Raw genomic sequence first — 49451 nt, forward strand, 5'->3', positions numbered from 1 at the left:
AAAAACAGGCCAAGCAACGTGAATTTGACAACAGTATTCGCGCCTCTGAAGAGCGCTTAAAACTGGCACTTTGGGCTTCTGGCGATGGTATGTGGGATTGGAACATTAAAGACGATAAAGTCTATCGAACTAACATGATCGAGCCGATGAGTTTTTCGTTAAAAGATCAGTTATTGAATAAAAACATTGATCCAGAAGACCGACCACGAGTGCAAAAACTGCTTAACGATCACCTTAACGGTGAAAGTGAGTTCTTTGAAGCAGAGTATCGCGTTGAAACTAAACCTGGAGAATGGGCTTGGGTGTTAGATCGTGGTCAAATTGTTGAACGTGATGGCAATAATATTCCAGTGCGAATGGCTGGAACTCATAAAGACATTACTAGCCGAAAAATCACAGAAAACGAACTCAAGCTATCATCGCAAGTCTTGTTTAGTATGAACGAAGCCGTTGTCGTTGGTGAACTAGACTATCAAATACGCTCAATCAATCCAGCTTTTAGTCGCATTACTGGCTTTAAACATCGTGATGTTGTCGGTAAGCATTTCTTGTTTTTAACCATGGGAAAGCAGTCACGCGAGTTTTATAACTCAGTTGAAACCCAGCTATTAAGACACAAACATTGGGCCGGTGAAATTCACATTAGAACCCGCAACCGTCGCGGTATTCTTGCATGGCTAGAAATTAACCAAGTTATCGATAATAAAGGTGAAACGAGTCACTTTGTGGCGGTGTTCACCGATATTACTGCCCGTAAAAAAGCCGAAGAAGATTTACGAGTATTGGCTAACTTTGATCCACTGACCGGACTGCCTAACCGCACTTTATTCCAGGACAGGCTCAACCAAGCCGTGACGAAAGCACACCGTGCCAATAGCATCGTAGCATTGTTATTTTTAGATCTTGACCGATTTAAACATATCAATGACTCAATGGGCCACCACATCGGTGATTTACTGCTTAAAGCCGTCGCGCATCGCCTGCAAAATGCTGTACGAGATGGCGATACCGTTGCACGCTTAGGCGGAGATGAATTTACCATTATTTTAGAAGGTGTTGCCAAAACGAAAGCCGCCACCATTATTGCCGAAAAAGTGTTACACGCTTTTCAAACACCTTTTTTACTTGACGATAAAATACTGACTATATCACCGTCGATTGGTATCAGTTTGTACCCAGAAGATGCAGATGATACCACCTCATTGATTAAGTATGCTGATACCGCCATGTATCACGCAAAATCACTGGGGCGCAATAACTTCCAATTCTATACCGAGCAATTAAACCAATATGCTACACGTCATGTTCAGTTAGAGGCCGGACTTAAAAAAGCGATTCAAGACAATGAGCTATATTTGGTTTATCAACCTAAATACGATGTAAAAACTGAAAAAATTATCGGACTGGAAGCGTTAATGCGCTGGGAAAGCCCAGAACTTGGCTTTATTTCACCGGTTGAGTTTATTCCGCTAGCGGAAGAAACAGGCATCATCAATCAGATTGGTCAATGGGCTATTCAACAAGCCTGTAATCAACTGGCGCAATGGCATCAACAAGGTTTTGAGCATATATCTGTCGCCGTTAACCTTTCAGCCAGACAATTGAAAGCCGATATCATTTCGACCATAGAAGTCGCATTAGCGGTATCTGGATTACCGGCAAGCGCCTTAGAACTCGAATTAACCGAATCGATGATTATGGGTAACCCACAGGATTCCGTTGCCGTGCTATCGCAACTCAAAGCATTAGGCTTAACCATTGCGATTGATGACTTTGGTACCGGATACTCAAGCTTAAGCTATTTGAAACGCTTCCCAATTGATACCTTGAAGATTGATCGTGAATTTGTGCGTGATATAACTGAAGATCCTGACGATGCTGCCATCACTAGCGCCATTATAACCTTGGCCCACAGTTTAGAGCTTAACGTTGTTGCTGAAGGTGTTGAAACCCAAGCGCAATTGAATTTCTTACGTGAGGGGGGTTGTGATCAAGTACAGGGCTTCTTGCTCAGTAAGCCACTGAGTGCGGTTAATTGCCTTGCATTATTAACGCAAGACAAAGTTAAGATTAGTCATTCATAAGGCAAAATAAAAGCTCCATTTAGGAGCTTTTATGTGTATTTTACTGATTGAATAAACTATAAGCTATAAACTACGGTGCAACACGTTCAACGCGTTTTACCCAGCCTTGCGGTGCAGTAACGTTGCCTTTTTGTAGCTCAGTAAACAGCTTATAAATACGCTGAATATTAGGACCTACCTTACCGTCACCAACGGTCAAAACCCGACCATCTTCGAAGATATATGAACTGACAGGCGATACCACCGCAGCAGTACCAAATCCACCCGCTTCAATAATTTCACCCGCTTCAATATCAGCAATGAATTTATCTAACATCACCGTTTCTTGTCTTACTTCACAACCCAGCATATCCCCAAGTTCCATAATGGACTGAGAGGTAATGGATTTTAAAATGGTGTCTGTGAATGTCGGAATAATCACAGTGCCATCTTTTAAAATGTGAAAGTGATTCATCGCGCCAGCTTCTTCAATTTGAGTATTAGTTGAATCTAAATACAATACCTGCGATGCGCCATATTCTACAGCCGCTTTACCTGCACGCAGTGAAGCAGCATAGTTACCAGCAGCTTTTGAAGCACCAGTACCACCAGATACTGCACGGTGGTACTTAGTACTGATTAACAAGCGAATACCATTATTAACCCCAGAGGCATAATACGCTCCAGATGGGCTTAGCATTACGCAGAATGTATATTGCTGACTAGGGCTAACAGACAAACGATCTTCTGTTGCAAAAATAAAAGGTCGAATGTATAAACACGCACCTTGTTGCTGTGGGAACCACAAACGGTCAACATCAATAAGGGCATTAATTGCCTTTACTTGCATACTTTCATCGATATTCGGAATACACACGATATCGGCAGAACGGTTCATGCGCTCAGCGTTTTTATTTAAGCGGAAGGTGTAAATCTCGCCATCTTCGTGCATAAAGGCTTTAGCGCCTTCAAAAATTGATTGGCCATAATGCAATGACATTGCACCGGGTGCCATTTCAAACGGGCCGTAAGGAACTATGCGCGGATCGCACCATTGACCATCACGATAATCCATCAAAAACATGTGATCAGTACGAAGCTTACCGAAACCCACATCGCCTTCAGGCTTAAATGGCTCTGTGCGGCGCTCTGACGCTGATTTTAAATTATATTTTATGTCCATTGCATACCACCTTAAAAACTGAGCTTGCAGACTATGGAGGCTAGAGAATAATGTCAAGTCGCAGCCCTAGATCCTAAATCAAAATACGTCAATTGAACGTAACAAGCATCAATATATTTATTCATACTGCAACAGACAAACTGTCAGTGCATATCTCATTCTGTCACTAGCCTAATCACAACGCATCAATCAAGATTAATCAAAGTTATGTCACCAAGAATGATTATCCATTTATGGCTAACTTGCCACTGCTGCAATCACCGAAATTTCAACCAAGTATTCAGGTTCGGCAATCGCTGCTTGTACACAAGCTCTTGCTGGGGCATGCCCTTTGGGTAACCAGTTGTCCCACACTTGATTCATTGCATCGTAATCAACCATATCTTTAAGGTAAATAGTGGCTGATAAAATATGATCGCGTCGACTACCAGATTGTACGAGCAAGCTTTCGACCTCTTCAAGCATGGTAATAGTTTGGGTATTAATATCGGTGAACTTATCTTTAGCCACCTGGCCGCACAGATAAACGGTATTGTTGTGGATCACAATACTGCTCATGCGAGTGTTAACATCGAGTCGGGTAATTGTCATAAAAAGGTCTTTTACTGTCTTGGTTAGCAGATGAAAATAGCGCGATCTGAGATAAAGCACAATATAGTACGATTTATTGAATATATTTTAGCCACTTAGTTTTAAAGGCTATTCCTATAGGCCTTGTCACTGCTAGAATCGGGTTTCCATCCAGAAACGTATAGGACTCCCCATGAGCCTTGAATTATTGTCCCAACTGGAAACCAAAATCCAGGCAACTCTCGAAAATATTGAGCTACTAAAAATGGAGCTTGATGAAGAGAAGCAAAAGAACGAAGCGTTGCTTTCACAGCAACAAGAATTGACACAAAAAAACCAACAATTGCAGCAAGACCTAAACTCTTGGAGTGATAAGGTCAACGGCCTTGTTGGTTTATTGAATAACGAAATCTAAATGGATTGATACTGCTTTGATTGTATTTCAATCAAGGCATTTAATTCACTGATAGCCTGCTTAACTTTCGGCAGGCTTTTTTTCGTCTGTAAAAAGCGCCCTTTATCAAACTCGAGTAACCCTAAGTCTTTTACCCAAATCACGCCACTCAAAAAGATCCTAGCATGCTTAACTATCAATTTAGGTGCATAAACAGGGAACATTCTCATACGACTTCCTCCAAGAAAATACATGCACAAGGTGCAATGAAATAACGACGATAAGCCATGTATAAGTCGGAAATGTAAATGTTCAAAGCAGATATAAACCACTATTCACTTTCTTGTTAAGCACAACTTCAATGTCATCAAGTTTGACCACATGATGCCGAAAGAGTTTCATTAACATGCTATTTTTTATTGTTCTGATAAATCCCATAAATCTCAAGTGACACTTTAATGCCACTTGCCAATATTTTGACACCATGTTAAGATCTTTGATGTTACTCAGGGTAAAAAAGAGTCATTTGACTCATCTCCGTATCGTCTTTTATAGACATACGGTTTTTTTTTGCCTGCGATAAACTTCCACTCCGCGCAATCAACATCCCGCCTAAATCACAGCATCAGCCTCTTGTTTAAAAATATGAGTATTGTTTGATAACCTTTGCTGAAATTTAGACAACAAAAAAGGAGCCGAAGCTCCTTATTTAACAAACATAAGTTGTGTAGATTACTTTTTGTTCATTGATGTTAAGTAAAATGCGATATCAATTAATTCATCATAAGATTTAATCGAGCTGGTTTCGACGCGATATTTGCCGTTAACTACTAATGTTGGTACACCAGAAATTTTAGCATTTTCAGTATCACGCTTCATTTTCGACATCTGTGCGTTAACCATAAATGAACTTGCCGCTGCATCGTAAGCTTTACCATCTACGCCGTTAGCGATAAATACTGCTCTGATATCGTCTGCGCGAGTAAATTGCTGACGCTTGTCGTGGATAGCGCTAAATAAAGCTGCGTCCATTTTTTTCTCGACATTTAACTGCTGAGCAACCGCAAAAGCACGTGACATTTCTACGCCCATTTCACGACCGATAAACTCAACGTGGGACTGATTAAATGTGACACCTTCAGGTAAGTTCGCTTCAATTTTAGGCACTACTGTTTTAGAAAAATTAAAACAATGTGGACAATAGAATGAGAAAAACTCAGTAATTTCTGGCTTGGCGGTTTCAGGGCCATCATTAATAACCGTGTAATGTACACCTTCTTTATAATCGGCAGCCATCGCAGCCATAGGCGCTAGCAGGAGTGCAGCAGCCATCAGTAATGCTTTTTTCATTTTACTTCCTTCTAAATAGGCAAAAATATAAATACGCTGGCTCTATCATAGTCTAGCGTTAGCCTGTAACTCAATCGCTAGTCAATTGTATTTGTAACTAAATACTATTAGGTAGTGATTATGAAATATTGTTAATTAAAACTAGGTAAACTCAATGGTGGCTCATTAAGCGCAGATAACTGCTCCTTAAACGCCAGAGTTTGTTGTTCCCAATACTTAATATCGCCAAACCATGGGAAATTCATCGGGAATGCAGGGTCATCCCAGCGCTTGGCTAACCACGCATTATAATGCACCATCCGGAAAGCCCTTAACGGCTCAATGAGTGCCAACTGTCTCGCATCAAAATCACAAAACTCTTGATATCCCTCTAATAAAATATCAATTTGTAATAATTGCTGCTGACGATCTCCGGTCAACATCATCCATAAATCTTGTACTGCTGGCCCTTGCCTGGCATCGTCTAAATCAACAAATCCAGGTCCATCTGGTGTCCATAAAATATTACTAGGGTGTAAATCTCCGTGCAAGCGTATAGAGGTAAAATTGTGCTGCTGCCATATCTGCTTGGCTTTCTCTAAAACTTGCTCTACTACGGTGAAAAAAGCTGTCTGCATTGAACTGGCAACAATACCACTTTCGCGTAAATAGCGATAAGACTCATCGCCCAAAATGGCAGGGGTCAGCGATTCACGGTATTTAAAAGGCTGCATTGCGCCATATTGATGAATTCGGCCAATAAAGCGGCCAACCGATTCAAGTTGTTCAAGATTGTCTACTTCAAATGCCCGTCCGCCAATAGACGGAAAAAGACCAAAACGATAACCTTGATACTCAAATAAGGTTTTACCTTCAATAACCACAGGAACGGCAATAGGAATATCTTCTGCCGCCAATGCCAAGGCATAATCGTGCTCTTCTTGAATTTGTTCATTGCTCCAACGATGCGGCCGATAAAACTTCACCACATAACGAATGCCTTGATCGCAGCGGAATTGGTACACCCTATTTTCGTAACTGTTTAATGCTAATAGCCCCGTCTCAGGGAAGACGCCGATGCTTTCGATGGCATCTAAAATGAGATCGGGTCTCAATGCCTGAAAATGAAACTCTGCGCCTGTATCGTTGTCCATGTATACCTTCTTAAGCAGTTTGAATATGTGGGGCAAGTAGCGTTAATAAAAACGCTAATACGTCTAACTCATTTGCGCTATCGGTGGAAATCCAACAAATATCACCATAAAACTCATAATGTAACCATAAAGGGCTGCCTTCAAAGTTCAGTAACCATTGATGACGATCTGCGCCCCATTGGCGCTCTCGAATATCACAATCAAGTGCAGCCGCTAGCGGTTCTGCAAATCGTTCAAATTGCTCAAAATCCACTTCAGCTTGAATAACAATACTCAATGCTGCGGGATCTAATTTGGCTGATAATAATTTCATAATCGACTCAGATAAAATACATCAATTAACTGCTACAAGACATTATTAAGCCTTGTCCCCATTTAGGTGGGCGTTTGGCAAAATCTTCCATCTCAGGTTGTTCGTCAAAAGGACGTTGTAAAAGTTGTTGAAGTTGCAATAACTTGCTGTTGTCGCCATTTTCTTCAATCTCGATAATAGCTTCCTGGGCAAGGTAATTGCGCAAAATATATTTAGGGTTGGCACTATTACGCTCACATTGCCATGCATTCACATCCGCCACTTCACCTACTCGGTTTTGATAAGCTTGATGCCAAGTATCAAAGCCAGCAAGGTCGACCATATCGTCTCGTAAACTAGAATGCACACTACTCGGGTCTAGCTGGCCAAAACGGCGTAAACTATTGGTATAATCAAGTTGGTTAGTTTCGAGTAATCCGGTTAATTGCCCCACAAGCTGCAAATCTTTGTTATCGAATTCGGCCTGTTCCTCTGCATTAACAACATTTGGGTTAATATTGGATTGAGAAAGGCCTAACTTAGCGCGCATGAGTAATAAATACTGCTGAACTAATTCAAATTGATACGTATTTAGCGCTGCGATTAAATCATCCGACTCGATAATAGGCGTTAATGTTTGCGCCAAACGCTTGAGGTTCCATAATCCAATTCCTGGTTGCTGTCCAAAGGCATAACGACCTTCGTGATCGGAGTGATTACAGATAAAGTCTTCTTTAAAGGTGTCTAAGAAAGCAAATGGGCCAAAATCGAAGGTATCACCAAGTATCGACATATTGTCGGTATTCATCACCCCGTGAGCAAAACCAACAGACTGCCAATGAGCAATCATTTTAGCGGTAGACTGCACCACCTCATAAAACCATTTTTTGTAACCTGCTGCATCGGTTGATAAATGTGGAAAATGCTGTTGAATGGTAAAATTAACTAATTGAGTCAGTTTGGCTGCATCGCCTTGCTCGCTATGAAAGAAATATTCAAAATGGCCGAACCGAATGTGACTTTTTGCCAAACGTACCGTTATTGCGGCCGTTTCTTGGCTTTCGCGCCATACGGGTAAATCGGAACCAATAACCGCTAACGCACGGCTGGTAGGTACATTTAGCGCAGCAAGCGCTTCGGATACTAAAAACTCTCGTACTGCTGAGCGCATTACCGCCCGACCATCACCTTGGCGAGAATACGGTGTTGGACCGCCGCCTTTTAACGCGACATCCCAAGCCCCATTTGGACCAATAGCTTCACCTAATATAATTGAACGACCATCGCCCAATCTTGGTGTATAGCCACCAAATTGATGGCCACTATAAACTTGAGCGTAATAACTGGCACCAGGAGCTGCATAGTTGGCCGATAATTGCATCAACAGTTCAGTATTGGGTTTTTCTAAACCAATTAATTGAGCCGCGTCATCACTCCAACCCAGCCAATGAGGATTACTGATGGGTAAAGGATAAACTTGCGAATAAAAGCCTTCTAGTTGCTCAAAAAAATCTTGCTTAAACTGCATGATGCTTTGTACCCACGACCTGATTTTCACACTGCAATTGTTGCTTTTCATCTATCTGACACAACTCGCCACATGCAAACGCTTGCTCTGCAGGCACTGACGAGGCTTGCAAGCGTAACATTCCAGCACCTTTAGCTTGGCATTGCTCCAATGAATCGTAAAAACCGGCAATGTGGTCTTGCAGTACTATTTGGGTCGGTATAGGCGTTCTGTCTGCAACATAAAATAAGGTCCATTCAGGTGTACGAATACAACCGGCAAGTAAAACTACTGTGGCAGTAAACAGCAATGTTTTTGTTAATGTACGAGTCATTAATGTCATTTTAAACCTTGAAAGCATTGGATTTGAAGCAACAAAAAAGCGAACCAAGGTCCGCTTTCCTTTTGAATATCATACCTGATATCCATCCAACAGTATTGATTAGCCTGTTAGCTCGCTTTGGTTTTGGCCTTTTCGATCCGCTTTATGCGTCCTTCAAAGCCAGTGACAGTGCCGTCGGTTAGCTGGTATTCAAGCGCTTGCTCGCACACCTTAATCGCCTCATCAAACTGACCAACATCATTTAACAATGTCGATAACTGCATAAACGCTGGCGATTTGATTTCATCAGTGCTTTTTTGAGAGACATATTGTTGATGTAATGAGCGATATAACCCTACATAGGTTAATTGTAACGCCGCACCATATTGACAATAATCGCTCTGTTTACGCATTTTATAGCAATGATTAATCACACTGGCTAAGCCATTATGCTGGCTTTGAAGATCGTTAGCGTTATTGGCAGCATCAACCTGTTGCAGAAAACTTTCGCTGGCCCAATCGCCTTCAACACGGTTTAGACTCAAGGACAAGCCTTGATCACTTGGCGCATCAACCTCTGCAGTAGCAGATACTTTAGGCTCGGCGTCTGCATTGCTCACGTTAGCTTTGTTCTCGCTAGCTTTGTTCTCGTTTGCCGTAGCAACATCCTTAGGGGCAACTTCAGGCGCAGAAACCACCTCAGTGACTATACTTTCGGATTTAGGAGTTTTGGGCTTAGACTGTTCCGGAGCAATTTCGACAGCATCAACTGGCTCACTAAGAAGCTCCACTGGCGCTGTTGGCTTTTCGCTGAACTCGTCAACAGGATCAACATCAACTGAAATAAGTTCATCGGTCTTCACTGTAACCTCAGTTAATACCTCATCTGCTGCCGACTTATCCATAACGACATGCTCAGACTCTGCCATAGTCGTATCGTCTGCTGCCGTTAAAGGTTGAGCAACCTCACTTGATGAATGCGATGTGGCATTACGATCGGTTTTATCACGTTCTTGTTTTGCCACTGCTTGAGTACGTCTGTACAAATACAGAGCAATTGCAATCAATATGACAGTTAAAATTACCTTCATTAGGCTTCCACCTTGCTGATTATGTGCCAGAGCACATTGTTTTAACTCACTCACAACAGCATTCATTGTGAGGCAATGTAATGGTTTAATGATACTGCGCTGTTTTTTTAAGCACTAGCCATTATTATTTCAATGTACACTATAAAATCAAGTATTTATCTATTTTAATCTGTAACAAGTCGTAGACCACTCGCCATTTCGCATCAGTTTTAATCATTTTTGCGATCTCAACCTCAAAAAAAGGACATTTTGAGCCAAAGATCAAAGTTAAATAAGCGGAGTTTGTCAGCTACTATTGCCAAGTTTACACTACTAATATCCGACTGTTTTACTAAGGTATTTAATAAGAGATAACACTATGGATGATACAGAACTATTAAGCGGTAAATTACTCTACGAATTTCGAACCATGCAAGCTATGGTCGAAATCTACTGTAAAGCGCACCATCCTCTTAAACCCTCCCAGGGTGTATGCCTGCAATGTAGTGAGTTTTTAAGCTATGCCAATACTCGACTCGATCGGTGCCCCTACGGCCAAGACAAGCCCACTTGCAATAAATGCCCGGTGCATTGTTACAAACCTCATATGAAACAAAGAGCACGTGAAATCATGATGTATGCAGGGCCAAGAATGCTGTTACCTCATCCAATTTTTGCCATTAAGCATTTATTGGCAGAACGCAAACCGGCACCAGGCCTGCCGCCAGAAAGAGTTTCAAACAGACATTTACGTAAAGTAAAGCAAAGTTAATAACCGAGAACTACTCGGTTTACACAAAGTAGGTTAGTATTCACTATCGTCAAAGAGAGTGAAAATGAACCAATTTAACGATTTATTCATTCAAACATACTGGTGGCTCTCCTTGCTAGGAGGCATTCATTGTCTTGGAGTAGGCTTGTATGTTCATTATATTTACCAAAGTGCCACCCGCAGCCATAGCCTGTTGGCTGGGATCTTTTTACTTATCGGCTGTTATTTTTTAACCGGTTTACTTACCCCTGAAACCACCCCTATCCCGATACATTTAACCCTTACACTGTTTATCCCTATCTATTTTTTACTAATGCCAATGCTGTATTTATATTGTAAAAGCAGCCTAACAGCACAAGATTACCAACCACTGTTAATCAAACATTTTGGCTTTGCCATTATCATCGCCTTAGTGACCAGTTCAACCATATTATTTCATATTGGTATCGATCCAAAAAATTCCAATAACACCATTGGAACTCTGGGTGAAATAAACAGTATTAATCTATTAGCTGTGGTTTTACCCATCCTATTAATGCTACAAACCTTTGGCTATTTTGGGGCTATTTATCGTTTATTATCCCACTATCGCCCACAATATTTGGCCAATAGGCAGCCTAACTTACAAGTAATACGATTCCGCTGGCTAAGTGTATTAACTATCGGCATTCTCATTAATTGGATACTGCGTATCGTGTTGGTCTATTTACCGTTTTACTTAGGCGACTCCGTTTTATTATTAACCCAAGCGGTAACACGTTTAAGCCTATTATTAACCGTATATGTGTTGGCGTTATATGGCATCCAGCAAGTCACCCGATCGGCCTATTTGCGCGGGTCGCTCAATGCCTCCAACCAAGCTACGCCATCAAGCAAAGAGCCGCACACTGATCCACTGCTGGACGAGGAAGAAATAACTTACTTACATCATTTAATGGTCGATGAGGATGGGCGCGACCCAAACGATAATTCAACTGTAGAGAGGGATAAAAAAAAGGATGAGTAAGACAGAAAACTGACTGATTTCCCCGTACACATCACACTGAAAAAATGTTCAACCGTTTACCGATGCTCGCCGAGTATAAATGTTTATTAACTCGCACCCATTAGGGGTTATGCTACTCTATGGCGAGTTTTACCATGACAATTTAGTCACTGAGGTTATTTATGAAACGTTCTATTAGCTTAGTTTTTTCCAGTTTACTCGTGTTATTAAGCTTCGCGTTTTCAGCTCCTAGTTTTGCAAACGAAGATGCTTATAACGATGCCATCACTAATTTTAAAAAGGCCAATGAAAGCCGACATTTATTTAATACGGCTTATGGTTATGCAGTCTTCCCAACCGTAGCCAAAGGCGGTATCGGAATTGGTGCCGCATATGGAAATGGTCGTGTATACCAAAGCGATGCTTATATGGGGGATTCCACATTAACCCAACTATCTATTGGCTTTCAGTTAGGCGGACAAGCCTATAGTGAAATTATCTTCTTTAAAGATGCCAAAGCTTATAATGAGTTCACCAGCGGTAGCTTTGAATTTAGCGCGCAAGCGTCAGCAGTGGCCATTAACGTTGGTGCCAATGCGCAAGTTGGTACTACAGGTAATTCAGCAGGTGCAGGACAAGCAGGTAGTAATCATGCCGCAGCCGCAGCCTATATCAATGGTATGGCGATATTTACCGCCGCTAAAGGTGGGTTAATGTTTGAAGCCGCTCTCGCAGGTCAGTCGTTTACCTTTGATGGTAAGTAACCACTGCGAGTCTTAACACTCGTTAAGTACATAACATTCAGGCTGCCATTGGCAGCCTGAATTATTTGGAATAAGTGGTTTATTATCGCAGAGTCCAAACAATGGCATTAGCATATACACAGCGGTCAAATTAACCTTGCTGATGCATTTGTGGACAACCTACTACCTTACCTAGTATTGACGAAACGCTACGACGTTAATGGCCGCAGGCCATACACTCAGACTACAAATGACCGCAGACTACATCTAAAAATCACAATGGATAATATTATCAAAAAAGCTATTTATATCCCCAAGGTGCTGGCGGTAATGCTACAGGCTTAGAGAGGTCAAACTCGACTTTAAAATCTCGATCCTCACGACTTAAACGATAAGTAAAAGTATGCGCTTCAATCATCATCTGCCACTCATTAGTGACCGATTGCGTTAAGCCATGTTGCTTGAAGTTGGCAATAGACTCATCGTCCACAGGAAACGTTTGCAAGTTGGCAGTGCCAGTATCGCGGGTCTCTCCACCATACATAGTCACTTTATCATCGGTGCCATCTTTATGGCGATGATCATGCTTTAAGCGTAATCCGGTATCAGTTTGAGTTATCACCCAAGTGCGAGAGTGATCATCGCCAACATGAAATGGAATACGCAACTGATGATCGGTGCAATCTCTTACATGCATAATTAATGTTTTGCCACTAAAGCCATCTCCTTCACTGCCACCAGCAGTGATTTTACCGGCAAAAGCTTTGCCACAAAGAGCGCTAATCGCTTCAAAAAATTGCTTTTGCTGTACCGAGTTTGCGGCATAAGCAGGATTAACCAACATAGCGCTACCACACAGTAATGCACCACTGAGATATGCGCTAAGCCTAATTAACGTTGGCATAATGATCATTCCTTGTTTATCAAACCATTGAGTAATTTAATCAATAAAGTGCAGTCGTATAACAAAACGGCTACTGAGCAGACTAAATTAAAAGACGAAAGTACCGAACAAGATTACCTTGTTATTGGATCTATTGCTGCTAGAAAAACAAAACCCGCAAACGTTAATGCGGGTTTTTATGACAACAACTTAACGTGTTAGCTTACTTAGCGTATTTAGACTTCGTCGCCCAAGTGGTCGCTTTTGCTGGACGCTTAGCGCCTTGGCTTGTGGGCGCTTGCCCTTTTGCCGCTTGGCCCGAAGCCTTAGCTGGAGACTTTGGTTTCTGCCCTACTGGCTTAGTACTGCCTTTATCCGCTTTAGCACTGCCTTTATCCGATTTAGTGTTACCTTTACGGTCTTCAAACTGATCGGCAGAAAAACGAGTCATGGCTTTTTGGCCGCTTTGTTCTTTCGCTTTAGCCGATGGCTTTTGGCCCCACTTCACTTTAGTTTGCTCGTTACGCGTTTCGGGTGGTACCAAATGATTTGGACCATTACCAATTAACGACTCTTTACCCATAGCAACTAAGGCTTCACGGATCATCGGCCAGCCCATTGGGTCGTGGTAACGCAACAAGAATTTATGCAATTTACGCTGACGACCTTTTTTAGGCACTGTCACTTGTTCACTATCATGCTTAATGTTTTTCAGTGAGTTAAGTTCGGTATGATAAATCGTGGTCGCATTTGCCATCGGAGATGGATAAAAGTTTTGCACCTGGTCGAGCTTAAATTTCTGCCCTTTTAACCATAATGCCAAATTAACCATGTCTTCATCGGTAGTACCAGGATGCGCCGAAATAAAGTACGGAATTAAAAACTGTTCTTTACCCGCTTCTTTAGAAAACTTATCAAACAGTTCTTTAAACTTGTCATAGGTTCCCATACCTGGCTTCATCATTTTACTGAGCGGGCCTTCTTCGGTATGTTCAGGAGCAATTTTTAAATAACCACCCACATGATGTTTAGCTAACTCTCTAATATATTCAGGGTTTTCGATCGCCAAATCGTAACGAACACCCGAAGCAATTAACACCTTTTTAATACCAGGTACTTCACGCGCCGCTTTGTATAAGTCGATGGTGTGTTTATGGTCGGTGCCTAAATGGCCGCAAATAGACGGGAACACACATGATAAACGTCGACAGGTTTTCTCCGCTTTCTCACTGGTACAACCTAAACGGTACATGTTCGCCGTTGGGCCACCCAAGTCAGAAATAACGCCGGTAAAGCCTGGCACTTTTTCTTGAATATCTTTAATTTCTTTGATGATCGACTCTTTCGAGCGACTTTGAATAATGCGTCCTTCATGCTCGGTAATCGAACAGAATGAACAACCACCAAAACAACCACGCATGATATTGATTGACGTCTTAATCATGTCGTAGGCAGGAATTTTTTCTTTGCCGTACACAGGGTGCGGGATACGTTGATAAGGTAAATCGAATACGGCATCCATTTCGTCGGTGTTTAATGGCCACGCAGGTGGATTTACCCATACACCACGGTTGGCATCATGTGGCTGAAACAGCGCACGAGCACAGCCAGGGTTTTGCTCTTGGTGCAAAATACGCGAGGCATGGGCATACAAATACTTGTCTTCGCTGACCTTGTTATAGGCAGGAAGCAGTACATAGGTTTTTTCCCATGGCTTTGGACGAGGCGGTTGAACGCTAATGGCTTTAGGTGCCTCGTTATCAAAAATCTTTTCGTCTGTTGGACCTGACAAATTACTGCAACCAACATCATCTGCACCATATGGGCTAGGTAATGGCTCAATTTTATGTAATTGGTCAATTTTGCGTGAATCCATGCCACGCCAACCGGGCATAGGTTCTTTACGCATTGTTGCGGTACCACGAACATCGTCGATATCGCCAATGGCCTCACCCGCAGCAATACGGCGTGCAACTTCCATTAATGGTCGTTCAGCATTGCCGTAAATTAAAATATCGGCTTTGGCGTCAAAAATTACACTGCGACGCACTTTATCTGACCAATAATCATAATGGGCAATACGGCGTAGGCTGGCTTCAATGCCACCGATAACAACGGGTACGTCTTTAAAGGCTTCTTTACAACGCTGGGTATACACGGTCACGGCACGATCGGGGCGTTTGCCGCCAATATCACCAGCAGTGTAAGCATCATCATGACGTAACTTACGGTCAGCGGTGTAACGGTTAATCATCGAATCCATGTTGCCAGCGGTTACCCCAAAAAATAGATTTGGGCGACCTAGCTGCATAAAGTCTTCTTTGTTTGACCAATCAGGCTGCGAAATAATACCCACACGGTAACCTTGGGCTTCTAACATTCGCCCAATCACCGCCATACCAAAACTTGGGTGATCAACATACGCGTCGCCAGTCACGATAATAATATCGCAACTATCCCAACCTAAAATATCCATTTCTTTACGAGACATGGGTAAAAAAGGTGCTGTTCCGTAGCATTCAGCCCAAAACTTTGGATAATTAAATAACGTTGACTCAACTTGCATGTATATGACCTACATAAATGGGGAAAACCAGCCTAGCTGATCCGATGACAACATCAGCCTACGGCTGAATTTAACGGACGCGGAGTATAGCAGTAGAGCGACACTAAGTGTGACTAAAAAAACACCAAAAGTGAAATATTTTTATCCTTTTATAACCTTGTAAAACACGTGGGAATATTGCTATTCCCTTATGCTTTCAATGTTATAACCCAATAAAGAAGCCAATATTAGCAACCGCTAAGATTAATAGTACTATCCAAGTGGTTAATACACCCCAAAAACGGCCGAAGTGATGGCCGCCTTGACCTTGGTTTAATCCAATAGCATGTAATAAACGCGCCACAATCCAAGCTGTGCCCAAACAGTGTATCAAGTAAACCGGCATGCCATTCAATTCAGCCAGCGCTAACAAAATGAGTACTATGGGTGCATTTTCAATTAAATTGCCATGAGCTCTGATCGCAATGGATAATCCTTGATGGCCACCATCACCAATACCTATTTTATTCACTCGACGAAATTTAACCACTTTGTAAGATAATGCTAAAACCAACAACGCTGTTAGGCCCGCATATAAACCCGATATCATCAATGTCATGTGTTATTCCTTAAGTCGTCTATATTATTGTTATTATACTAATCTTTGATTTGTTGATGTTATCACTACATTTTGAATCAGTTTGGCTGTAAACACACGCCTTAATCGGTTAATATTCGCGCCAAAATAAACTCAATACCTTAACAAGAGTGACTACTGCCCAGTGGATAATCAGGATTTTTTAGAAAAACGTAGATTTATCATTAAACTAGGTAAGTACCTGCACAAATTTGGTACTCCTGCGTATCGCTTAGAATCCCACTTGCAAACGGTATGTAATACCCTTGGTATTGAAGGATATTTTTTAATATCGCCCACATCGATGACATTTGTACTCCAACATGACACTGAGCAAGAATACAATCACGTTGCACGCGTTAAACCTGGCGACTTAGATTTAGGCTCGTTAGCACGTACCTTTGAATTGGTTGAAGAGCTTAGTTCTGGGCAGCGAACCTTGCAAGAAGCATTAGAACGCTTAGAAGAAATCGCCAATAAACCCAATCCTTATGGCCATAAACTGACGCTGTTAGCTTTTGGATCCAGTGCGGGGGCTTTCGCCATGTTAATGGGTACCGGTTGGCATGACGTTTTTTGGTCAGCTATTTTTGGTTTACTGGTATACAGCTTAGTTTTTTGGGCTGAACGCTCAAAACGTATCGCAGAGATGCTCGAACCCATGGCGGCGGTAGTTTGCGCTATCTTAGCGTCAGGGATTGCGCAATTAGACCCGAGTATCAATTTACCCGTAACCATTTTATCGGGGATTATTATTTTTGTTCCCGGTCTTGCACTCACTCTCGGCTTAGCGGAACTTGCCGCCCGCGATTTAATCTCCGGTACGGCACGTATCATGGATGCTGTGATGCAGTTATTTAAACTGTATTTTGGTGCTGTGCTTGGCATGACCATTGGTAAAGCCATCTTTGGTGAAACTATCTATGTAGAACCTATACCGTTGCCTCGTTGGGCGATTTGGTCTGCGGTGCCGTTATTGTCGATGTCGTTGGTTATTATCTTTAAAGCACGCTTAAAAGATTCCCCTTGGGGCATATTTGCCGGCATTGTGGCATTTTTCTCTGCCATGTTAGGCGGGATTTATTTAGGTGAGTCTATTGGTATTTTTGTCGGTGCACTAGCCGTGGGCATCTATTCAAATCTGTATGCGCGCTGGATGAAGGCGCCAGTGTCGATTGCGTTACTGCAAGGCATCGTTATTCTGGTCCCTGGTAGCAAAACCTATATTGGTCTCAATGCATTAATTTCGGGCGAAACCATGCTCAATCAAGCCCATTTAGGCTCACAAATATTCTTAATTTTTATGTCCTTAATCGCTGGGCTTATTTTTGCTAACGTTATCGTGCCCCCTCGCCGTTCGTTATAAATCTTACAAGTTAACATTACCTTCCTATCGGTATTAAAGGGCAGCTATAAATGCTGCCCTTATTTTTTAGCAACCCAAATACCCACATGATTTAAATGGATTAATGAAATATTTATTCAAGCTAAATGCTTGACTATTATGTTATTCAGGTATGATATGAAACAAAGAGGCAACATAAAAAGTTCATATTGAAAACAATAGTTCTATTCTTACTGGCCTCTCAAAAACATAACAATAAAAATAAGGACGAAGCTATGCCAATCATATTTATGGCAGTATTTTTTTTCGTCATCCTGCTTTCTTCGTCTGCTGTTCAAGCAACTATTGCTGACAGTGAAGCACAGTTAAAAGCCAACGATGACTCTGTCACCACGCCCTCTAGTCCGTCGACAACGAATAAACATGATGTCGAAAAAGTCGCCAACATTGTAGTCGTTAGTCATCCTATTTTTGATGAGTCAGCTCCGGATGCTATTTTCCTTCATCGTTGGGCAAACTATCTGCATATCAATACCAAAGAGTCGACTATTCTCAATAGCTTAAGCTTTGAAAAAGGTGAAAAAATTACTCAGAAAGATCTTCAAGAAGCGCAGCGATTATTGCGCTACGAACCTTACATTCGTGATGCTGATATCAACATTGCCAGAAAAGATCCACTCGCCGACGACAACGTTGAAGACGTGGTATTAGTCGAAACGTGGGATAACTGGTCATTACTGCCAACGGTCAGTTTGAGTAAAAATGGCGGCGACACTAAATACTCGTTTGGCATGAAGGAAGATAACTTACTGGGATTAGGGGTTAAAACTAAAATAAAATACCAGTCAAGTGCCGACCGCACCGGGTATAAGTTTGCCTTTGATGCTCCAGTAAGATGGATTAAACACGGTAATGTGTCGGTCGATTTTTACGACAACAGTGACGGCCAAGCGTCTGCTATCGCCTTTAATAAGCCCTTTTATACTCTTGATACTCAGAACATGTACGCCCTGTCATGGTTAACGGATACCCGCATCGACACCATAAGACAAAATGGCCAAGACATTAACGAATTTGAACATGTTATCGATTATGCTAACGTCGGATTTGGTTGGTTAGTCGATAAAACGCCAGATCAATTGCACCGTATTAGCCTAGGGATAACCCAAGACCAACATCAATTCAATAACATAGACGATTACCCCATTTCACCGTTACCTTTTGATCGTGAGTTTGTTTACCCTTGGATCAGCTACGAATACCTGCAAGACCAATACACAGTGCTGAACAATATCCACCTGATTAATAATAACGAAGACTTTAACTTAGGTTGGCACCACACTGTAAGTTTAGGATTGGAAACCAATGACGTTGCCGACAATGCTGCTGTGGGTTATCACGTAACGGCTTCAAGCAGTCGCGGTTGGCAGGAAGACAATCAATTATTGCTAATGACCGTTAATGCTCGAACGGATATTCAAACCGGCCAACAAGACTTTTATAATGTCGGTTTAGCCGCTGAATTCTTCCACCAAATCAGCCCTAAGTGGACGGCCTACTCCAAGGCGCGTATCGCAACCTCACACAATAACTATCTTGATCAAACGTTTGCCCTTGGCGACGAAACAGGTGTACGGGGATATCCCAACGACTACCAACATGGTGACAATCAATGGTTGCTCACGAGTGAAATCCGATACTATCCAAACATCAATTTATATCAATTGGCCGAGTTAGGTTGGGCTGTATTTGCCGATATAGGTCAAGCAAGCGGTGGTCCAGACGAGCAAAACGAAGTTGATGGCCCTATTGGTAGTATTGGTATTGGCGCACGGATTTACTCTTCTAAATCCAGTTACGGTAACGTAGCCCATGTTGATATTGCCGTCCCGATCACTACGGGCAACGACATCAACGCTTGGGAGTTCAGATTTCAGGTAAAAGACCATTTTTAATTAGGCAGACTGTTTGGTTACGATATACATTCGCAAGGCCGTCAGCACTAAATGCTTGAGGTTTTGCCATGTAGACTTGGTAACATCTTTACTGATTGAAGTTGTTAGTGATTTTAGCATTAGCGGAATTGACAATATTGGCATTCATTCTATCTAACTTGGTGACCGATAATAGTCTCAACTGATGGCCACAAAGCCAGCTTTTAACCCTCGGTCAAATAGCAAAAAAGGGCGTAAACAATAAATTGTTTACGCCCTTTTTTTAATTCAGCAAGACGTTAATACAACCCCACTAATAATTCGACATTAAAAGTGATGCGATACCTGCAACACCACCTCTCTCGGTGCGCCGGGGAAATGACCATTACGCTCAGAGAATCCGCTCACAGCATATTCTTTATCAAACAGGTTTTTCACATTTAGCTGAAACTGGGTATCTTGCCACGTAGTTGTCCAGCTCATATCAAAAACGGTATAGGGTTTAACACGCTGCGCATCTGCACTCATTTGCTCACTGACATAATCTGCACCCAGTGCAATAGCAGAATTCAAACTGTCAATATCATAACGCGTCCACAAACCCGCTTGATGACGCGGCGCATTAACAAACTTGCTGCCATCGGCATAGGTATCGCCAATATCGCCTTGAGTAACACGAGTATCGTTATAGGCGTAATTAGCCATGACAGTCCAATTAGGTGTTATATCTCCCACCAACGTAAACTCAAGTCCTTTACTTTCAACTTCACCTAAGCTTACTAACGCAGGGATTCCGTCATCATTGCCCGTGTCAGCAGGATTATTCATGGCGACATCTTTTTTATTAATTTGATACACAGCTAACGTGGTCATCATGCTGCCATTAAACCACTGATTTTTTATCCCTAGTTCAACTTGTTCACCCATTTCAGGTTCTAAGCTACTGTCTTCACTCGCCGTTTCTTGATCGCCAAGCGAGGTCGGATTAAAACTTTCTGCATAATTAACATAAAATGATGTATCGGTGGAGTATTTATAAACAATACCACCACGCGGTGATACATGATTATCACTAAACTCAAATCCAGTTTCTTTATCAAAATCGTTAAAATGATCGTAACGTAGCCCCACCAATAACAACCATTTCTCGCTTAAACTGATTTGATCTTGAACATATAAACCCGCGCGTTCGGTTTTAGTGCCATCACGATCTTGATCTTGTAAGTTATAAGTCGAAGGATCAGTTTCACCGTAATTAAGATCAAAAATGTTTAGATTAGCGACACCATCAGCCTCATAACGGGCACGCCAATAATCATAATCGCTGTTTACGTGATGGTAATCTGCTCCAAATAATAAGGTTTGCTCAATACCAGTATCTAATCGATATACAAAATCTGAAGTCACACTGACTTCTTGGTTAGCGCGATACTGTTTACGATATTCGCGTTTAATGGTTTTATCATCAATATTGGCTTCGCCATCACCATTAACGTCAACCCAACTTTGTGATTCGTGATATCCCTGAACACGCTCGTTATCAAGGTAACGCACTGTGGTATTAACACTTAACTCATCGCTAAAATGATGCTGTAAGTCAGCTTGTAATATTGTTGCTTCAAGGTTTTGATAGTCGGATTTTTCATTAGCGTTATAGCTTGGATCAACCAAAAAGTTACCATCATCGTCAACGGGAACGCCACGCAAACGATTACCACCTAAGTCTTGTTTGATATAATCAATCGTTGTTGTGAGTGTAGTGTCATCGTCAAGTTGAAATAATAATCCACCTGTTAACTCGGTATTTTCAGAGTCGGCATTATTTCGAAAACTGTCTTTTTGCTCATAAAAACCGCCTAAACGATAAGCAATTGAATCCGTTAAACCACCTTTAGAATCAATTGACCCGCCCATACGGTCGTTATCGCCTGTGGTTAATGTCACTTCAGTATCTTGGACAAAACTCGGCTTTTTGCTGACATAATTAATCATGCCGCCAGGCTCACCACCACCGTATATCGCAGCTGCTGGACCTTTTAACACTTCAACTCGTTCAATATTAAATAACTGTGGTACACCGAAACCAGAAAAAGGGTCGCCTCTTACACCGTCATAAAACACATTACTGTCATCACGAAAGCCACGAAAGGTCACCCCTGAATAACTATAAGTGCTCACACCCGCAATAGAGCGGTATAAATCGGTGATTTCGCGTGCTGCTTGGTCAACTATTAACTGTTCATTCAACACCTGCACCGATTGCGGTAAATCCATAATATCGGTTTCAACTTTGGCACCCACAGACGTAGAAGATTCACGATAAAAGGTTTGTGCCCGGCCCATTACGGTAATTTTCTCAATCAACTCTGTCGAGTCTAGGTCGGTCGTGTTCTCGTTCGCACTGACACTCAGTACAGGTAGCAGTAGACTTAACATCCCAATATTAATGACGTTCAAATGCATAACAGCTTACTCATCGGCAACAGTAAAATTTGGCCGCAATATAGCACCAAACACTAATGAAAACTATTCTCATCTGATAATTTTACATTTGTGCTTGTTTGTTAACGATAAAGTCAGTTTATGTTTAAAGGTTTTGTTGTTGAATGAGTATTTATTATCGACTAGATCAGGAAGAGCGAGGTGCACAGCTAACAATAGAGTAGAACACTCGTGTTAATAAATCATCCATTTGTAAATACTTAGCGTTCCGACGACGTTTACTGAACGGATGTAGTCAACTCCAACAGTAGATCGTCTGTCGCAAGTATTGGATAGTACTGAAGCTAAAACATAAAGAAACAATAACCAACATCAACTCGGGTTGACTATTATAGGTTACGACACCAATATTTTCGTACTAACGATAAAAAAAGGCCTCGCATTGCTGCGAGGCCTTTTTTATAAAGAGGTGAGTTGGCCGATAAGCCCTGTGTGACACAGATTAGTGATATAACTCTTTGAATCATGAGATTAGCACTCATCGGTGTGTTACACAATGTGTACCAATAAACCTAGGTTACTGGTTCACAACACATCCATCTACTGCTAGATAAATAATGCTGGGAATCATCATACTGCATATATTCGCAACGAGACCATTTTGATACTGAATCTTCCCCATGATTGCATGACTGCCTTAAAGGGTAGGCTTTACATACTTTAATCTTGGGGTATTCCCCATTGGGTACAATGTCGATTTTAGGATCTAGCACCTTTCGTGTATCCATTAACTCTTTTAAAGCTCTAAGCCTACCACTTTCAGCTCTACACCATTTTGCTCTGGCTTCTTTTGCATCAATATCAGCAATAAAACCTTCTATCTTCATTGCGATTTCAGAGTCTAACTTAGATGTTTTAAATGCTGTATTTAGAGAACCATAAGCTCTAAATTTTATAGTCGGATATTCATCTTTAATCTGTTTGAATATATCCTTCTTCTTTTGCTTAACTTCCTCTTCAGTTTTTCTGGCCTCATCCCATAACGGTACAATTAAATTAAAATTCTCATTATCCATAATAAGCTCTTTATTGTGAAAGATATGTTTACATTGAAAGCTTCAGCGCGTGGTCAACGTTACTGAGCAAATATAAAGTGCCTACCGTTTTAAAGATACTCAAATATCAAAATATCTAAGTGACACAATAACATTATGTAACCTAGGGAAGTCTTTAAAAATAACAATATCGCTTTACTTACTCAAATCACTCCACTAGACTTAATTGTGTAACTTAGCTGAGCCAGTAAAATAGAGGGTTTACAATGAATGAAGTCAATGCAATAAAATCTAAAGCTGACCTTGAACGGGTTGAGACTTTCATCACTAAACACTATTCAGAAGTGATAAGCGATGCTTGGCGGTTTGGTTTACAAGTTTCGTTGAGGGTATCTGATTTATTGGCGATTGAGTTTAGCGACATTAAAAATGACATGCTGACCGTTAAGGCACAGAAAACCAATAAATCAATTCAAATCAGATTAAATGGTAAAGCACTAGATATTGTTAAACGTAGAAAGACCTACGGAAATAAATACTTATTTCAATCCACCAGCAACAGAGCTAAATCGACTAACAAGCCCATAACACGCCAAACACTGAGTAAGGCATTGCAAGATGCTTCAAGTATTATTGATACCGTAATAAACACTCATTCTATGCGTAAAACATGGGGTTATTTTCAATATCGCAATACTAACAATATCGCTTTAGTGCAAAAGGCCTTACAGCATAGCTCAACCGCCCACACACTAAGATACATAGGTATTGACCAAGATGAGTTAAACGATGCCTATACGTGCCTTGAACTGTAATTAAAAGCACCTCATAGCCATTTAAAGCGACTTTTAAATGTTTTAACACAAAGGGAGGGGGGAGCGGTTTGTTAAGCTTAAATCGCGTCCTATTGCCTATTCGCGGACTTGTTGTTGATAGCGAAGCGTCTTATTTTTTCTTTGCCATAAACTGCAGGTAAATTGTGTAATTTATGCTTTCTAATTGTTGAACACCAGCGCACTCTATTCTCCTCAGTCCATGACCGTTGATTATAATGTAATTCTATTTTTATTTTAGTCCTTTCAATTGCATTATTTAACTTTACCTTGTCCAACTTATCTGTTGAAAACAATTGAAACATTGGAACCATTTGACCGTTGTATCGGTACACTCTTATCCACCAAATTAAAGTTATTTGAGGAAATTGACCAAGAACTTTTTTACGAATCTTGGTAAAGGCTTCTAATGTATACTCTGGTTCCATATCCTCATCAAACACAAATGTGGTTTGATATGCTGGCTGATAAGTCTCCATTGCTGCAATCACCTTCCGTTTAGTCTTATCAGTTGATGACTCACTCACAGATTAATCCCCTCTACCAATAATTAATATATAGACTCCGTCTAACCTTCATATCTCTTTCCTATACTACATCGTACATTAGCAATAAAACACTAATAATCCCGAGGCAAAAAACAGACCTCTAGCCCACGCTATACAATGAAAGAAGCCATCTATAACCAACCAATTAAAAAGTTAAAACCCTCACATACAATCGGATAGTGTGACGGCGAAAATAAAAGTAGATAAATAAACAATAATGATAAAAACTTACTGAGGAGTCACCTTCCAATTTCCCCCGACATCTTCAATATCATAGACATACTGGTAACCATTACATGAAAGTGTTATGCCGAACCCTGTAAGCACTTTATCTACTGAATCACATTTGTAACCTGCTGATTGTACGATTGCTTTAGCTTCTCGCTCATGTTGAATATTTCGCTCATTATCAGTTACATTAGGCGGACTATTCACTTTACTTTTTTCACTAGGCGATAATATAAAAGCAATAAAAATCAAGCCTATAAATAGACCCCACCCCAAGTTCACTTGGTTTTTGCTAGGCATGCCGTCATTACCATTAGGAGCACTCCGAGTATCACTTCCATTTTGTTTCTTATCATCGGTATTTATTGAGTGATTAGCAGCAGATACAACTTTCCTAGCAGAGACAAAGCCATCATATAGCTTCGAATAATGCTTAATATCTAACTTAGCATTAGCTAACTTACCTGTCACAAGTTCAATTTCGATATAGACATCATTTTTAATTTGTTCTTTTCGAGTTATTGACTCAAATTCTGAAAACTTCACTATTCGGGATAAATTAAAACCTCCAGAGAATGAAATATTATCTTTACCAATTAACCAAACACCAGTTTCTAGATCACCGCTTAATATTTCAATTCGCTCAAACATATTAAAATCATCCTATTAATAATGAATCAATTCAATCGCCAACTTTAACGATGTTAAACCTATACTGTGAGTATATCTATCCGTAATAGAGCCTTGTTTTGAATGCCCGACAAGCTGCTGTGTTGTGGATGGATTCACCCCTTTTGACTGCAAGGTAGTAATAACTCTATGGCGTATTGAATACAGGGAAAGTATATCATTATTTTCATCTACATCAGGAAGTTGCAATACTCTCTTAATCCTTTGATAGTAGCTCGTTAGCGCTCTAGCCCCTTGTTCAAACAATCTATCATCTGAATCCCCTACAAACGCTAAAAACTCTTGTTCAAGTAACTTGGAGTGGACTGGGATTTTACGTATTGCCGCTTTTGTTTTGACGGAACCAGCATCTGGGGTGATGTGAAAATAGAGAATTTCTGTTTCGCTGTCGTACTTAATATCTTGTTGACGTAATTGCATGATTTCACCATTACGCATTCCAGTATAAGCCATTATCAGTAGAGGCCATTTTTTATAGTCTTCTGTCTGCGTACAAGCATGCTCAACAATAGACTGCATTTCAGTATGACTAAATGCCCCACGCCTTGTATTGCTGGATAGGTTAATTAACATTCCCTCAGTGGGTGATTTATCAATCTCTCTTTTGAGTTTTAGAAACTTATAAAGCCCTTGCAATAGCTTCTTAAGCTCCTTAACTGTTTTGACTGATACTATGTCATCTTCATCAATATCACCCGACTGAACAAGTTCTATGCACTCTGGTACGCTTAAACGGTTGTAGGGTTTCTTGTTTCGTGAAGGCATCTGCATGGCAATGCTAAATGCGTCATCTAAAACATGAGAATCTATGTCGTTAATTGGCATATCACCAATTAGCGCTAATAATGTATCAGCATTACGTTTATTAGTACTTAGTTGTTTTTCATCCCAACGGTCTTTACCATTCTGCTTAGAATTAATGAATTGATTAAAACAATTTGACAGTAATGGCGAGGTTTCTTTGACAGATAAGATTGGCTGGCTAGTAATGTGTGCTGGTGGAATTAACTTGTCACCGCATAACCTTTCAGCATAAAGCTCTAAGCTTTTAATTTGTTTTTCAGCTTCTGGATAATCAAAGGCTTCAATTTTATCACGTATGCTACTTGCAATATCATAGACTCGAGTTACGGACTCTAATACATTGTGAAACTCTGGCTTAGCCGGATTGAATATTGTGCGGACAATATTGTAAGCAGTATTTTTTGGATCTACTTCTAATGGGAATAGACAATCTAAAGCATGTTTGCTTGGTTGGTTATAATATTCCGCCTGTAAATACCCTTCCCAGTAATCTGGTTCAATATCTTCAGGGCATTCGATATCATCACATATAGAATTCCACTTTTTTATGTATAACATAGCTTCATTTGATGTGGGATACATTGCTGCATTGGCACGCTCACGAATGTTAGAAACCATGGTTCGAATTACTTGATTCAGTGCTGATATACGATCAACAAGGTCTTCTCCAGAGGGCAATTCCATTTGATTTTTCATTTTCCTGATAGATGGCAACATCTTACCGACTAGAAACTTAGCCTGTCTAGCACTATCAGTTAAAAGAGACTGGCGGATGAACTTTTTATCGTTTAATCGAAAATTAAGATAGTAGATGCCATTTCTGACAATAGTATGAGGGATTTTTTGATAGTTCATGTGTGACACCTTATGTTACAGCGTCACACTGATTATATGGATAACTATTGAAGTATTGAGTTAGCCCCTTGAATTACAAGGGGCTTTCCCAATTGGTTGAGTTAGCCGATAAGCCGGGTCCTGTCGTGGACAGTTATTCATCTAGGCCTGCAATCGCTCACAGGCTCAAGCAACCTACCCGGTTCCAACGCGAGCAGCGCCATGCGGAACCCTATTTGGTCTTGCTTCGGGTAGAGTTTACCTTGCTACGGACTATTGCTAGCCGCACGGTGCGCTCTTACCGCACCCTTTCACCCTTACCATCTTAGCCGAAGCCAAAATGGCGGTTTCCTCTCTGTTGCACTTGTCGTCGGTTCACACCGCCCAGGCGTTACCTGGTACCCCGCTCTTTGAAGCCCGGACTTTCCTCCCCGTACTTGCGTACGCGGCAACTGTCTGGCCAACTCGGCGCGGATTATAGCCTAAGCAGCGCAACAAACCAATGCCAAAGCGAGCGGCTTTTTATAAATCCAGTTCTAAACCGTATTTATATAGGGCATTTTTCTTTAAACCATGAATTTGCCCTGCTATAGCGGCGGCTTTTTTAAGCGGCAACTCTTCACAAAGTAACTTTAGGGTAGCAACGGCAACCGCTGGAATACCTTCTTCATCAGATAATGTAAAGCCATGGCACATAATGACCATTTCGCCTTTTTGCTGATTATCATCAGCTTCAACCAGCGCTAATACCTCTGCAGCGGTGCCAGATAAGAAGGTTTCGAAGGTTTTAGTGACTTCACGTGCCATTACCACTTGCCTATCGGCGCCTAAAACGTCAACAATAGCGGCGAGGCTATAAAGAATACGGTGAGGAGATTCGTAAAATATCAAAGTACGAGGATCTTCTTTAAGAAATTCAAGTTTATCGATACGGGCTTTTTCTTTTGACGGTAAAAAACCTTCAAAACTAAAGCGATCAGACGGTAAGCCTGATGCACTTAAGGCTGTTATCGCTGCACATGCCCCAGGCAAAGGTACGACTCGATGGCCAGCTTGACGAACATGGTTAACTAAATGGTAGCCGGGGTCAGAAATTAACGGCGTCCCAGCGTCAGAAATGAGCGCGATTGATTTGCCTTCATTTAATTGTTCAACTATCCATTGTGCTCGGTCACGTTCATTGTGATCATGTAATGCCGTTTTACGGGTTTCAATACCAAAGTGACTTAGCAGCCTTCCGCTGTGGCGAGTGTCTTCACAGGCGATTAAATCAACCTGTTGCAGCACCTCTATTGCCCGAGCGCTGATGTCGCCAAAATTACCAATTGGGGTGGGAACAATATACAGCGCGACCATTTGGTCCATAATTACCTCGATAATGAATCTACCTGATACTTTCGCCAAGCGTAAGAGCAGGTTAAACTAGTGACAGCATCTTACCAGAGTGAAGCCAAGTGTTAATAAGACTGAATACTACAAAATTCGTGTGCGCGTTGATTTTCTCTGTATTGGTGGTCGGTTGTGCCACCAAAAAACAGCAGGATAATGTTGACGCTAGCGCATCGCTCGTTGCCGCTGAACATCCAGCTAAAATTTATTTGGCTGAGGCAACGAATAGCAGTTTACCAGAAAAGCGTGATCGTTATTTATTACTCGCCGCTCATGCTTATATCAATGATGGTAACTTTAATTCTGCCGCTAATGTATTAACGTCAATGCAGAAGTCGATGGTGAACGTTCCCTCGCTTCAAGCGGAGCATATTTACTTGCGCGCTCGCATTGTCGAAAAAACCAATAGCAGCCAAGCCGCATTAGATATTTTACAGTATCCACCACATTGGCAACTACCACGCTGGCAAATGGCAAGTTATCACCAATTTAAAGCCAAGCTGTACAAAAATACTCAACAGCCAATTGATCAGGTTAAGCAGTTAAGTCTATTAAGCAACTACTTACCAAAATCTGAAACCACAGCGATCAATAATGTTATTTGGAAGTTACTACAACCTTTATCCGAAGAAACTGTGCAGTCGTTTATGCGCGATCAATCGAATCCGATTTTTGCTGGTTGGTTACAATTAACCTTTATCGCTAAACATTACGCGGTTGAGCCGACGCAATTGGTGCGTTATTTAGGTGAGTGGCAGCGTAATAATCCGTATCATCCAGGCGCGGTTAAGTTACCTGCTGATTTAGAAAAAGCGCTTAATGCCAAACCGTTTAGACCGCAAAATATAGCGGTATTATTACCGTTAAGTGGCCCACGCGCTGTGGTTGCTGAACCTATTCGTCAAGGTCTTTTATCGAGCTATTTATCTGATTTTGATAGCAATGTCTCACTTAACTTTTATGATACTCAGCAAGGGGTTGCGGCCGCTTATCAACAAGCTGTAGCCAAAGGCGCAGAATTTGTCATTGGGCCATTGTTACCCAATGAAGTTGAAGAACTACAGAAAATTAACGATAAACAAAAGACCACAGTGCCACAGCTGTATTTGAACCAAACAGATACGTTTACGCCACAACCAAACCTGTTTTACTTTTCGTTGTCTCCAGCACAAGAAGCCAGTGACGCTGCACATAAGCTGTATAGCGATGGGGTAAAGTTGCCACTATTATTGGCCAGTAACGATCCGATTGGCAAACGTATGGCAGACAGCTTTAAGCAAACTTGGCAAACCTTAACCAGCAATGATGCCGAAGTGTATTTCTATGATGCTGGCGACCAAATGAAGGTAACAGTTCAAGAAGCATTAGGTGTGAAAGATAGCCAAGCGCGTATTAGCAGAATGCGTGATTTATTGGGTAGCCGCTTAGAATCAGATTTTCGTTCTCGCCAAGATATTGATGCGATTTACATGATTTCGGGTTCACAAGATTTAGCCCTGCTAAAACCCTTTTTAGACGTTAACTTTAGTGTGTTCTCTGAACCCGTAACCTTATATACCACTAGCCGTAGCCGTCTTGAAAGCGAGTCAGCGCAGTCGGCACAAGAGTTAAATAACTTGATCATTAGCGATGTACCTTGGCTAATGCAACCTAGCAGCGAAACACAGCTGGTTTCTGAGCTTTGGAGTGGTTGGAATAACAGCCAAAAACGCCTATATGCAATGGGTTTTGATGCCCTTGAATTGGTTAATCGTTTAGCGCAAATGCGCGCTTTCCCGGGATACCAATTTATTGGCCGCAGTGGTGCATTATCAGTGAAACCTAATGGAGTGATAGATCGTCAACTTTCTTGGGGAAAATATAGCCAAGGACAATTAACACCACTATGAACAGTGGACAATTAGCTGAGCAACGTGCGCGAACTTACCTTGAACAACAAGGTCTAACGTTTGTAGATGCTAATGTTCGATACCCATTTGGTGAAATAGATTTAATTATGCGCCAGCTAGATGTCTGGGTGTTTGTTGAAGTAAAATTTAGGTCGTCAAATCAGTTTGGTGGCGCCTTAAATGCGTTAACAAGTAAGCAAATCACCCGGATAAGATTAGCCGCTGAGCATTATTTACAACGACAAAAATTAAATCCACCTTGTCGCTTTGATGTCATTGCGATGAATATTGATGAAATAAACTGGCTACAAGGCTGTTTTTAAGCGGCAATTGATTACCATAACCTTGATTTATGGCATCATATAGTCAAATTACCGAGTCTAACTGATGAGCGACGATAAAAAAGCTGATCAGAGACATACGTAGACATAATTTAGCGTAAGGATTGTTGCATGTTAGAACGTATTAGAGATAGTTTCACCGAATCGATTCAGACTAAAATTGATGCTGCTGAAGCATTACCTGAGTCTATTGAAAAAGCTGCAGAGATGATGGTGCAATGTCTACTTGGCGGTAATAAAATTCTGTCATGTGGTAATGGCGGCAGTGCTGGCGATGCTCAACACTTCTCTGCTGAATTATTAAACCGTTATGAAATTGAACGTCCACCGCTGCCTGCTATTGCATTAAGCTGTGACACTTCAACGATTACTGCTATCGCCAACGATTATAGCTACGATGAAATCTTCTCGAAGCAGATTTTTGCACTGGGTCAACCAGGCGACATTTTATTGGCTATTTCAACCAGTGGTAACTCTGGCAACATTATTAAAGCCATGGAAGCAGCGTTAAGCCGCGACATGACTATTGTTGCACTAACCGGTAAAGATGGCGGCGCAATGGCGGGCTTGATGAGCGCAGGAGATGTCGAAATCCGCGTACCGTCAAATGTTACTGCACGTATTCAAGAAGTTCACTTACTGGTTATTCACTGTTTATGCGATAACATCGACCGCACCTTGTTCCCACAGGATGAACAAGCATGATAAAAAGGTTACTCATCATCTCAGTCCTGGCGATGCTGCAGGGGTGTGCTGGTGCAGTCATGGTTGGTGCCGTTAGCGGTGCCAAGATGGTTAATGATGAGCGCAGCATGGGCACTCAAATCAGCGATACTAATGCAGACTTTGTTATTGCTAGCGCGCTATCAAAACATGATGACCTTAATAATCAAACCAATATCGCCGCGGTTGTGATGAACAACAATGTATTGATGATAGGTCAAGCACCTAACTCAATGCTGCGTGATAAAGCGATTAAAGTGGTGCAAGATTTACAAATTGGCGGCAAAATACATAATCAAATTCGTATTGGCACGCCAACGTCATTTACCACTCGCAGCAACGACACTTGGGTAACAACCAAAGTCAAAGGCCGCATGTTAAATGAAAAATCGCTCGATATTACTCGAGTGAAAGTGATTACCGAAAACGGCGAAGTCTTCTTACTTGGGTTAATTGACCGCAAGCAAGCTGATTTGGCCGTTGATATCGCGCGAAATACTGCAGGCGTTCGCAAAGTGATTAAGGTTTTTGAATACACTGAATCTTAATCCTGCAGTACATTTTTATTATCGCGATTTAGAAATTCATCCTGCATTTTGCTCGATGAATTTTTTTTGGGATCTTTTGGCTTGTATCCACGGGATAATCAGCGACGGCAACACAATAAACCCAGCCCCAACCCAACTTAAACCATCAAGCCATTCATCAAAAAACAACCAACCAAAAAAGACACAAAATAATAGTCCTGTGTATTCAGCCACCACAATTTGACTGGCTTGTGCTTGGCGATAAGCCAACGCGCAAAACCACTGATACGCCAATAAAAACACATTACTCGACACCGCAATAGCCACTAAAGACCCACTGATTGCCTCTATGCCTTGCACCAATGCCATGACCAACACCAAAGGAATACTGAGTAAGTTATATAGCATTAACGTTACAACTGGGCTTTCTGTACTGGGGAGTTTGCGCAATGCCAACTGGTTTATCGCAAACATAAATGCAGAGATGAGTACTGCAATTCCAAACCAGTTAATTTCACTTGGTCGTAGCAAAATAATGATGCCCAGAAATCCCAAAATAGCTGCCAGCCAATGTGCAGCGGTGACGCTCTCTTTTAAAAATAGAAATCCCATTAATACAATCATTAATGGCGCCGAATAAAACAACGAGCTTACAGTGGCGATAGGTAGCGCAATTAACCCCATAATTAAGCATACAGCTCCAATAGCGCCAGTATTAGCTCGCACTAAGTGCACCTTTATATGGCGACTGATTGGTTTTTTAGCTGCAAACCACAATGGCAGTAACATTAATACTGATGTTAACTGCCTGATTAACAGAAATGTTGCAGCGCTACTGCCCTCTGGAAGCCATTTTATAGACACATCATACATAGCACTAAAAAGGTTACCGACAACTAATAACATCATGCCAATCGCTATTGTGGATTTCATTACACTTACAACCTTAGGACCAATAATTGGCTGCATCATATAGTTATCAATTAATAACGAATAATGATGTTTTTAATCCATTCATGAGTTAAATTCATACCTCATAAATTTCAATAAAATAAATTCATATTTGAGGTGTATATGCGCAAACTGCCGCCATTGCGGGCACTACAAATTTTTGAAGCGGCCGCAAGGCATGCTCACTTTTCTCGGGCGGCAACTGAACTGTGCATTACTCAAAGTGCGGTATCGCACCAAGTAAGACTGCTTGAAGCGCATTTTGGCGAACGATTATTTATCCGCGAAGGTAGGCAGCTCTGCTTAACCAGTAAAGGCAATGTGCTTTACCATGAACTGGAGCGAATATTTAATGAGTTGAATGATTTAAGCATGCAAATCACTGGCGATTGTAATGATCAGCTCCGCTTAGCGGTATACAGTTCATTTGCCATTAAGTGGCTGATTCCTCGCTTAAGCGATTTCCATCGCTTACATCCACAGATTAAAATTCGCCTGGATATGATCACCGATGACCCGCTGATGAGTGATAGTGTTGCTGATATGTTTATTACTGGTCAAAGTGGACAACCGGGTTATGTGCATCGCATGTTACACCAAGAGAGACTGATCCCAGTGATCTGCCCGGGGCTATTAAATACCGACCACTCGGCGCTGAGTGTATTACGGCAACATGCATTACTCACTGTAGATGAAGGGCCAATTGGCTTTGATTGGGAGCGTTGGTTAAAGGTTAACAGCATCAGCATAGCGGCTACGCAACAACAGCATGTATTTAGCCATGTGTTGTTAGCTATTGAAGCGGCAATTGCAGGTCAGGGGATCGCGCTGGCATCAGATTTTATGGTAGAACGGGATATTAGTAAGGGAGCATTAGTCGCACTTGATTTACCCGCTATGTTGACTGGATTTGAATTCAATTTTAGTTGTAAACAGCGACGTTTAAAGGAGCCCGCTATCGCTGCATTCGTGCAATGGTTAACCAAAAAATAAGCCAGCACGTTGCTGGCTTATAGATAACATTAGCTGAAATAATACTTACACAATAAGACCAATTTTTTCGTACACTTTTTTAATGGTGACTTCTGCACGAGCTTGAGCTTTTTCAGCACCTTCCGCCATCACTTGGCTTAGATATGCATTATCGGCGCGGTACTCTTTAAAGCGAGCTTGTAATGGCTCAAGCATTCCTACGACAGCTTCACCAGTAGCCACTTTTAAATGACCGTACATTTTGCCTTCAAACTCTGCTTCTAAAGACGCAATCGACTGACCAGTACAACCTGACATTAAGCTGAGTAGATTCGACACACCTGGCTTTTGTTCCATATCAAAACGCACTACTGGTGGCTCTTCGCTGTCGGTCATGGCTTTTTTCACTTTCTTTAAAATCGCTTTAGGATCTTCAAGTAAACCAATGACGTTATTACGATTATCGTCAGACTTAGACATTTTCTTAAGCGGGTCCTGCAATGACATGACCTTAGCGCCGTGTTCAGGAATAAACGGTTCTGGGATAGTAAACGTGTCGCCGTAAGCATTGTTAAAACGAGTTGCGATATCGCGGGTGAGTTCTAAATGTTGCTTTTGGTCTTGCCCAACAGGGATCTCATTGGCTTGATAAAGCAAAATATCTGCAGCCATTAGAACAGGATAACCGTATAAGCCAACGTTAATGTTATTGGCATGCTTTAACGATTTATCTTTAAACTGGGTCATGCGGTTTAACTCACCCATTTGGGTGTAACAGTTTAATACCCATCCGAGTTGAGTATGCTGCGGTACTTGCGACTGAATAAACACGGTGCTTTTTTTAGGGTCAACACCGCAAGCAAGGTATAACGCTAGCGTATCTAAACACGCTTCACGCAGTGCTTTAGGATCTTGGCGCACGGTAATGGCATGTAAATCAACAACACAATATAGGCAATCATGGCTATCTTGCATGGCAACCCATTGACGAAGTGCGCCCATATAATTACCTATGGTTAATTCGCCTGATGGCTGCGCACCGCTAAGAACTATGGGTTTGGTCATGTGTTTATTGCTCCAGATTATCTATATAAAATTCAAATTATTATGAAAGTAAGTATTGCTCTATATCAGCAAAGTTTTCGCATATTGCATGCGGGCTGCTAAGACCGATATCTTCGCCGTAGTTGTATCCGTAGGTCAAGCCAATAGACATAACATTCGCAGCTTTAGCCGCTAAAATATCATTCTTTGAATCACCTATCATCAGTAATTGCGATTCATCCAACTGCCATTGTTTAAGCAAATGTTGTAATGGCATTGGGTCTGGCTTCATTTTGGCCAATGAATCACCACCGAGAACTTCAGAAAATAGGTCATCAAGACCAAAAGCTGTTAGTAACGGCACTGTAAAACGATATGGTTTATTGGTAACGATAGCCAGTTTAAAACCTGCTTGTTTTAACTGCTGTAACGTGTCGACAACTCCCGGATATAAACGACTATGTTTTTGTAAGTGTTCACCATAATGATGCATAAATTGCGGCATAATTTGCTCAAGTATTACCTGCAGACTAGGAGCATCTTCTGGCATAGCAGACACATAACTTAACGCACGTTGCATTAATACTTGAGCACCATTACCTACCCAGCTGCGAACCAATGCTTCAGTCACTGGTTGGTATTGGTTCTGTGCTAATGTGGCGTTTGTGGCCGCTGCCAAATCAGGCACACTGTCGATTAACGTACCATCTAAATCAAAAGCGATTGCGCGAATATTTGACCATTGCATCATGTAAAGTCCCACTGGATATGGATAAAGAAATTATGATATCGAAGCGAGTTCGGCACGCATTTGATCAATCACCACTTTATAATCAGGTTGATTGAAAATTGCCGAACCAGCTACAAACATATCTGCACCCGCGGCCGCTATTTCAGCAATATTATCGACCTTAACGCCACCATCCACTTGTAAGCGAATATCAAAACCACTGGCATCAATAAGCGCGCGAACTTGGCGAAGCTTTTCTAGCGTATGTGGAATAAATGACTGACCACCAAAACCAGGATTAACTGACATCAATAAAATAACATCGAGCTTGTCCATTACATGATCTAAATAATGCAGTGGTGTGCCAGGATTAAAGACTAATCCAGCCTTACAGCCAGATTCTTTAATCAACTGCAGTGTGCGATCAACATGTTCTGAAGCTTCTGGATGAAAAGTGATAATTGAAGCACCGGCTTTGGCAAAATCAGGAATAATGCGATCAACGGGTTTAACCATTAAATGTACATCAATATCAGCGGTGATCCCGTAATTACGCAACGCCGTGCATACCATTGGGCCTATTGTTAAATTTGGTACATAGTGATTGTCCATAACGTCGAAATGAACAACATCTGAACCCGCATCTAATACGGCTTTAACATCGTCACCTAAACGGGCGAAATCAGCAGACAAAATCGATGGTGCAATTAAAAATGGGCGCATAATCTTCTCTATTGGCAGATCAAAGTGACGACATTTTACCCTTTGCAGCCGCAAGCCTCTAGTCTAACAAGGGAAATAACCACTATCCTCAATAGAATTTAGTTAAAAACTAGACCATAAGTCGGATTTACTATTTTTTATACAGAAACCAGTGTTCAATAACTAAGCTATTTTGCTATAATGTAAAAAGTTGTTATCTTAGTGGTCCAACTGAATATTTAATACCTGTTGTAGCATCAATCGAGTTTACACCATGGATAGGGCACCCTTTATGGTAAAGCAATTATTACGCAAGTTTTCTGGTCGTGATGGCAAATTATTGTCAGCACCGGTTTTTGCTGTATTTGCTACGTCTGCATTGGCGTTATTGTTAAGCCAAGTATTGATGGCCAACGAAAGTAATTCGGCCAATAGTAAGGCCTGTGTCTGCAACAGCACCACCAACTACAATGCAAGTTTACCCAGTAGTCACCCTACAAATCGTTGTGCAGAGCAGTCGAATGATGTCAGTTGGGGTAATTGGATTACGGGTAATAGCCGTTCAAGCCAGTTTCACTTTATTGATTTACTTGAGTTAATCCACGGTCACAAAGACAAACCTTTGAATGACATGCCAACCTCAGGCAACCCAACTCAGATATCGCGTTAATGTCTATTTGGCGGGTATTTAGCAGCACTGTAGCGGCCTTTTTTGGCGTGCAGACAGAAAAAAATCGCCAAAAAGATTTTCAAAATCAATCCCCATTACCGTTTATCATTATGGGCATTATCTTAGCCATTGCCTTAGTCATTTCCCTAATACTCATCGTAAACCAAGTATTAAGTTAACGGATAGCTTTCGTTATCCGCTCTTTGCAGCATTACTCTTCTTCACGATAATGATGATCATATAGCGCCATAATTTCATCCACTTTATTGCGTGAACCGCCTTTAGGGCTAATATTACGCTGTACCGAAATCGTTGAACAAGATGCACCACGATATAATTCTCGCGTTAACGGAATATCATGATTACTGATCAATACCGGAATATTTCTCTCATGAGCAATAAGCCGTGAATGACGAGCAAGTAATGCTTGATCATCTAAGCTAAAACCCGGACCTGCATAAGTGGTGAAACTGGCTGTAGTTGATAACGGCGCATAAGGCGGATCACAATAAATAACGTCACCGCTGTTCGCCATATCAAAGGCTTGTTCGTAACTGATACATTTAAAGGTCGCTTTTTGCGCTTTTAATGAAAAATAACGAATTTCAGTTTCTGGAAAATAAGGCTTTTTGTACGAACCAAACGGCACGTTAAAACCACCTTTGCGATTATATCGACATAAGCCATTAAAACCATGGCGATTCATATACAGAAAATATACCGAACGAATGAAAGGATCGCTACAGAGATTAAATTCAGCACGAATACGGTAATAAGCATCTTTGTCATTCATATGATCGACAAACATGGCCTTTGCCGCTTGAATATATTTATCTGGCTGTTGCTGAACAATTTGGTATAAATTGATTAGGTCTTGGTTGATGTCACACAATAAATAATCATCAAACTGTGTATTGAGGAATACAGAACCTGCCCCAACGAAAGGCTCAATCAGTCTATTTCCAGCTGGAAGGTGTTTTGCTAGCTCATCAACGAGCTTATATTTACCGCCTGCCCACTTTAGAAAGGCTCTATGCTTTTTTATCATGAATAGGAATTATGCCAGCAAAATTAAAGCTGATGATTGTACTCTGTTTAACGACAATTATCATCGGATAAAGCAGATTTATTCGTTGATTTTTCATCCTATTGACTTGGATGCTGCAGAATATGAAGATTGTTAATCTTGTCGCTTATAATCACTTAAGTCAGCCCACTTTCTTACCCAGGGAGCCGCTAATCCATATTGTTTCTGAAGGCTTTTAGCTTTTGCGGAGGCTGCCGATGCGGTTTCAAAATCACCCAGCAATATAACGTGGCGTTGTTTGTAACTCATTATGTAAACTTGCGGCTCTTTTGCCAGTTTAACTAAAATCGGTGTAAGTGAATCTTTGTCATTCACACTGGCAAGTTGCAGCGTAAAACCTTTCACTTTTAAATTCGGGGTATTATCTCGCTCAACAATATCATTCGGCTTACTTACCGTATTAACTTGCGCTTTGGGTAACTTACCTTGGAAAGATAAGCCTTTTAATGATGAATTAACCACTATGTCAGTATGATTATCTGCAGGAATATTTTCTATGAGGTTAGTCTCACCTTCCTCTACTAGCGAACTGTCAGCAATGATTTGCTGCTCAATGATCAAGTGCGCTTGTTCATTGGCTCTCGACTTAGTTAAGGCCAATTGCCTATGGGCAAAATAAGCGCTTAATGAACTGTCGGCATAACCAATGACATATTGAGCTGCTTTAACACGCACAGCGGATTGCTCTGCTGTTAATACTGGCGACAATGATGCCGAAATAGGAGGAGGTAATTGTGTACTTATGCCCCACCAAAGCGACACACCAGCCAATATTGTGATAAAAGCTATCATCATTTTAACTGACAGAGACCAAGATGATTGCTCTGTTTGTGGCTCTTCTAATGCTAACGCTAATAATTGAACCACTTCAGCTGGCGTCCCCTGCTGCTTCTCTAATTGCTTATGGATAATTTCACGTGGAATAAACGGTGTTTGCCGACTCCGCAATAATAAACTTTGATAGAGGCCATCGCGCTCGGGTACCGATAAAGGTTCAATAGTCACAGGCAGTAATCTAGCACGAATATCATCAGTTAATTCAGCTACTAAGGTATGCCAAAAACTGGGGGTAACGGTCACTGTAACTGCAACAGGTTTACCTGCACAATGAATTTGGCTCAGCAGAATACACTCAGCCCAAATATCTTTAGGCAATAAATCGGCATCATCGATGATGATATGTAATGGTTTTTTTAAACTAGATTGGATTCTCAGTACGGTGTCCATCAAAGGACGTTCATCATCAAAAATTGGCGCGGAGATTAATTGAACCAGAATTTTTCGACGAATTTCAGCGCTATCAGCGTGTTGAGGACAAATGATCAATGCTGAATTGTAGTCATCTAGCTCACTGGCTAATGCAGCCGTCAGTGTCGACTTACCTGAACCGTTATCACCACAAATAACCAACAACTGTTCGCTATAACTAGCAATATGCTGTAAACGCTGAATGAGCGCTTCTTGGGTAGGGAGTAACAATAGTCCTGGAGTCGTCAATGATTCACCACACTATAATTTATAGCTAGCATAGTTATATGCGGAATAATTTATACGCAGCTAATAACCTGTTTCAATAAGTCTTCACTCACATCACTAAAGACATCAGCTTTGCCTATTTCTGTAGGTAATACCAAGCGGATTTTACCACCTAATACTTTTTTATCTCGACGCATATGCTTGATAAACTGTTCAAAACCCATCGACTCTGGAGCCGTTATAGGTAAATCAAACGCTTGCATCAATCGGCAAATACGCTCGACACTTTGCTCATCTAATAGATTGAGCTTACATGCTGTTTGAGCCGCTAAAACGGTACCAGCAGAGACAGCTTCGCCATGTAACCAAACACCGTAGCCCATTTCAGCTTCGATAGCGTGCCCGAAGGTATGCCCAAGGTTTAATAACGCTCTTACACCTTGTTCAGTTTCATCTTGTGCGACAACATCTGCTTTAATCTGACAACATTTAGCGATGGCATAATTTAACGCGTCAGTTTGAAGCGATTTTAACGCATCTACATTTGCTTCAAGCCACTGGAAAAAGTCAGCATCCCAAATAATACCGTACTTAATCACTTCAGCCATACCTGCAGCAAACTCATTTGCGGGTAATGTCTGTAAGCAAAGCGTATCGATAATCACTGATTTAGGCTGATAAAATGCACCAATCATATTTTTCCCAAGAGGATGATTAACAGCCGTTTTACCACCAACTGAAGAATCAACTTGGGACAGTAATGTAGTTGGCACTTGAATAAACTCAATTCCACGCTGATAACACGCAGCCGCGAAACCAGTCATATCACCAACAACACCACCACCTAGTGCGACTAATACCGAGTCTCGGGCAAAGTTATGCTCAAGTAATTCGGTAAAAATATAATCTAGATGTTGTAAATCTTTAAATTTTTCGCCATCCGGCAAAATAACCGTTTCAATGCGCGCGCAAGCGCTCATCGCTTGTTGTATCTGTTGAAGATACAACGGAGCAATGGTGTCATTTGAAACAATTAAGGCTTTTTTGTTTGTTAGGTAGCGAGCAAATAGCCCGCTATCATTCATCAAATCCTGGCCAATATAAATGGGGTAACTTCTATCACCTAATTGAACCTGAATCTGTTGCATGTTGTTACCTAAAAGCCAAGTTGCTCGATAATTTGGTTTGCGACGATTTTCGCGCTTTGCTCATCAGTCTTAACGATAACATCCGCAATTTCCTCATATAGAGGGTTGCGAATTTCCGCTAAGCTTTCAAGCACTTCACGTGGATCATCTACTTGTAACAACGGGCGACGCTTATCACGCTGCGTGCGCGCGACTTGTTTGTCGATAGTTGTTTCTAAGTAAACCACTATACCTCGAGCAGAAAGATAGTTGCGGATATCTTTACTCTGAACAGAACCACCACCTGTCGCGAGAACGATACCTTGCCTTTCTGAAAGATCACCGATGACTTGAGCTTCACGTCTACGGAAGCCTTCCTCACCTTCGACGTCAAACACCCAGGCAATATCTGCACCGGTACGTTGTTCAATCTCATGATCTGAATCGTGGAAATCTAAATGCAGCATTTGCGCCAGATGGCGACCAATTGTGCTTTTACCTGCGCCCATAGGGCCTACCAGAAAAATATTGCGTTTTTCAGCCATTTCGTATACGTCTGAATCTTATATGAAAGAATGCCTTATCGACTTAAACTCAAGCCGACCTATAATTTAACCTTGCTCTAATGAGACTTGACGGAGGATTATCTCAGTTAAGGGCTACCGCTTGCAAGTCATCACAGCTATTTATCATGATTTTATTATGTCACTGATGTTTAAAACCTCAAATAAAAGATAATGTTTTCGATTAAGTCTTTGTTAATACAAAGACTATAGGCCGATTAGCACTGCACTATCTAATTAAAGTTAATACCTTAAAACTTTAAGGAAGTTGCCATGATTACCACTAAAACGATAATTTGTTCGATTGGAGTAACGTTTAGTGATGCGCTATTTAACGCATTTAGCCATTACTCCCCCATAAATCACTGTCATAAAAAAGCCAGCAATTAAGTAGCTGGCTTTTTATTATTGCTATAGCGTGTAAAAAAATTAACGTTTGTCAGCAACAATCTTAGGGGTTACAAAAATTAATAGCTCTTGGCGCTCATTTGTGTCGGTTGAATTTCTAAATAAGAAGCCAACTAACGGAATATCACCCAGAACCGGAACTTTGCTTACTCGGCTAATGAGATTCTGTTGGTAAATACCACCTAACACAATCGTTTCGCCATTATCTACGAGTACCTGAGTACCAATACGCTGAGTATCAATCGCAACCGCTTCACCAACCGCTGTAGCGACTGTTTGCCCTTGTGAATCTTGAGTTATTTCCAAATCAAGAATCACTCGATCATCTGGCGTGATTTGGGGCGTTACACGTAATGATAACACAGCTTTCTTAAAACTAACTGTTGTTGCGCCGCTTGATGCTGACTCAACGTATGGGATTTCAACACCTTGCTCAATGTATGCCGACTTCTGGTTAGATGTGGTAATACGTGGGCTGGCAATGATCTCACCTTTGTTTTCTTGCTCTAATGCACTTAATTCTAAATCGAGTACTGTACCGTCTGCCAATTTAGCCACATGGAAAGCGATACTGGTCGCCGAGCTTGCTGCTGCCGGTAAATTAACATTGAGGCGATCGTCAATGCTTGGAATAGTACCGTTAGCAATACTCGTTGCTCCTCCAATGGTGCCAGATGTGCCCTTAGAACCTTGTTGATCGGTTATGCCCCAGCGAATCCCGAGATCTTCAGATACGTCGTCTTTCACTGTCACCATACGCGCTTCGATTAGCACTTGTTTAATAGGAATGTCTAATACTTCTATTAAGCGGTGTACGTTTTCTAAAATCTCAGCCGTATCTTTTACCAGTAACGTATTTGTACGTTCATCAACAGCAACACTACCACGAGATGATAATAACGTTGAATCCGTAGTTTTAAGTAACTCGGCAATATCGATCGCTTTAGCATAGTTTATTTGTAAGTATTCAGAATATAGTGGTGCTAACTCTTTTACTTCTTGGCGATTCTTCAGATCGTTACTTTCGCGAATGGCAAGCTCTTCACTCGGTGCCACCATTAAAATATTGCCTTCAATACGCTTGTCGAGACCTTTAGTTTGCAATATAAGATCTAAAGCTTGATCCCAAGGCACATCATCTAAACGTAAGGTAATCTCACCTTCAACGGTATCGCTGGTCACTAGGTTAAAGTTGTTATAATCAGCAATAATTTGCAACACAGTACGCACTGAAATATTTTGGAAGTTTAGTGATAATGAACGACCATTATATTTCTTTGCCTCTTTAGCGACAGAGACACGCTCAACTTTATCGACGCTAACTTTAAACACATTGCCATCTTGGCGGTAGTTATAATCATAGTTGCCATCAACATCCACCAAAATACGGGCAGTTAAATCATCTTTAAATGTTTCAAAACTATTTACCGGTGTAGCAAAGTCTTGTACATCCATAACGTAAAGTAAGTCATTGCCAATATCGGTGTTATAAAGTTTTATTTCAAGCTTTGAACCAACTTGTTCTACATTCGCCGCTACAGAACGATTGCTAAGATTGAATAATATTTCTCCACCGCCGGTTTTATTGCGGCGAAAATCAATACTACTAATACCATTAACAAATGGATTGTTTGCTTCTACCGGACCAGACACATCATCATTAATAGTTAATCTATAACTATTACCAACAATTTTACCTTGATATGGTTTTACGTTAGACATTGCAACAATGATTTGTAAATCGCCACCTTGTTGTTGTGTAGTTAACTCTATTACACCAACAGCGTTTATCGGAATTTTACTTTTATTTAAATTAGAAATAGTGTCTGAGAAATTCAACATAATTTCTGCTGGGTCTGCAGATAAATCCACAGACGGTGACACTATTGATGATTCAAAAATTAACTCTAATTCTAATTGGTGATCAACCATTGAATGATATTTGACGTCCATAAGACGATTAGCAGCTATCGCACTAGGTATTAAACCCATTAATAATACTGCGCCTAAAAACGCTCTAAAAAATAATAACTTTGTTATTGCTTTTTTTATCGCGGCAGAAGATTCCATTATTCTCTCATCCTTCGCACGTTATTTTCCTGATAATTCTAAATTGCTGGATCTTTCTGCCCAACAACCTGAACCATCAGGGATTAATTCTATAATTTCGATAAATTGCGGCGTTACTTTAGCAATTCGGCCATGATAAAGCCCTAAATACTCACCTACACCCATGCGATAAACATTGGCATCACTAGATTCGACTAAAGCCCAAATAGTACTCTCTTCACTCAATGTTCCGCGCATTCTTAAATTGTCTAATGCATAAGTTTCTAAGCGACCTTTGCGACGTTTCAAGTCTGGTTGTAAACAATCTCTAGATGTATCAATCACCTCTTCTGTCAATTCCCTTGATGGTGGAACAAAAGGACTGCGCATTAATTCAGCTTGATAAGCAAAATGTTCAAACTTCGGTGTTTGCTTTAATGGTGGTATACGGGCAACGTGTTGCGCCTTTGTAGTAGTAACAAATAGCTCTAAATCGCTGCGTTCGCCAATACAACCACTCAATAAAAACACCATTGATAACAATAAAGGCAAAAATTTCATTATTTCTGCCCCTTATCGGCCTGTTTCGTTAATTCAGCCCCTTCTTTAAAACGATACGTTTTGGCGAGAATATCCATTGATAATCCACCGGCATCGTTCTGCTTGATAGTAAAATCATGCAAACTGACAATTCGAGGTAATTTGGCAACACCACTGACCATATTACCCATTTGATGATAATCACCTACTACTGACATCTTTATCGGAAATTCAATATAGAAATCACGTTCAATTTCATCATCCCAATCTAGGCTATTAATTCTGAGGCCAGCATCAGTTGCAACAAATGTTAAATCATCTAATAAACCTGGCATTTCATTTTCGGATGGTAGCATTTTAAGCAATTCGGCAAACTGCACCTCCATCACGTCTAATTGTTCACGGTATAGCTTAAGATTAGCTGCTAAACGATATTTAGTTTCAAAATCTTCACGAAGTTGAATTTCTTTTTGCTGTTCAGCTTCCATTTGATCGATCGAATCTGAAATAAACAAATAATAACTAGCACCGATAACACACACAGATAAAAATGCAGCAAAGACAATTTTTACCAGCTTGGGCCAACCACCAATATTTTCAAAATCGATATCGTTAAATTGATCTAGGTCGAGATTCATTTTCTCGCTCCTTGGTTCGGATCAACATTAGTGACTTGTGAATCATCACGGATAGTGACACGTAATTTAAACCGCTGTAACTGTCTTAATTCTTCATTTTGCGTCACAATCGATTGCATACTCGGATCGTTAAGATAAGAAGATGTTTTAACTTTTCTCATCATATTCGCGACGTTATTATTTGATTCGCTTCGTCCTTCGATTAATAACACGCTACCTTTTTTCTCTATACTTGAAAGATAAATACCCGGTGGCACTATTCGGACTAATTCATCTAAAACATGAGTAGGTAAATTACGCGACTGCTGTAAGTTGAGAATAATTTCAGTTCGACGTTCAATATCTTTTTTACGTTCGGTAATTTTTCTAATTTCTGCTATTTGGGTATCAAGTAAGGTAATTTCTGATACTAAATATGCATTACGCTGACGCTGATCTTCAGTGACAACCTCTAGAAAACCCAAAAATAAATATACTACAAGTGATGTCACTAAAAAAACTAACGCTAAAATACCGATAAAATCGCGTTTTTGCTTCTCTCTAGCTTCTTCACGCCAAGGTAATAAGTTTATGTTCGCCATTGAGCATAACTCCTTAGCGCAAGACCACATGCCACCATATATTTACTCATATTAGGTTGAAGTTGACTTTTCATCACATCATCTGCATGCAAACACCCCTGAAAAGGATCTGCAACTATGGTATGAGTGCCTAACTCATTAGTTAGTAATTCAACCATTCCTTCTAGCTTAGCTGTACCACCACACAAAACGATATAGTCAACTTTTTCACGTCCACTGGCAGTACAATATATTTGTAAAGTTCGTTTAATTTGTTGTAACAATTGCATTTGAAACGGAGATAAAACTTCGAACATATAATTACGCGGTAATTGTCCAGTAATCTTAGCGCGTTCAGCCTCATCATGGGGCATCCCATAAAATGACACAATTGACTGAGTGAATAACTCACCGCCAAAAGCTTGCTCACGTATAAACGTCGTGTCACCATTTTCAACCACAGAGAATGTGGTCATATTGGCGCCGATATCAACCATGGCGATTGATTTATCTTTAGCGCCATCAGGTAACTGACCATAAATTAATTCTGCAGAGCGTCCAAGTGCATAAGCTTCCACATCAACAACTTTAACGTCTAGTTCAATGGCATCCAAAGAGTCTACACGTGAATCAATATTTTCTGTACGGCATGCGCTCAGTAATACGTTAACTTTGGTTGGGTCGGTAATATTCGGGTTAAGCCTTTCAAAATCGATGCTGACTTCATCAAGTGAATAAGGAATAAGATTGTCAGCTTCAATTTCAATTTGAGCTTCCATCTCCTCTTCATTTAACGCTGCATCCATATAAATGACTTTAGTCATAACGGCAGAGCCAGAAACCGCGACAGCTGCAAACTTTAGGGATTTAGGTAAACCCCGTCGAATCTGTCTTAGCGACTCAATTACCGCTTCAGTATCACGAATATCATGATCGACCACAGCTCCCTTTCTAACAGGAACTGACGCATGATTTTGAATTTTATATCCATCCGCAGTCTTGCTCAACAAAATGGCTTTTATTTCATGAGACCCAATATCAATCCCAACCATCTGAGGTGCTTGACGCTTCCACAATTTAGAAAGCATAGTCCGTCATCACAATTCTATTATTATTTTCTAAGAGATTAGCACATAATCAACTCGTTATAAGTATTTGTATAAAATGTTTCAGCATTTTACAAATTATATTTAGTTATTTCATGTTTTACTTCACCAAAAACTCTCCCGCTTATATACTACCGCTACTATTTTTGATTTATCTGGAATTATTGAGTGAAGTGGTTTAAACGTTTATTAATTGCATTTTTTAGCCTATCACTACTTGGCATTGCTGCTATAGCTGCCGCTTACTTTTATGTGCTACCTGACTTACCCGATGTTAATTCGCTAAAGACGGTCCAATTACAAACTCCGCTGCGTATTTACAGCCGCGATGGCAAACTGATTTCTCAATTTGGTGAGAAACGTCGCATACCTGTCGAGTATGAAGAAGTGCCCTTTCAGTTAATTAATGCCGTACTCGACACTGAAGATGCGCGCTTTTTTGAACATAATGGTATTGATCCGATTGGTATTATCCGCGCGGCAATCATATTAATAACAACAGGTAAGAAAAGCCAAGGTGCAAGTACGATTACACAACAGGTTGCCCGAGGATTTTTCTTATCTAACGAAAAAACATACATTCGTAAAGTAAAAGAAATCTTCCTTGCATTGAAAATTGAAAAGGCGTTATCGAAAAAAGAAATTTTAGCTCTTTATTTAAATCGTTCATTCCTAGGTAACCGCGCTTATGGTGTTGGTGCTGCTGCTCAAGTCTATTATGGTAAAGAACTGAGCCAATTGACACTACCAGAAATGGCAATGATAGCAGGCCTACCACAAGCTCCATCTGCAGCTAATCCAATTAGAAACCAATCACGTGCGATATCTCGTCGTAATTGGGTATTGAGTCGTATGCTAGAGAAACGCAATATTACTCAAGCAGAATATCAAGAGGCGATCAGTAGCCCATCGACCGCGAAATACCATGGTGCTGAAATTGATTTATACGCTCCGTATGTTTCAGAAATGGCGCGTGATTACATGATCCAGAAATACGGTGAAGAAGCAGCCTATACCAACGGCTACAATGTCTACACCACGATATCATCCGAACTCCAATTGATGGCGCAGGAATCATTAAGAGATAACGTTTTTGCTTATGATCAACGCCATGGATTCCGTGGTCCTGTGACTGAATTATGGACTGATACTCCGCTCGACCATGATGAGATTGTCGCTACGTTAAAACGCACCGACTCAATGCAGGGCATTATGCCCGCTGCAGTTATAAGCGTTCAAGATCAACAAGCACAGGTAATGGATGACAAGGGCGAACTGATTACACTTGAATGGAAAGGCCTAAAATGGGCGCGTAAGTTTATAAGCGATAAACGCCAAAGCTTACCACCAAAACAAGCCAGTGATATTTTGACCGCTGGTCAACAAGTGTGGATCCGTCATAATGGTAAGTATTGGCAATTGTCTCAAATACCACAAGTCTCTAGTGCGACAGTGTCACTTGAACCTCATGACGGTGCGATTAAAACCCTCGTCGGTGGATTTAGCTTTAGTCAAAGTCAATTCAACCGAGTGACTCAAGCTAAACGCCAATTAGGTTCCAATATTAAACCTTTTATTTATGCTGCTGCGTTAGAAAAAGGTTACACACTGGCTACGCTCATCAATAACGCTCCGATTAACAAACCAGATACCCGTCAGGGCACTGCGTGGCGTCCTAAAAACTCACCAGACATTTACGGTGGTCCAACACGTTTACGTGTCGGTTTAGCTCAGTCTATTAACGTTATGTCAGTCAGAGCGATGCGCCACACAGGCTTAGATGACACTATCAAAAAACTAGTACAGTTTGGTTTTGATCCGAGTGATTTACCCCGAAATGAATCGTTAGCATTGGGTTCACCTTCAGTGACACCGTTACAGGTCGCCACTGCATTTAATAGCTTTGCAAATGGTGGTTATTTAGTTGAACCTTACTTTATCGATCGCGTGACCGACTCATACGACAACACGATTGAACAAACCATTCCCGCTATTGCATGTAGCAAACCAGTCCCCTCTGTTGAAGATGATGTGGTTATTGAAGATCCATTTGCTGCGATGGCTGAAGAATTCTCTCAGCAAACTCCAGAAGCATCAGTAGATACATTAGATGGAGAAGTTGAAGCAACGTCCATTACCGCTGAACAAAACATTTGCAGTAATCCACAAGCTCGCTTTGCTAAGCGAGTCGTTTCAGAACAAACTGCATTTTTGATCACTGAAGCGCTAAAGAGCGTAATTTGGGGCGGCGGCGATTGGAGCAAAGGTACTGGTTGGAATGGTACAGCTTGGCGTGCATCTAAATTAATTAAGCGTCATGACATTGCGGGTAAAACAGGTACAACTAACGAATCTCGAGACACTTGGTTCAGTGGTTTTAACCCTACACTTACAGCAACATTCTGGGTTGGTTTTGATGACCATGGACGTCAGCTAGGGCGCTCAAGCTGGATGGCTACCGGCGAACCAGATCAGATATCAGGTGCGGAAGCGGGTGCTAAAACCGCTGGTCCTGGTTGGAATGACTATATGAATAAGGCCCTGTCTGGTACGCCTGAACCTTCTGTTATCCCGCCAAAAGGAATTGTATCTGCACGTATTGATTTAGCGACTGGCAAATTGACTCGCAAGACAGACCACACTACCGAGTTTGAGTATTTTGTTGAAGGTACAGAACCCAAAGAATATGTTACTGAAACACAGCAAAGTGGCGATATTTTTATCGACAATGTTGCTGAAGATTTATTTCAATAATAGGGTTTAAAATAAATTGATTAAAAAAGCCATTCAGTCGAAT

The 49451-nt window shown here is 41.1% G+C and carries 48 protein-coding genes and 1 other RNA gene (1 of these 49 only partly in view); 17 read left to right on the forward strand and 32 right to left on the reverse strand.

Features of this window, described 5'->3' with window-relative positions; translation table 11 throughout:
* A protein-coding gene (locus tag CXF88_RS13080) for an EAL domain-containing protein (RefSeq protein ID WP_101087315.1) crosses the window boundary here: on the forward strand, positions 1-2084 show its 3' end. The gene continues 2377 nt to the left of window position 1, outside the view; 2084 of the gene's 4461 nt are visible here — the last part of the coding sequence; its start codon lies beyond the left edge, outside the window; the stop codon is at positions 2082-2084.
* 70 nt (positions 2085-2154) lie between these two features.
* Here CXF88_RS13080 and CXF88_RS13085 read toward each other — a convergent pair whose 3' ends face one another.
* Together CXF88_RS13085 and CXF88_RS13090 are read right to left on the reverse strand one after the other, a co-directional pair.
* On the reverse strand, positions 2155-3246 hold the full coding sequence (locus CXF88_RS13085; protein ID WP_101087273.1) for a branched-chain amino acid aminotransferase: 1092 nt from the start codon (positions 3244-3246) through the stop codon (positions 2155-2157).
* Between the two features lie 237 nt (positions 3247-3483).
* The gene (locus CXF88_RS13090) at positions 3484-3837 is read right to left on the reverse strand and encodes a RidA family protein (protein WP_101087274.1); all 354 of its coding nucleotides are present in this window, start codon (positions 3835-3837) and stop codon (positions 3484-3486) included.
* Between the two features lie 172 nt (positions 3838-4009).
* Between CXF88_RS13090 and CXF88_RS13095 the strand changes: the two genes are divergently transcribed.
* Positions 4010-4231 carry a cell division protein ZapB gene (locus CXF88_RS13095; RefSeq protein WP_011635901.1) on the forward strand — a complete coding sequence of 74 codons (222 nt, stop codon included), beginning with the start codon at positions 4010-4012 and terminating at the stop codon, positions 4229-4231.
* On the opposite strand, the gene CXF88_RS13100 is transcribed toward CXF88_RS13095, so the two are convergent.
* From CXF88_RS13100 to CXF88_RS13130, 7 genes are all read right to left on the reverse strand, one after another.
* Complete coding sequence (locus CXF88_RS13100; RefSeq protein ID WP_101087275.1) at positions 4228-4440, reverse strand: DUF1107 domain-containing protein; 213 nt, start codon at positions 4438-4440, stop codon at positions 4228-4230. The two genes, CXF88_RS13095 and CXF88_RS13100, sit on opposite strands and share 4 nt — an antisense overlap.
* Positions 4441-4942: 502 nt before the next feature.
* A complete protein-coding gene (locus CXF88_RS13105) occupies positions 4943-5560 on the reverse strand; it encodes a thiol:disulfide interchange protein DsbA/DsbL (protein WP_101087276.1) in 618 nt (205 codons plus the stop codon).
* Between the two features lie 131 nt (positions 5561-5691).
* Positions 5692-6693, reverse strand: a complete 1002-nt coding sequence (locus CXF88_RS13110) for a serine/threonine protein kinase (RefSeq protein WP_101087277.1) — start codon at positions 6691-6693, stop codon at positions 5692-5694.
* Between the two features lie 10 nt (positions 6694-6703).
* Positions 6704-7006: a DUF3630 family protein gene (locus tag CXF88_RS13115; RefSeq protein WP_101087278.1), complete on the reverse strand. Its 303-nt coding sequence runs from the start codon at positions 7004-7006 to the stop codon at positions 6704-6706.
* Positions 7007-7031: 25 nt separating this feature from the next.
* Positions 7032-8513 (reverse strand): protein adenylyltransferase SelO, encoded by a 1482-nt coding sequence (locus CXF88_RS13120; RefSeq protein ID WP_101087279.1) that lies wholly within the window; start codon positions 8511-8513, stop codon positions 7032-7034.
* On the reverse strand, positions 8503-8835 hold the full coding sequence (locus tag CXF88_RS13125) for a hypothetical protein (protein WP_101087280.1): 333 nt from the start codon (positions 8833-8835) through the stop codon (positions 8503-8505). The genes CXF88_RS13120 and CXF88_RS13125 overlap by 11 nt, the downstream gene beginning before the upstream one ends.
* Positions 8836-8942: 107 nt before the next feature.
* On the reverse strand, positions 8943-9905 hold the full coding sequence (locus tag CXF88_RS13130; RefSeq protein WP_157822800.1) for a hypothetical protein: 963 nt from the start codon (positions 9903-9905) through the stop codon (positions 8943-8945).
* Between the two features lie 358 nt (positions 9906-10263).
* Between CXF88_RS13130 and CXF88_RS13135 the strand changes: the two genes are divergently transcribed.
* From CXF88_RS13135 to CXF88_RS13145, 3 genes are all read left to right on the forward strand, one after another.
* The gene (locus CXF88_RS13135) at positions 10264-10656 is read left to right on the forward strand and encodes a nitrous oxide-stimulated promoter family protein (protein ID WP_101087282.1); all 393 of its coding nucleotides are present in this window, start codon (positions 10264-10266) and stop codon (positions 10654-10656) included.
* Between the two features lie 64 nt (positions 10657-10720).
* Positions 10721-11662, forward strand: coding sequence for a hypothetical protein (locus CXF88_RS13140; RefSeq protein WP_101087283.1), 942 nt, complete (start codon positions 10721-10723; stop codon positions 11660-11662).
* A 161-nt stretch (positions 11663-11823) separates the two neighbouring features.
* The gene (locus CXF88_RS13145) at positions 11824-12405 is read left to right on the forward strand and encodes a lipid-binding SYLF domain-containing protein (protein ID WP_101087284.1); all 582 of its coding nucleotides are present in this window, start codon (positions 11824-11826) and stop codon (positions 12403-12405) included.
* Between the two features lie 280 nt (positions 12406-12685).
* On the opposite strand, the gene CXF88_RS13150 is transcribed toward CXF88_RS13145, so the two are convergent.
* Positions 12686-13228: a hypothetical protein gene (locus CXF88_RS13150; protein ID WP_242445159.1), complete on the reverse strand. Its 543-nt coding sequence runs from the start codon at positions 13226-13228 to the stop codon at positions 12686-12688.
* Between the two features lie 72 nt (positions 13229-13300).
* On the opposite strand from CXF88_RS13150, the gene CXF88_RS13155 reads away from it, so the two are divergent.
* A complete protein-coding gene (locus CXF88_RS13155; RefSeq protein ID WP_101087286.1) occupies positions 13301-13489 on the forward strand; it encodes a hypothetical protein in 189 nt (62 codons plus the stop codon).
* Between the two features lies 1 nt (position 13490).
* Here the strand turns inward: CXF88_RS13155 and CXF88_RS13160 are convergent, their stop codons facing one another.
* Both CXF88_RS13160 and CXF88_RS13165 read right to left on the reverse strand, forming a co-directional pair.
* Positions 13491-15833, reverse strand: a complete 2343-nt coding sequence (locus CXF88_RS13160) for a YgiQ family radical SAM protein (protein ID WP_101087287.1) — start codon at positions 15831-15833, stop codon at positions 13491-13493.
* A 202-nt stretch (positions 15834-16035) separates the two neighbouring features.
* A complete protein-coding gene (locus CXF88_RS13165; RefSeq protein ID WP_101087288.1) occupies positions 16036-16431 on the reverse strand; it encodes an MAPEG family protein in 396 nt (131 codons plus the stop codon).
* Between the two features lie 163 nt (positions 16432-16594).
* Between CXF88_RS13165 and CXF88_RS13170 the strand changes: the two genes are divergently transcribed.
* Together CXF88_RS13170 and CXF88_RS13175 are read left to right on the forward strand one after the other, a co-directional pair.
* On the forward strand, positions 16595-17815 hold the full coding sequence (locus CXF88_RS13170) for a threonine/serine exporter family protein (RefSeq protein WP_011635884.1): 1221 nt from the start codon (positions 16595-16597) through the stop codon (positions 17813-17815).
* 254 nt (positions 17816-18069) lie between these two features.
* Positions 18070-19749: a ShlB/FhaC/HecB family hemolysin secretion/activation protein gene (locus CXF88_RS13175; RefSeq protein WP_101087289.1), complete on the forward strand. Its 1680-nt coding sequence runs from the start codon at positions 18070-18072 to the stop codon at positions 19747-19749.
* Positions 19750-20055: 306 nt separating this feature from the next.
* On the opposite strand, the gene CXF88_RS13180 is transcribed toward CXF88_RS13175, so the two are convergent.
* Entirely contained in the window at positions 20056-22191 is a 2136-nt protein-coding gene (locus tag CXF88_RS13180) for a TonB-dependent siderophore receptor (protein ID WP_101087290.1), read from the reverse strand.
* Positions 22192-22742: 551 nt separating this feature from the next.
* Positions 22743-23246 (reverse strand): hypothetical protein, encoded by a 504-nt coding sequence (locus CXF88_RS13185; protein WP_101087291.1) that lies wholly within the window; start codon positions 23244-23246, stop codon positions 22743-22745.
* 245 nt (positions 23247-23491) lie between these two features.
* Here CXF88_RS13185 and CXF88_RS13190 point away from each other — a divergent pair, with 245 nt between their 5' ends.
* Entirely contained in the window at positions 23492-24040 is a 549-nt protein-coding gene (locus CXF88_RS13190; RefSeq protein WP_101087292.1) for a tyrosine-type recombinase/integrase, read from the forward strand.
* A gap of 89 nt (positions 24041-24129) precedes the next feature.
* Here CXF88_RS13190 and CXF88_RS13195 read toward each other — a convergent pair whose 3' ends face one another.
* From CXF88_RS13195 to rsmI, 5 genes are all read right to left on the reverse strand, one after another.
* Complete coding sequence (locus CXF88_RS13195) at positions 24130-24585, reverse strand: hypothetical protein (RefSeq protein WP_101087293.1); 456 nt, start codon at positions 24583-24585, stop codon at positions 24130-24132.
* Positions 24586-24834: 249 nt separating this feature from the next.
* Entirely contained in the window at positions 24835-25485 is a 651-nt protein-coding gene (locus CXF88_RS13200) for a hypothetical protein (protein ID WP_101087294.1), read from the reverse strand.
* A gap of 15 nt (positions 25486-25500) precedes the next feature.
* Complete coding sequence (locus tag CXF88_RS13205; protein WP_101087295.1) at positions 25501-27183, reverse strand: tyrosine-type recombinase/integrase; 1683 nt, start codon at positions 27181-27183, stop codon at positions 25501-25503.
* A 93-nt stretch (positions 27184-27276) separates the two neighbouring features.
* Positions 27277-27630: RNase P RNA component class A (gene rnpB, locus CXF88_RS13210), an RNA gene on the reverse strand.
* Between the two features lie 54 nt (positions 27631-27684).
* Positions 27685-28527 carry a 16S rRNA (cytidine(1402)-2'-O)-methyltransferase gene (gene rsmI, locus CXF88_RS13215; RefSeq protein WP_011635880.1) on the reverse strand — a complete coding sequence of 281 codons (843 nt, stop codon included), beginning with the start codon at positions 28525-28527 and terminating at the stop codon, positions 27685-27687.
* A gap of 89 nt (positions 28528-28616) precedes the next feature.
* Here rsmI and CXF88_RS13220 point away from each other — a divergent pair, with 89 nt between their 5' ends.
* The 4 genes from CXF88_RS13220 (at position 28617) to CXF88_RS13235 (ending at position 32052) form a co-directional block, all read left to right on the forward strand.
* On the forward strand, positions 28617-30440 hold the full coding sequence (locus CXF88_RS13220) for a penicillin-binding protein activator (protein WP_101087296.1): 1824 nt from the start codon (positions 28617-28619) through the stop codon (positions 30438-30440).
* Positions 30437-30763: a YraN family protein gene (locus CXF88_RS13225; protein WP_101087297.1), complete on the forward strand. Its 327-nt coding sequence runs from the start codon at positions 30437-30439 to the stop codon at positions 30761-30763. Before CXF88_RS13220 ends, CXF88_RS13225 begins: the two co-directional genes overlap by 4 nt.
* Before the next feature lie 129 nt (positions 30764-30892).
* Positions 30893-31486, forward strand: coding sequence for a phosphoheptose isomerase (locus CXF88_RS13230; RefSeq protein ID WP_011635877.1), 594 nt, complete (start codon positions 30893-30895; stop codon positions 31484-31486).
* Complete coding sequence (locus tag CXF88_RS13235; RefSeq protein WP_101087298.1) at positions 31483-32052, forward strand: BON domain-containing protein; 570 nt, start codon at positions 31483-31485, stop codon at positions 32050-32052. The genes CXF88_RS13230 and CXF88_RS13235 overlap by 4 nt, the downstream gene beginning before the upstream one ends.
* A 36-nt stretch (positions 32053-32088) precedes the next feature.
* Here CXF88_RS13235 and CXF88_RS13240 read toward each other — a convergent pair whose 3' ends face one another.
* On the reverse strand, positions 32089-32964 hold the full coding sequence (locus CXF88_RS13240) for a DMT family transporter (protein ID WP_101087316.1): 876 nt from the start codon (positions 32962-32964) through the stop codon (positions 32089-32091).
* Between the two features lie 141 nt (positions 32965-33105).
* Between CXF88_RS13240 and CXF88_RS13245 the strand changes: the two genes are divergently transcribed.
* Entirely contained in the window at positions 33106-33975 is an 870-nt protein-coding gene (locus tag CXF88_RS13245; RefSeq protein WP_101087299.1) for a LysR substrate-binding domain-containing protein, read from the forward strand.
* 45 nt (positions 33976-34020) lie between these two features.
* Here the strand turns inward: CXF88_RS13245 and trpS are convergent, their stop codons facing one another.
* Genes trpS through rpe form a run of 3 tightly spaced genes read right to left on the reverse strand, consistent with a single transcriptional unit; the run spans position 34021 to position 36451 of the window.
* A complete protein-coding gene (gene trpS / locus CXF88_RS13250; protein ID WP_101087300.1) occupies positions 34021-35019 on the reverse strand; it encodes a tryptophan--tRNA ligase in 999 nt (332 codons plus the stop codon).
* Positions 35020-35059: 40 nt separating this feature from the next.
* Positions 35060-35749: a phosphoglycolate phosphatase gene (locus CXF88_RS13255; RefSeq protein ID WP_101087301.1), complete on the reverse strand. Its 690-nt coding sequence runs from the start codon at positions 35747-35749 to the stop codon at positions 35060-35062.
* Between the two features lie 30 nt (positions 35750-35779).
* Positions 35780-36451 (reverse strand): ribulose-phosphate 3-epimerase, encoded by a 672-nt coding sequence (gene rpe / locus CXF88_RS13260; RefSeq protein WP_101087302.1) that lies wholly within the window; start codon positions 36449-36451, stop codon positions 35780-35782.
* 271 nt (positions 36452-36722) lie between these two features.
* On the opposite strand from rpe, the gene CXF88_RS13265 reads away from it, so the two are divergent.
* Positions 36723-37100 carry a hypothetical protein gene (locus CXF88_RS13265; RefSeq protein ID WP_242445156.1) on the forward strand — a complete coding sequence of 126 codons (378 nt, stop codon included), beginning with the start codon at positions 36723-36725 and terminating at the stop codon, positions 37098-37100.
* Positions 37100-37279, forward strand: coding sequence for a DUF2970 domain-containing protein (locus CXF88_RS13270; RefSeq protein WP_101087304.1), 180 nt, complete (start codon positions 37100-37102; stop codon positions 37277-37279). The genes CXF88_RS13265 and CXF88_RS13270 overlap by 1 nt, the downstream gene beginning before the upstream one ends.
* 32 nt (positions 37280-37311) lie before the next feature.
* Here the strand turns inward: CXF88_RS13270 and CXF88_RS13275 are convergent, their stop codons facing one another.
* From CXF88_RS13275 to CXF88_RS13315, 9 genes are all read right to left on the reverse strand, one after another.
* The gene (locus CXF88_RS13275; RefSeq protein ID WP_101087305.1) at positions 37312-38148 is read right to left on the reverse strand and encodes a Dam family site-specific DNA-(adenine-N6)-methyltransferase; all 837 of its coding nucleotides are present in this window, start codon (positions 38146-38148) and stop codon (positions 37312-37314) included.
* A gap of 132 nt (positions 38149-38280) precedes the next feature.
* Positions 38281-39684 (reverse strand): ATP-binding protein, encoded by a 1404-nt coding sequence (locus CXF88_RS13280; protein ID WP_101087306.1) that lies wholly within the window; start codon positions 39682-39684, stop codon positions 38281-38283.
* 50 nt (positions 39685-39734) lie between these two features.
* Positions 39735-40811 carry a 3-dehydroquinate synthase gene (aroB, locus tag CXF88_RS13285; RefSeq protein ID WP_101087307.1) on the reverse strand — a complete coding sequence of 359 codons (1077 nt, stop codon included), beginning with the start codon at positions 40809-40811 and terminating at the stop codon, positions 39735-39737.
* An 8-nt stretch (positions 40812-40819) separates the two neighbouring features.
* Positions 40820-41335: a shikimate kinase AroK gene (gene aroK, locus CXF88_RS13290; RefSeq protein ID WP_011635865.1), complete on the reverse strand. Its 516-nt coding sequence runs from the start codon at positions 41333-41335 to the stop codon at positions 40820-40822.
* A 447-nt stretch (positions 41336-41782) separates the two neighbouring features.
* Positions 41783-43831, reverse strand: a complete 2049-nt coding sequence (locus CXF88_RS13295; RefSeq protein WP_101087308.1) for a type IV pilus secretin PilQ family protein — start codon at positions 43829-43831, stop codon at positions 41783-41785.
* A gap of 21 nt (positions 43832-43852) precedes the next feature.
* Positions 43853-44371, reverse strand: a complete 519-nt coding sequence (locus tag CXF88_RS13300; protein ID WP_101087309.1) for a pilus assembly protein PilP — start codon at positions 44369-44371, stop codon at positions 43853-43855.
* Complete coding sequence (locus CXF88_RS13305) at positions 44371-44988, reverse strand: type 4a pilus biogenesis protein PilO (protein ID WP_101087310.1); 618 nt, start codon at positions 44986-44988, stop codon at positions 44371-44373. Before CXF88_RS13305 ends, CXF88_RS13300 begins: the two co-directional genes overlap by 1 nt.
* A complete protein-coding gene (locus CXF88_RS13310) occupies positions 44985-45569 on the reverse strand; it encodes a PilN domain-containing protein (RefSeq protein WP_101087311.1) in 585 nt (194 codons plus the stop codon). Before CXF88_RS13310 ends, CXF88_RS13305 begins: the two co-directional genes overlap by 4 nt.
* A complete protein-coding gene (locus CXF88_RS13315) occupies positions 45557-46636 on the reverse strand; it encodes a pilus assembly protein PilM (RefSeq protein WP_101087312.1) in 1080 nt (359 codons plus the stop codon). Before CXF88_RS13315 ends, CXF88_RS13310 begins: the two co-directional genes overlap by 13 nt.
* A 186-nt stretch (positions 46637-46822) precedes the next feature.
* Between CXF88_RS13315 and CXF88_RS13320 the strand changes: the two genes are divergently transcribed.
* Positions 46823-49408: a PBP1A family penicillin-binding protein gene (locus CXF88_RS13320; protein WP_101087313.1), complete on the forward strand. Its 2586-nt coding sequence runs from the start codon at positions 46823-46825 to the stop codon at positions 49406-49408.
* Positions 49409-49451: the final 43 nt, after the last annotated feature.

It is taken from the genome of Shewanella sp. ALD9, from assembly GCF_002836315.1.
Taxonomy (GTDB): domain Bacteria; phylum Pseudomonadota; class Gammaproteobacteria; order Enterobacterales; family Shewanellaceae; genus Shewanella.

Bases quoted from the DNA above. Each gene is read 5' to 3' on its own strand.
- CXF88_RS13090 (WP_101087274.1), bottom strand. From the start codon at position 3,837: ATGACAATTACCCGACTCGATGTTAACACTCGCATGAGCAGTATTGTG.
- CXF88_RS13225 (WP_101087297.1), top strand. From the start codon at position 30,437: ATGAACAGTGGACAATTAGCTGAGCAACGTGCGCGAACTTACCTTGAA.
- CXF88_RS13140 (WP_101087283.1), top strand. From the start codon at position 10,721: ATGAACCAATTTAACGATTTATTCATTCAAACATACTGGTGGCTCTCC.
- CXF88_RS13095 (WP_011635901.1), top strand. From the start codon at position 4,010: ATGAGCCTTGAATTATTGTCCCAACTGGAAACCAAAATCCAGGCAACT.
- CXF88_RS13190 (WP_101087292.1), top strand. From the start codon at position 23,492: ATGAATGAAGTCAATGCAATAAAATCTAAAGCTGACCTTGAACGGGTT.
- CXF88_RS13125 (WP_101087280.1), bottom strand. From the start codon at position 8,835: ATGACATTAATGACTCGTACATTAACAAAAACATTGCTGTTTACTGCC.
- CXF88_RS13200 (WP_101087294.1), bottom strand. From the start codon at position 25,485: ATGTTTGAGCGAATTGAAATATTAAGCGGTGATCTAGAAACTGGTGTT.
- CXF88_RS13300 (WP_101087309.1), bottom strand. From the start codon at position 44,371: ATGAAATTTTTGCCTTTATTGTTATCAATGGTGTTTTTATTGAGTGGT.
- CXF88_RS13175 (WP_101087289.1), top strand. From the start codon at position 18,070: ATGCCAATCATATTTATGGCAGTATTTTTTTTCGTCATCCTGCTTTCT.
- CXF88_RS13185 (WP_101087291.1), bottom strand. From the start codon at position 23,246: ATGGATAATGAGAATTTTAATTTAATTGTACCGTTATGGGATGAGGCC.
- CXF88_RS13135 (WP_101087282.1), top strand. From the start codon at position 10,264: ATGGATGATACAGAACTATTAAGCGGTAAATTACTCTACGAATTTCGA.
- CXF88_RS13145 (WP_101087284.1), top strand. From the start codon at position 11,824: ATGAAACGTTCTATTAGCTTAGTTTTTTCCAGTTTACTCGTGTTATTA.
- rpe (WP_101087302.1), bottom strand. From the start codon at position 36,451: ATGCGCCCATTTTTAATTGCACCATCGATTTTGTCTGCTGATTTCGCC.
- trpS (WP_101087300.1), bottom strand. From the start codon at position 35,019: ATGACCAAACCCATAGTTCTTAGCGGTGCGCAGCCATCAGGCGAATTA.
- CXF88_RS13240 (WP_101087316.1), bottom strand. From the start codon at position 32,964: ATGAAATCCACAATAGCGATTGGCATGATGTTATTAGTTGTCGGTAAC.
- CXF88_RS13115 (WP_101087278.1), bottom strand. From the start codon at position 7,006: ATGAAATTATTATCAGCCAAATTAGATCCCGCAGCATTGAGTATTGTT.
- aroB (WP_101087307.1), bottom strand. From the start codon at position 40,811: ATGCAACAGATTCAGGTTCAATTAGGTGATAGAAGTTACCCCATTTAT.
- CXF88_RS13150 (WP_242445159.1), bottom strand. From the start codon at position 13,228: ATGTTGGTTAATCCTGCTTATGCCGCAAACTCGGTACAGCAAAAGCAA.
- CXF88_RS13245 (WP_101087299.1), top strand. From the start codon at position 33,106: ATGCGCAAACTGCCGCCATTGCGGGCACTACAAATTTTTGAAGCGGCC.
- CXF88_RS13305 (WP_101087310.1), bottom strand. From the start codon at position 44,988: ATGAATCTCGACCTAGATCAATTTAACGATATCGATTTTGAAAATATT.
- CXF88_RS13230 (WP_011635877.1), top strand. From the start codon at position 30,893: ATGTTAGAACGTATTAGAGATAGTTTCACCGAATCGATTCAGACTAAA.
- CXF88_RS13100 (WP_101087275.1), bottom strand. From the start codon at position 4,440: ATGAGAATGTTCCCTGTTTATGCACCTAAATTGATAGTTAAGCATGCT.
- CXF88_RS13255 (WP_101087301.1), bottom strand. From the start codon at position 35,749: ATGATGCAATGGTCAAATATTCGCGCAATCGCTTTTGATTTAGATGGT.
- aroK (WP_011635865.1), bottom strand. From the start codon at position 41,335: ATGGCTGAAAAACGCAATATTTTTCTGGTAGGCCCTATGGGCGCAGGT.
- CXF88_RS13315 (WP_101087312.1), bottom strand. From the start codon at position 46,636: ATGCTTTCTAAATTGTGGAAGCGTCAAGCACCTCAGATGGTTGGGATT.
- CXF88_RS13235 (WP_101087298.1), top strand. From the start codon at position 31,483: ATGATAAAAAGGTTACTCATCATCTCAGTCCTGGCGATGCTGCAGGGG.
- CXF88_RS13085 (WP_101087273.1), bottom strand. From the start codon at position 3,246: ATGGACATAAAATATAATTTAAAATCAGCGTCAGAGCGCCGCACAGAG.
- CXF88_RS13110 (WP_101087277.1), bottom strand. From the start codon at position 6,693: ATGGACAACGATACAGGCGCAGAGTTTCATTTTCAGGCATTGAGACCC.
- CXF88_RS13165 (WP_101087288.1), bottom strand. From the start codon at position 16,431: ATGACATTGATGATATCGGGTTTATATGCGGGCCTAACAGCGTTGTTG.
- CXF88_RS13275 (WP_101087305.1), bottom strand. From the start codon at position 38,148: ATGATAAAAAAGCATAGAGCCTTTCTAAAGTGGGCAGGCGGTAAATAT.
- CXF88_RS13130 (WP_157822800.1), bottom strand. From the start codon at position 9,905: ATGAAGGTAATTTTAACTGTCATATTGATTGCAATTGCTCTGTATTTG.
- CXF88_RS13265 (WP_242445156.1), top strand. From the start codon at position 36,723: ATGGTAAAGCAATTATTACGCAAGTTTTCTGGTCGTGATGGCAAATTA.
- CXF88_RS13105 (WP_101087276.1), bottom strand. From the start codon at position 5,560: ATGAAAAAAGCATTACTGATGGCTGCTGCACTCCTGCTAGCGCCTATG.
- CXF88_RS13205 (WP_101087295.1), bottom strand. From the start codon at position 27,183: ATGAACTATCAAAAAATCCCTCATACTATTGTCAGAAATGGCATCTAC.
- rsmI (WP_011635880.1), bottom strand. From the start codon at position 28,527: ATGGACCAAATGGTCGCGCTGTATATTGTTCCCACCCCAATTGGTAAT.
- CXF88_RS13120 (WP_101087279.1), bottom strand. From the start codon at position 8,513: ATGCAGTTTAAGCAAGATTTTTTTGAGCAACTAGAAGGCTTTTATTCG.
- CXF88_RS13310 (WP_101087311.1), bottom strand. From the start codon at position 45,569: ATGGCGAACATAAACTTATTACCTTGGCGTGAAGAAGCTAGAGAGAAG.
- CXF88_RS13160 (WP_101087287.1), bottom strand. From the start codon at position 15,833: ATGCAAGTTGAGTCAACGTTATTTAATTATCCAAAGTTTTGGGCTGAA.
- CXF88_RS13295 (WP_101087308.1), bottom strand. From the start codon at position 43,831: ATGGAATCTTCTGCCGCGATAAAAAAAGCAATAACAAAGTTATTATTT.
- CXF88_RS13270 (WP_101087304.1), top strand. From the start codon at position 37,100: ATGTCTATTTGGCGGGTATTTAGCAGCACTGTAGCGGCCTTTTTTGGC.
- CXF88_RS13180 (WP_101087290.1), bottom strand. From the start codon at position 22,191: ATGCATTTGAACGTCATTAATATTGGGATGTTAAGTCTACTGCTACCT.